Here is a 56,287-nt window from a genome sequence, read left to right as displayed (position 1 = left end):
CCGCCGTTTCCGTCCTGTCGATAAAAAACTATTCTTCGCTCTCTGCGCGTCTGTTCGGCGGCGTACGGACTCCGACTATCTCCGCCGTCACGCCGCCCGGATTCATAAGGCGGAAGGGCTTCGAACTCTCGTAATATATGCTGTCGCCCTCTTCCAGCGTGTAGACGCGCCCCTCCTGCTCGAACTCTACCGAGCCGCTGAGGACGAGAAAACATTCCTCGCCCGGGTAAGAGGCGTACACTCCGTCCGGGTCGCTGTAATGCGGCGCCAGCTTCATTATCGAACATTCCATCTTTTTATTCGTTACGCTGTGCTGGAGCATTTCGTATGTGATCGGCGCGCGCGGGCTGCTGATGATCTTGCGCTCGTTTCTGCGCACCACGATATCCTCGGCCGGGTCGGTGTCGAAGAAGTACAGCAGCGGGACGCGGTAGAACGACGAAAGCTTGCGCAGCACGGAGATAGAAGGCTCTACCTTATCGGTCTCTATCTGGCTGAGGTATCCCTGCGAAAGTCCTGAGGCCGCTGCGACTTGCTTCAGCGTAACGCCCCGCTCTTTTCTCAGCTTTTTTACTCTGGCTCCAAGCATCTGTCCATGCCTCCACTCTCCAATTTATTGCTTCGCGTCTATACATAATTATAACAAAAACGGAAATATGAGATAGATATCAGTAAAATATTGATATACATACAAACATATAAACATAGAATATTTTGTATAAGTAAATATACGTGCGTAATGTCCGGTGCGCCCCAAAATGTAACACATGAAAAACTCATAATATGCCGGATTATCGTATTCTTTGCCTGATGGCGCAGAGCGGCCCAGTTTTTGGTAATTGCTAAAAAATTGATACGGCAGATTATTTTGTATACGCATAAAGTAAAACAAAGACGGAATATGAAGCGTCTCACGGCGTTATAAGAAAGGCGAAGCGGGGACTTGGATAGGAAAAAATACAAACATAAAAATAATCGTACGGAGCGCGGCGGAAGGAAAGAAGCCTTGGAGACGGGGACAAAGTTCATAGCCGGCGAACGCAGAAATTCCCGGAGGTCAGGAGATGTCCTTCGGAGACGCCGTGAGACTCTTTTGGAACGGGGATATAAGGATGACCCGCGGCCATGTCCCGCACTCCCAGGCGGCAACGTTATTTTGACAAAGGGAGCGCGCGTTTGCCCCTTATCTTATCACAGTGTGTTACAATTCAGCTGCGCGCCGGTCTTGGAGAGCCGGCTGAAGCACGAAGGGATGCGCAGTGCATGAATATGCCTGAAATACCGTTTTTTATCACGTTTGCGTTTATCATATTCCCGGCCCTTGCGTCGGCGGCCGCGCTGCTGTACTACCGCCGCGCCATGAGACGCGAGAAAACGCGTAAGAAAGGGTCAGGAACGGAATGAATACGGCGCTTTATGTTTCGGGCCTCTGCCTCCTGGTCTTCATCGCCATAGGGCTCGCGTCGAACCGTTATTTTTCCAAGTCGGCCGAGGGATTCTATTTGGGGGACCGCGATTTCGGCCCTATACCTACGGCGTTGAGCGTGGGGGCTTCCGATTCGAGCGGATGGGTTTTTACCGGAGCCGTCGGTTTCGCCTACGCTTACGGCGTGTCCATGATGTGGATATGTATCGGCTATACGATAGGTATGTTCTGCAACTATATATTTGTAGCGCCGGCGCTCCGCCGGTACACCAGGCGCACCGGAGCCACATCCATCCCGCATTATTTCGCGCTCCGTTTTCCGGACGAGGGGAAAAAGCTGCGCGCCTTCGCCTCGATAGTCATCGTAGTATTTTTCGTAGTCTATACGGCCGCGCAGCTCACCAGCGCCGGGAAATCCTTCGAGGCCGTCGTCGGCTGGGATTACGGCCGTGCCGTCTGGGCCGCGGCTTTTATAAGCGCCTTCTATACTTTGCTGGGCGGCTACCGCGCGGTCGTTTGGACCGACGTCGTCCAAGGCGCCGTCATCATAGCGGTGCTGTTTTTCGCGCCGTTGATGTTTATAACGTATATAGGCGGATGGCATGCGTTTTGGGAACGCGCGTATCTGCTTGACCCGAGGCTTTTGACGTTCGCCTCCGGCCTTAAGGGACGCGACGGGGCGGCGTTCGCTTTCGGCCTTGCGGCCGGAGGGCTGGGCCTCCTCGGGCAGCCGCATATACTGCAGCGCTTCATTACTGCGAGGGACGACGCCACTCTCATAACCTCCGCCGTAATAGGCGTGGCATGGGTGCTGATACAGACCAGCGGCAGCACCCTGCTCGGCGTTATATGCCGCGTAATGATGCCGGCGGTGCCGGACCCGGAGTTCGCTTTCCCTCTGCTGGTCGTGCGGAGCCTGGATCCGCTGGCGGCCGGTATAGTCCTCGCCGCAGTGTTCTCCGCTATATTGTCTACGCTCGATTCGCTTATCGTGCTTGTGGCTCAGACCGTGCAGCTCGATATCATAGAAGGAGTGTTCGGCAGAAAGCTTCCGGAGAGAAGCGCCGCGCTTGCCGGACGCGCCGTTGTCGCCGCGGTCGGAGTTTTCGGCGCTTTTATAGCGCTACAGCATCAGAGGATAGTGTTCTGGTTCGTACTCTACGCTTTCGCCGTTATGGGGGCGTCGTTCGCGCCTCCGCTTGTTCTTTCGCTTTTCTGCCGGTGGATTACTGGAAGGGGCGTTTTGTGCGGAATGGCCGCCGGAGCCGCGGTTACGATAGCGTGGTACAACACGCCGCCGCTGAAAGGATTCATGTATGAGTTGTTCCCGGCGTTTATAGCCTCCGCCGCCGTGACTGCGGCGGTAAGTCTTTTCTCCCGGGCGCCGGAAGACGCGAAACGTCATATAGAGCTGACGAAGAGGTAGGGATTCTGGCCGCCATGCCGTGCCGCAGTATACTCGCAGTATTTTCGCCATGCCGGTCGGAGCGCGTGGGATTTTCGTTTAGCGCGGCGAGCCGCAGGACTTTCGGGACCGTTTTGGCGTAAAGCCGGCCGCGATTGAGTTTTCTGCTTCCGGAGCGGAGTCCGTAAGTTTTATCTACCGCCCGCGCGCGCCGGAGCGCGGCGGCCGTTAAAAGACGGAGGCCTGCCGCCGCATGAAGGCCTCCGTCTTAGGTCTCTTAGTTTTTTCCCGGTTTTGTCTACGGCCTCGCGTAGCGGCCTATGAAGAGTATCGCGTTCGTCTCGTTGTCCTTTATCAGGTAGACGAACGGCCTGTCGGCGCGGAATACCACGGTCTCCTGCGGCGCGGGCATCGCAGCGCGCATCACTATGACGGCGGTCGCTGCGGCGGCTTCCGTGCCTTCTTCCGCAACTTCGACGAATGTCTTGTGCAGTACGCCGCTTATGCAGAAGTCGCGGTTTCCGCTGATGCCGGAGAAGTCGGCGGCTCCCGGCGTGAAGGCCGAAGCCATGCCGAGGCCCGCCAGCGTCGTGCTGAGCTCGTAGCTGCTTTCCTGCTTGAACTTCGGAATGAATATTTCGACGCGCGCGGGATTCAGCGCGGCGCTCCACTTCTCGACGTTCTCCGACGAGAGGCGCGCTTCGAGCTCTTCCGCCGAGGAATCTTTGTCGGGCAGCAGCACCAGCATCGAGAACCGTCCGTTCTTGTAGGGCATGTCGATCATCTCTGCGCCGTCGAGTTTCGCATAGCCGAGCCTGTCCGCGGTCCGCGTCATCGTCGGCACGCTTACGGATTTATCGGCGCTCACCCAGAAGGGACGCGGAGCCGTGTCGGAAGCTTTGAACTCCTCCTGCCATCCAGCCTTGAAGTAGACGGCGTTGGTCAGCACTATCTTCGTGTCCTTCGTGAGGGCCCCGCCAGGTATTATGTCGGTTATCTTGTCGTTGGTCTTTTCCTCTACCCATTTGTTTATCGTTTTGCGCGCCGCCTCTGGGTTAGATGCGTAGTCGAGCTGGCGCAGCCCCGCGCGGTAGTCGAGACGCACGAGCTGATAGAACTCTGGCAGTATTTTTTCACCCTTGGCCGGCCATATCGCGTTCGCCGTACTCACAACGGCAGTCTCCTCTGGCACGGAGTTCACCGAGCCGATGAGCGCGCCCATGCCCTTGTGGATGTCGGGCGTGAAGTGCAGCGCGCGCGCCATCTCTTCTTCCGTCACGCCGCGCGCTCCGGCGTAGGTCATAGCGAGCGCCGTCGATACGCTGTAGGGAGAGAGGAAGATGTTGTCGCCGGCTTTGTCCTTCGCGGCCGTTTTGTATAGGTCGAATGTGAAGTTGTTGACGGCGAGCGCCGCTTTAGCCGTAAGGGCCTTTTCGCCGGGCGTGTAGCCGGCGCCGTCCGCGCCGGAGAGTCCCGCGCGCATCGCGCATATCTCTATGTCTCCGCGCACGGCGTCGTAGTCGTAGCCCGCCGTTTTGAAGTACGGGCGGTAGGCCGCGGCGAGCTGCCGCATCGCGGTGAGCTCCTGCTCTCCGAGCTTCGTTATGTCGCGCTCCGCGTGCTTGAGGGCGGTTACGACCATCGCGACGACCTGTTCGGGCTTGTAGGCGCTCTTGCCCGGCACTACTTCGTTGTCTATGAGTCCCTTCGCAGCGAGGCTGCTAAGCGAATGATATGTCCAGTGGAAGGGCGGGATCAGTTCCGACGTCTCCGCCGACGCCGCCGGCGCGAAGGCCAGCGCGATTATCGCCATTACCAGTAGCGCAGTTCGTTTCATCACATTACCTCCGTTGTTCGGCCTGAGCCGTTCTGGCACGAGATTATAACACTTATTTGTGTGAATGACGTGGAGATGCGGCGGACGTCGGCGCGGCGCGCTTTTTCAGAAACGGCGGCTTGGTGCTACAATTACGGCGGGAATGTGGATTTTGTACGGAGGGATGAATGTGAGCCTATTTACCGTAAATATGGAAAAATGCGTTAAGTGCGGCGTCTGCGTCAAAGCGTGCCCGGCCGGCATCGTGCGCTTCGGAGAGACCGGCTTTCCGGAAGTGGACCGTAAGCGCGAGTCCCGCTGCATCGGCTGCGGCCAGTGCGTGCTGATGTGCCCGGCCTGCGCGGACGAGCTTTCTTTCCTGAAAGATTCGCAGCTCGTACGCGCCGCGGAGATAAAGATGCCGGGCGAGGAAGAGGGGCTGAATCTCATAAAGACGCGCCGCAGCGTCCGCTTCTTCCGGGACGAGGCCGTTCCGCGCGAGACTTTTGAAAAGCTGCTCGACGCCGTGCGGCAGGCCCCCACCGCGGTCAACAGCCAGAACGTCCGCTGGATAATCACGCTGGACCCGGAAAAGACGAAGGAGGTCACGAACCTCATACTCTGCTGGTTCCGCGAGGAAATTTTCAAAAACCCGACAAGCCGCGCAGCCATCCTGGGCGCGGGCATGATAGCGAAAGCCAAGGAAGGGGAGGACCGGCTTCTGCGCGGCGCTCCGCACGCCGCGGTCGCGGTCGTGCCGAAGAGTTACGGCTGGCCGGAGGACGGCGCTATCGCGCTGACTTACATGGAGCTTGCGGCCCACGCGATGGGGCTCGGCTGCTGCTGGGGCGGCTACCTCACTACGGCGATACGCAATTTCAAAGGACTGCGCGAGTATCTAGGGATAGGCGAGGACGAGCACGTCTGCGGGGCGCAGATGATCGGCGCGCCGTCGCTGAGGCCCGTCCGCCAGTTCGCGCCGCGCAAAGAAGTCAGCGTAAATTGGATAGGCTGAAGCGCCGCCCGCTCACGATAGGGATTCTCGCTCACGTAGACGCGGGGAAGACGACGCTGACGGAGCAGATGCTCTTTCAGTCGGGCGCGGTGCGCTCGCTCGGGCGTGTCGACGACGGCTCGGCTCACACGGATTTCACGGAGTTCGAGCGCCGCCGCGGTATTTCGGTGCGCGCCGCCTCGGCCTTCCTCACGTGGAAGGGCGCGAAGATATACGTCATAGACACGCCGGGCCACAGCGATTTTTCCGGCGAGACGGAACGCGCGGCGCGCGCGATGGATTTCGCCGTCGTCGCGGTCTCCGCCGTCGAGGGCGTGCAGGCCCAGACGGAAGTGATATGGCGCGCTCTCTCGAAGATGGGCGTCCCGGCGCTCTTTTTCATAAACAAGACCGACCGCGAAGGCGCGGACGTGGATTCCGTGCTCGGCGAGATTTCTGAGCTGACCGGCGAGAAGCCCGTCCGCCTTCCGCTCGGAGACCGCGAGGCGCTCGCCGAGGCCCTCGCTGAGCATGACGACGCGGCGCTCGAAAAATATCTTGAAGAGGGCTCGGAAAGTTTTTCCGCCGGAGAGCTCGATTCACTGCTGCTCGGCTGCTTTTACGACAGAAAATTGATCCCATACCTGACCGGCGCGGCGCTCAAAGGCGAGGGCGTCGCGGAGCTGCTCGACGCGCTCGCGGCGCTCGCTCCGCGCGCCCCCGAAACCGAAGAGCCGCCCTCCGGCGTGGTCTTCAAAGTCGAACATAACCCGACGCTCGGGCGCGTCGCGCACGTCCGCCTCTTCACAGGCGAACTCGGCAACCGCGACGCGGTGAAATGCTCGCCGTCTGGCGCGGAGGGCAAAATCACGCAGATACGCGAAGTCCAGGGCGCGAAGGAGCGCGACACGGGCGCGCTGCGCGCCGGTGAAGTCGGCGCGGTCTGCGGCCTCTCGCGCGTGGTCTGCGGAGACACGTTCGGCGACCCGTCGCGCGTTCCGCCGCCCGCAGGGATGTCCTCCCCGCTCCTGCGCGTCAAACTGACGCCGGAGTCCGACGCTGGCTATCCCGCGCTCGTCGCGGCGCTCGAAGAGCTCTCGGCGGAGGACCCGCTGCTCGACGTGATATGGGAAAAGGAAGTGCGCGAACTCCTCGTCCGCGTGACGGGGCTGATGCGCATAGAGACCCTGCTGCTCGCGCTGCGCGAACGGTACGGCATGGAAGTTTCCGCCGGCGAGCCGATGGTCATATACAAGGAGCGCCCGCTCAAAAAAGGGCGCGGCTTCGTCGAATACACGATGCCCAAGCCCTGCTGGGCCGTCATGCTTTTCGAAATAGAACCTTTGCCGTTAGGCTCCGGCGTCGTATTCGAGAGCGCAGTGCCCGACGACAAAATTTTCTTGCGCTATCAGGCTCAGGTGCGCCAGACGCTTACCGAGGCTCTGAGGCAGGGGCCGCGCGGCTGGGAGGTCACGGATCTGAAAATAACGCTGACCGACGGCGAGCACCACACGGTACACACGCACCCGCTCGACTTCGCGCTCGCGACGCCGATGGGCATAATGGACGGCCTGGTGAACTGCGGCACGGAGCTGCTCGAGCCTATGCTCGCCTTCCGCCTGACGTACCCCGAAGAGTACGGAGGCAGGCTGATAGGCGAGATACTTGCGATGCGCGGAAGCTTCGAAAGCCCCGTCGTGAAAAAAGGAAACTTTGTAATGGAAGGTCTGCTGCCGCTCGCGACGAGCATGGACTTCCCCGCGCGGCTCGCCTCGCTCACGGGAGGACGCGGGACATTTTCCGCGGTCCCTGCGGGCTATGCGCCATGTCCGCCCGGAGAGGGGCGCGACGTGCCGTACCGCGGCGTCTCGCCGCTCGACAGGGCGAAATACATACTTTACAAAAGAGGCGCGCTCGGCGCGTAAGCGAAAGGAGCATTCACTTAATGTCGGCCGAATACACTCATGCAACGACGATAAGGGTCCGCTACAGCGAGACAGACCAGATGAAAATAGTCTACAACGCCAACTACCTCGACTGGTTCGAGATAGCGCGCACGGAGCTCTGCCGCAAATACGGACACCCGTACACCGAATGGGAAGCCGCCGGGCTGATGCTGCCCGTCGTAGAAGCCTACTGCCGCTACAAAAGCCCCGCGCGCTACGACGACGAGATAGAGCTGTGGGCGCGCATAACAGACGTCAGACGCCACAGCGTGAAATTCGAATACCGCGTGATCCTGGCGGAAAACGGGAAACTGCTGGCGGAGGGCTGGACGAAACACGGCTGCACCGACGCCGCCGGGAAGCTTTACAAGAGCGAGCATCCGTTCTACCTTTGGGTGAAGTCCATAGCAGGCGAAGGTGAGTAGACGCGCCGGCTTCATGCTCGTAGAGCTGCTCGCCGCGGCGGCCGTCATCTGCGTCATTTCCGGCGCGGCTCTGGTCGCCTTCTCCGAGGGCCCAGACGAGCGGCGCGTCGTGCGCGATGAGGCGGAGAATCTGCGATCATGGCTGATGTCGCGCATGGAGGAGGCCGCGCGCGAAAATTGCGGCTTTAAGCTCATCCCGATATTTATCGGTATGCAGGCTAGCGAGCTCAAGCTTGAATGGCGGGGCGGCGCACGCGACCTGGAAAGCGAATTTTATTCAGCGGAGCGCGCGGACCTTGAGCGCGTCAGCCTCGCTAAAGAGTATACGTTCGACGGCGAATGGTTTACTCTTACCCCCGCGGCATCGTTTATAATAAGGTCAAGAAGGGACCCGTCCATACGCCTCATAGTGACGGCGTCGGGAACGGGCTACGCGGACGTGAAGGAAACGTTGGAGGATTAGGCGTGGAAAAGAACAGCTGGCATGAAGAAATAGACTTTCACTGCAAATTCGGGATGTGGCCCTTTCAGAAGAGCCTCGACATCACCCCCGCCGGCTTCCTCTACTGCGGAGAGCTCTTCCCTCTCAAGACGATAACGCGTCTGCGATGGGGGATAGACCAGAAACGCGGCGGCATCTTCCCGAAAGTGGCGTACCTAGCCACGTTCGGCACCGCTACGCGCGAATTTACTATAAAGACGAAGCAGAAGGATTTCTACGAGCACCTTACGCAGCGCTTCTGGCGCGCCGCTGGGTGCAGGCTCATGGCGGAAATGCTCGAAAAACTGAAAAAAGGCGGAAGCTGCGTTTTTGGAGACTTCTCCATATCGGACGGGGGGCTGACGGTGAGGCCCAAGGGGCTCTTTAAGAGCCAGCGCTCCGAATTTTTCGAATGGGCGAAGCTCAAATGGGGGATAGTGAACGGCAATCTTGTATTTACTCCCTCAGACGCGCCGGAGCGGCCGATCGCTAGCGCCTCGTTCCTGTGGGTGGACAACGCCCACATACTGAGCGTCGCGCTCGCGCTTCTGCAGGAACGCCCCGACAAAAGGAGGCTAAGCGCTATAGCTGACTGAAAATGAAAAACAGACCGAGACGCATTCCGATACCGGAATGGATAAAGATAGACCCTGAGAGCGCGGCCGCAATGGGCCCGCTTTCGTCTTTTGATGGCTCTCCGTACTTCGCAGCGCCTGATTTTTACTCTATGCGCAGCAACGACAGAGGGCTCACCATAATCAGCGAATACCCGACCTACCAGCAGACGAAAGGCTACAGCTGCGGCCCGAGCGCCGTGCTGACGATACTCTGGCATTTCGGCGTGACGCATTACGACGAAGATACGCTGATTAAGCTCTGCGGGACTCTCACGACGCCCAACGAGCGGCGCGAAGGCGGCACGCCGACGTCGGGGATATGCCGTTTCTTTGAAAGCATAGGCTGGAACGTCGAGTCAAGCCTTTACGCGCCCGTGCGCAACAACGTCATATTCGACACGCCAGCGCACTTCCGCGACTACGCGATCGGCAAGCTGCGCTCCGGCATCCCGATAATGCTCGAGAACATCTGCCTCTGCGCGCACTGGCGCGTGCTCATAGGCTACGACACGATGGGAACGGAGACGACGGCGGACGACGTGCTGATATTCATGGACAGCTCCGACACGCGCGACCACTGCCACGACGGCTACGCAGTCGAGAACGCCGAAGAATTCTTCGACATGTGGCACGACCACGGCGCGCTTCCGCCGGATCAGAGAATACAGCAGTACATAGCCGCCTGGCCGAAGGCGGCCTCCAAAGCATAAGCATACAAACCGATGCAAAGCGCGGCGGCACGGGGGGCGATACAGCCCCCGTGCCGCCGCGCTTTGCGTGTTTGCGCTCTTACTGACGGTTCCTGCCCTTAAGTCTGAGTGCGGCGAAGAGTGCCGCCGCTGCGAAAAGCGCAGCCGTCCCGCCGAACGCGCTGCACCCGCCGCCGCTGCCGCCCGACGGCGCGGCTGGACGCTCGCTCTCAGGGCGGATGACGAGAGTCTCCGCCTTATAGAGAGTGCGCGGTTCGCCGGCGCCATCCGGCGCCGTCGCGTATATAACGGCTTCTGCGTCCCAGTCGTCGGTCTGCGTGACGGTTATCACGCTGCCGTTTATCTCTATCTTGGTGTCGTCGTCGTCCGCCATGCTGTTTTCGACGGAGAGCATATACTCGCTTTCCGGCACGATTTCCCCGTCGGCGTTTCTGAGCGTCGCCGTCACTGCGGCGGGGGCGTTGGGAACGGTCCATACGGTGTCGGCGGAGAAGGTGAGAGTATAGCCCGCGCCGCTTTCGACCGCTATCTCGACGTCTGTCGCGTACTCCGTTCTGTACGACGGATTGCTGCTGTCTGTGATTTGCGCGCTGATTGTGCAGAGTGCGAGGCCAGATGCGAGCGGAGTCACCGTCACGGCGTTGTCTCCGCTGGCTACAGCGGCTGAGCAGACCTCGGCGGCTTCATCCGTGCCGGCCTCGCCGGCATCGTCTGTCTTATTAATGACCGCATTTAAGCTGTACTGACTCGCCTCAAGCATCCGACCGCTCTCGGTGCCGAGCATGATCCTCATAGCGGCAGGATCGCCGCCCTCCGTCAGTATAAGCGGCGACTGCGGTTCTGTAGAAAGCTCGTAAGGCACCTTGTCGCCTCGGACGTACCACAGTCCGTCCGAGCTTGTTATAGTCTCTATATGCGCTTCTTTTTCTGCCTCTGTAGGCACGACATATTTTCTGGGATCCGAGTCGAATGCGCCTCTGTCTATTGTGAACAGGTCTTTCATGCTGGCGTCCGCAATAGCTACTCTGTTTGTCAGAATCTTTCCGCACTCTCCGTCGTTGTCGTCTCTTATCACAAGCGAGCCTGTATCGACCTTAAAAAGAGGCCCGGCGCCGCTGTACGACACCGTATGTCCGTTGAGGTCGAGCGTGGTGTCCCTTTGGGATACTGTTATCTGCGAAGAGCCTGAGATGTCTGCCGTCAGTATTATCGTGCCGCCCTGATCGACGGCCGCCTGTAGCTCGCTCCATGCCTTTACCGTATGAGTTCCGTACTCGATGATATCCGCGGAACAGCTGCCGGTCTGCAGCATAAACACAGCTGTGAGCATAAATATGAAAAACGCGATCTTCCTGTACATACATTGTACCTCCTGCCTAATCCGCCGCCGTTGCTGGCGGCTGTCATATAACGGCGCGGCAATGACGCGCGCCGGGCGCGGAAGAGCGCAGCCGCCTTGTATCCAGCGTGAGCCTGACGATGCGTACTGTGCACGTCACTTTTTACGTACTGTATTGTATCACTTCAATGTGCGGAATTTATAAAAATATTTATTTTGCGGAAAATGTAAAACAAAAAAGCCCCTGGCGAGTCAGGGGCTTCTTGGTGCCTTTGGTGATTGATTACAGAGTTACTTTGCTGTACTGATCACGCATTCCTTTGACGGCCGCCGCAAGTGCTTCAGGGTCGAGGACCATCTCCATCATAGAAATCTGCTCTTCCCATTCCTTGGGATCGCACTCAGCACGAATTACCGGATCAAAGATGTGATACACGGGGAGCCCCAACGAGACTCCAGCAAGGGGACCTGCAAAGGTCGGGTCGCCGTTCGTTACGGTTTCGGCGTAGATTTCTGCGCCTTCCGCATCCGAAGAACCGAGTACTACTACGCAGTTCTCGGCGCCGTACTTCTCAGCAGCGTCTTTGATGCGCTGCTGGTTCTGCAAGTCCATTGCTCCTGCCGCGGTTCAGACAAAGCATTCCGTCGCGGAGAATACTATCTCTGCACCGGAATCCTTAAGGCACGCTTCCATAGCGGGCCCAGGAACGCCGTCTCTTTCACCAAGCAGGAGTAATTTCTTACCATTGAGTTTTCCCATGGTCAGATGCCTCCTAGTTGTGATTTATTGCTAAACCGAACGCTTTCGCGCCCGGCTCTCGCCTTGTTGGATTTTTGTAAAGCCGCTTACTTCGCGAGCTCTTCGATTGCCGCCCTGATGGACTCTTCGGTGCACTCTTCCTTGGAGAGGCGCTTCACTTCCTCGCCGTTCTTAAAGAAGAGGAAGGTCGGAAGGCCCATGACGCGGAAGGCCATCGCGACTCTCTTGTTGGTGGAGCAGTCAACCGCGGTGAACTTCACCTTGTCGCCGAACTCGTGCTCCATATCGTGATACTTCGGCTTAAGAGCCATGCAGGGGACGCACTGCGGGCCCCAGAAGTCTACGACGACCGGCTTCGCGGTTTCCTGCTTTACTTCAGCTTCGTAATTTTCTTTGGTAAGATCGATCATTGTATTGCTCCTCCTATTGATTTTATTTCTTTATATTCCCTGTTCCATTTACCGCTATCTTATCATTTGAGCCGCGGAAAGTCGATAGAGATTTTTATTTTTCCGCTACTCCATATCAAGAAGCATCGCGTCGCGAAGCGAGCGCTGGAGCATCTGCCTGTCGATTATTCCGAAATCCTCTCCGGGAGCCGGAAGGTTCGGATGGTCGCGCTCGATTATGTAACGTTCGCGCGCTTTGTGGAGCGCGATGAGACCCTCGCCGTCGTACTGACGGTCGTTCTTTTCTATGACGAGCGACCGGTACGGGCCGCGCATGATTGGAACGTTCGGAGGAAGCGGGGCGGACACCAGCTTCCATCCCTGCTGAAGAAGCTCTTCAGCTTTGTCCAGCGTCGCGAAAGGGTCGCCTTCCACGAGCGTTATCTCAAACGGCACAGCCGCGTTGCGCTCAATCCACGGGTTGTTCGTCACTATGCGTAAAACTCGTTCCGTCATTGCATTACCTCCAAGGCCGTACTGAACGGCCTCGTTTGTGACTAAAGTATTTTACTTCAAAAGGCTGCGGAAGTATTCGTGCAAAATCACAAAGATATAAAAAACGGGCGGCGAAAACGCCGCCCGCCTTTGTACTGCGAGTTAGTTCTTCTCGAAGATGGTCTGTTCTTCGATAGGCGTGGTCATGGCCTTGAGCGCGCGCAGGCAGAGCTCTCTGCGCGCGGCCTTGTCGACTTCGGGACCGAGCTCGGGCTCTCCGACGGGATGCGGAATGGCTACGCCCGGGACGATTCTGTTGCTTCCGACCGTGAGCATGATCGGGACGATGGTCGCTATCTGAACGACGGGGATTCCGGCAGCGTTTTCAATTTCTCTTGTCATCGATGCACCGCACCGAGTGCAAGTTCCTCAGGTGGAGGTGAGGATCACGCCGTCAACTCCCGCTTCCTTGAGCTTCTTGCCTATCTCCTGGCCGAACTTCTCAGCGAAAGCGACTGCGGTTCCCGTTCCGGTCGTCGTGTAGAATTTGTCGTAGAGCTTACCGAATACGCCCTCTTTTTCGAGTTCGCGCATCACGTCGAGCGGGACTACGACGTCCGGGTCGAGGTTGGCCCACTGACGGTCGTATCCGCCGTGGATGGACTCGTAGTTGTCCGGGTTCATGTCGTTGAGCTGCGATATGTCGTACTCGCCGAAGCTCTCAGCCGAGGAGACGCGGATGTGGTCCGGGTTGCCCTTCGGGACGATGCCGCCGGAGGTGACGAGGGCGATGGTCGCGTGCTTGAGGTCTTTGATAGGGGCTGCCGGCGGTATTTTCTTGAATACCGGCATCTCGTACTCCGTGCGGAACTCTTCGCCGCGGAGTTTGTGGAGGAGCATCTCTACCGCGCGCTCGGCTCCGCTCTTCTCATGGAAGAAGGATTTGCGCATGCCGCGGTGGATGTAGCCTTCGATGCGGGCGGGGCCCATCGGCTCGTGCTTCGCGAGCTTGAGTCCGAGCTTCGCCATCGCGGGGAGGGCTTTGCCCATGCCGCGCGCGGAGTCGGCGCAGGGGACGATGTAGGTGTTGGGATAGTCCTTCTTGGCGTAGAGCTCGACGCCGGGGTTCTCGTGGTACATCGAGGTGACGGTCGGGATGCCTAGCTCGTTGCCGACGGTGGCCGCTATGTCGCCGCAGGCGAAGCCGTAGCGTCCGGCGTTGAAGGCGGGGCCGGCGATGAAGAGATCGGGCTTCTGCGCCTTGACGAACTCAAGGCACTTCGCGCGCGCTTCTTCGGTATGCTCGCCGTAGTAACCGTCGCCGCAGATCACCGTCGCGACTATCTGGGCTTCCTCGCCGAGGGCCTGCTGGAGTCCGAGGCCGGGTCCGACTACGCCTTCGCGTACTTCGGGCTGGTGGTCGGCCTTCTCTTCTCCGCCTATGTTGGCGAAGAACTGGTTGATGTAATGTACTACTCTGATGGTCATTTCAGTTACCTCCCTATACCCACTCGCAGCCGAGCTTGTTGAAGCCGATTTCCGCGGTGGAGGCGATGATGGACTGGAGCTCGACGTACATCGATCCGTCCGGGCGCAGGCTTTCCTCCGCACCGCCGGAGAGAAGGGCTATCTGCTCGGGGTATCCGATGACCTTGTCCATCGCGGGAACTTCGATCATCTCGTTGACGTTTCCGGTCGAGATGAAGGCGTCGAGTTCCGGCGTGGCGTCGGCAAGGCTCTGGCTCGCGCCGTCGGTCCCGGCCGATTCGTCGGAGACGAGGACGGCCTTGATGCCGGCTCTCTCGAAGTTCTTCGCGTTGAGGCAGAGGTCGGTGTCGGGGTTGCCGTAGCCTTCCTCGGAGACGATGACGCCGTCGGCGCCGAGCTGCTGCGCTATCGAGAGGTTGAGCTGGGAGGCGCGGAGCTTACCGGCGAGGATCGTGCTTTCCTGGGTCGGAACCATGCCGAGGAAGTTGATCTCTTTGCCGTGGCGCGCATAGAGCGCCTGGACTATCGGGTTGTGGCAGTGGTGCCAGGTCGTGTTCTTGTCGCATCCGGAAACGCAGTTTCCGGAGACCATTGCGCCGTCGAGCACTTCGTTCGGGTGAATGAGCGTCGGAAGCGAGGGACGGAGGTCCGCCGCGTAGAGGTAGGTGTCGTGGAGAAGTCCCTGTGTGATGTTCATGCAGACGTAGATGATCTTCGGAAGGTCGGGGTACTTCTGGCTCTCTTCGAAGGTGTCGCCCTTCTCGAAGACGGTGACTTCATCGGCGGTCGCGCCCTGCTCGTCAGCGCACTTCGCGAGGTAGACGGCGAGCTTGAGTCCCGCTTCGCGGAGCGAGGTCTCGTAGAGGTGCTTCTCAAGGTCGTCGACGGGGACTACCGAGAGGACTATGTTGTAGGTCTCGGAGAACGGCGTGTACGGAGCTCCCGGGCCGCTCATGTCGATGAAGCCTTCCTGGAAGGCGACGATCGGGCCGCAGGTGATGACGGCGGCGCCGTCAAGGACGAGCGTCTGTCCCTCGCCGGCCTTGCCCATCGGGGCCATGAAGCCGGGGAAGTAGTTGCCCTTTCCTCTCTTGACGCGGGGCTCGACGGCATCCTTTACCGGGATGATCCTCGTCTTGTCTCCGGGGCAGGCGAAGTCTATGCTGACCTCTTTGAAGTTTCTGTCCTCGGCGATGAGGGCTTCCGCTTCGGCCTTGTTCACATAGAGAACGCCGTTTTCCACATGTGTTGTTTCTGCAAAGGCTAGTCCCTTGATATGGACCTTATGCAATTCCAAGCGCATGCTGCATTCCTCCTTGTTAGATATAAATGAACGGTACTTTGATGCGGGAAATCGAGCGGGACGAACCCACTTGTTTTCTTATTCACATTCTACCCCTTGGAGGCCTCAAAATACATTATTCCTAAGAACATAAATATAATGTATAATAGTCGTTGAAATATGCTCTTGAATAAAATCCCGGGAGTGTTTTCCATGTTCAAAAAGATGGCGCAAAGGATAGCTGAAAGCACGAGCGAAGTCATAGGACGAGGGGTTCTCGTCACGGACGAGAACGGCATCGTCATCGGCTGCAACGTGCGCAAGAGGGTCGGGACCTTTCACGAGCCTTCCATAAAGGTGATGCAGGAGAACAAACCAAGCGTCACCGACCGCGAGGAGGCGAAGAAGATGCCTGGCGTCTATCCCGGCTATACTCTGCCAATACAGTTTTTCGGCAAGGTCATCGGCTCCGTTTCCATCTCAGGCATTCCCGAAGAGGTCGAGCGTTTCGGCCTGCTCGTACAGAAGCAGGCTGAGATAATGCTGCGCGAGCAGGCGTTCCTCGAGTCGAACCTGATACGCGAGCGCGCGCTGCGCGACCTTGTTGAGAACGTCGCGTCCTACGACGGCTCGCAGGGCATGAGCGAGCTCATCAACATGCAAGGCAAGGAGCTCGGCGTCACGCTGTCGCGCTGCAAGAGCGTCGTCATAGCTGAGATGAAGTCGTGGAAGGACGAGTCCAGCGAGAACGCCTATCAGGTGATGGTGCGCGAGCTGCGCTCTGCCTTTTCACATCCGCGCAACGTAATATGCCCGCAGAGGAACAGGCGCGTCACGGTCTTCGTCACTCCGCACAGGCCGGGGACGAACGACGACGTCACATTGAACATAGAAAACACTGCGAAGAGCCTTGTCGAGAACCTAGAGGCGAAGGGGATAACGGTGGACGTCGCCATCGGCTTTCCCGCGAACGACATGAACGGCCTCGCCATTTCGCTGCGCTCTGCGCGCGACGCGATGCGCCTCGGCGGGCTGCTGAAGATGAACGGCGTCATATCGGCGCGCAATCTGACGAGCGAGGCGCTGCTCGACATGCTCCCCGTCGGGAAGCGCGAGGAGTTCGCGCACCGCACGCTCGCGGGGCTCGAGGGGCGCAGCGACTATGAGGAGATGCGCGACACCTTCCTCGGCTGGTGCGAGTCGCCGTTCGCCAGCGGCGAGGTCGCCGAGCGCCTTTCGATGCACCGCAACAGCCTTCAGTACAGGCTCAAGAAGATACGCGCGCTTACCGGCAAGGATCCGTGGAACTTCAAGGACGCCTTCGAGCTCTGGGCCGCCTTCGTGCTGAAGAACATAAGCGAGGAGAATCAGGGCTGAATTTCAGGCGGCGCGGCGCGCCGCTACATATTCACGTAAACAGCGGGCCGTTGCGCCGCGTCGCGGGACGCGGCGTTTTTTGTGCGCGCGGCGGAATTTTTCGGAAAATCCCGGTACGACGAAAAAGTCTGGCGCGTCATCGGGACGGGGCGAAGCGCCGCGCACGCCGTCGCGTCCTTGCGGCCCCCGCGCGTTTGGAAAGCCGCGCATGTGTTCCGGCGAGTCCGCGCCGCCGCGCGGCTCCGGCCGGCGTCCGGCGCTCCGCCTCGCTCCGGGGACTGCGGCGCTGCGTTCGGACTTTTCCCCCGCGCGCGCGAGAGACGCCCCGGCGCGCGGCTCCGTCTCCGGCTGTGCGCCCCGGCACGCGTTTGACCTGCAAATGCGCTGTGTATATAATTACCAAATGTATGAATGAAATTCTTCGTACGAAGGAGAGATATAGATGCCGTATGATTTTGCCGCCATAGAGCCTAAATGGCAGAAAGAATGGGCGGACGCTAAAATCTTCGAGGTCGAGGCCGATCCGTCGAAGGAGAAGTTCTACTGCCTCGAGATGTTCCCCTATCCGAGCGGCGCGCTCCACATGGGGCACCTGCGCAATTACACGATAGGCGACCTTATGGCGCGCTTCCTGCGCATGAACGGGAAGAACGTACTTTATCCGATGGGCTTCGACTCTTTCGGTATGCCCGCCGAGAACGCGGCGATAAAGCACAAGACCGCGCCGTCGGACTGGACTTGGAGCAACATAGAGCACATGACGCAGCAGCTCAAGCACGCGGGCTACAGCTACGACTGGAGACGCCGCGTCGAGACCTGCAGCGAGAGATACTACCGCTGGAACCAGTGGCTTTTCCTCCAGTTCTATAAAAAAGGACTCGTCTACCGCAAGCACGCGCCGGTCAACTGGTGCGAGAAATGCCAGACGGTGCTCGCCAACGAGCAGGTCGTCGGAGACGGCGTCTGCTGGAGGTGCGGCACGCCTGTCACGAAGCGCGGACTCGACCAGTGGTTTATCCGCATAACGGAGTACGCGCAGGAGCTTGTGGACTGCCTCGACGAACTCACGGGCTGGCCCGAGCGCGTCGTCACGATGCAGCGCAACTGGATAGGCCGCTCCGAAGGCGTGCATTTCGAGATGGATATAGCGGACACGGAGCTTAAGCTCGAAGCCTTCACGACGCGCATCGACACCATATTCGGCGTCACATTCGTCGCGATGGCGGCGGAGCATCCCTACGTCGAAGAATTCGCGAAGCGCATAGGCGGCAAAAAGGCCGAGGAGATGCTCGACTTCGCGAAACGCATGTCGAACCGCAGCGCGATAGAGCGCACCGCGGTCGGCACCGACAAGCAGGGCATGGACACGGGATTCTTCGCGATCAACCCGGTCAACGGCGAGAAGGTCCCCATCTGGATCGCCGACTACATCCTCACCGACTACGGCACGGGGGCCATCATGGGCGTCCCCGCGCACGACCAGCGCGACTTCGACTTCGCGCGCAAATACAACATTCCGGTCATCACGGTCGTCCGCCCCGCGGACGGGGAAGCGCCAGACGGCGCGACGATGCCCGCGGCCGTCGCCGCCGACGGCGTGGCCTGCAACTCGGGCTTCCTCGACGGGCTTCCGACGCCTGAGGCCATCAAGAAGGCCGCCGACTGGTTCGAGGAGCACGGCAAGGGCAAGCGCGAGATACAGTTCCGTCTCCGCGACTGGCTCATTTCGCGCCAGCGCTACTGGGGCACGCCGATACCGATGGTCTACTGCGACCACTGCGGCATAGTCCCCGTGCCCGAGGACCAGCTTCCCGTCAAACTGCCGCTCGACATCGAGATGCCCGAGAACGGCGGAAACCCGCTCGCGCTGCGTCCAGACTGGTACGAGACGACCTGCCCCGTCTGCGGGCGTCCCGCGAAGCGCGAGACGGACACTATGGACACCTTCTTCTGCTCGTCGTGGTATTTCGACCGCTACACCTCGCCGTGGTGCGACGACAAGCCCTTCGACCCCGAGGCGGCTAAATACTGGATGCCGGTCGATCAGTACATCGGCGGCATCGAGCACGCCTGCCTGCACCTCATCTATGCGAGGTTCTTCACGAAGGTGCTCTCCGACCTCGGACTGCTGCCGAAGGATGTGCGCGAGCCGTTCAAGCGCCTTCTGACGCAGGGAATGGTCATCAAGGACGGGGCCAAGATGTCCAAATCTCTCGGCAACGTCGTTGACCCGGACGAAATAATCAAGAAATACGGCGCGGACACCGCGCGCCTCTTCATCCTCTTCGCCGCTCCGCCCGAGAAGGACCTCGACTGGTCCGAGCGCGGCGTCGAAGGCGCGAACAGGTTCCTCGGCCGCGTCTGGCGTCTCGTCGAGGGCAGCCTCGACCAGCTCAAAGCCGCCTCGCCGGAGCGCGTCCCGATGAAGGATATAACGCTCAAGGAAGAGCGCGACATGAAGCGCGTCATACACAGCACGCTCGACCGCGTCACGAAGGACATCCGCGACGAGCGCCAGTTCAACACCGCCGTCGCGCGCCTCATGGAGCTCGCTAACGCGCTCATAGCCTACGCCCCAGCCGACGAGAAGGGCTGGCGCGTGAAGCGCGAGGGCGTTGAGACGCTGCTCTGCTGCCTCTCGCCGTTCGCGCCGCACATCACGGAAGAGCTCTGGCACATGCTCGGCAACGAGGACTTCCTCTCCGTCCACCCGTGGTTCAAGGTTGAGGAAGAGGCTCTCGTTGAGGACAGCGCCACGATAGTCCTTCAGATAAACGGCAAGGTGCGCGAACAGTTCACCGTGCCGGCGGGCCTCTCGAAAGAAGAGCTCCTCGCCGAGGTAATGGGCCGCGAAGAGACCAAAAAGCGCATAGAGGGCAAGGAAATAGTCAAGACGATAGCCGTCCCTGGCAAACTCGTCAACATAGTGGTGAAGGGCTGATGCCGCAGCTCCTCCTGATAGCCGCGTCGGGCACGGCTCAGAGACGGCTGCTGGAGGAGACGTGCGCGGAGCTCGAAAAAAAAGGATACACGGCCGCCGGCAGGCAGGAGGGAGGGGAGTGGAACTCCCTTCTCTCCGACAACATGACCGGCGGCCTTTTTGATGAAAAACGCTTCGTAGTCGTGGAATCGGCCTTCTCGATGGGGCAGTTCCCTGAGAAGCTCGCCTCGGTCGTGGAGCCGTCGTCCGACGTTGTGCTTCTGCTCGTATACGAAAGCGACGCGAAGTCCCAGCCTTCCAAATTCATCCCGAAAGACGTCCTCGCGAAATGCCGCGTGATGAAGCCCGCGGAATTCCCGCGCTGGCCCAGAGAGCGGCAGGCGTGGGTCACGCGCCTCGCGAACGAGCTAGGCGCGCCGCTGACGGCGCAGGGAGCGGCGATGATAGTAGAACTCTTGGACGACCCGGAAGAGATACGCGCCCAGCTCAAAAGCCTTAAATTCCTGAAAAAAAACGGCACGATAGACGCGGCGGACGTGAGGCAGATGTGCCTCGACGACGGCAGCCGCAACCTGCTGCGGCTGCTCGACGGCCTGTGCACAGGCGACGCCGCCGGCGTCGTGGCAAGCCTGCGCGCGATGTCCTCGTCCGCAGACCTCATCCCGTCCATAACGCCGATACACAACAGGATGCGCCTCGCATGGTACGCTAGCCTCGGCAACGACGGCGCTGCGATAGGACGCGCGCTCGGCGCGAAAGACTACGCATGGCGCATGGCGCAGCAGGCGGCGCGGCGTTACGGCCGCACCGCGCTGACGGAATTCGTCTGCGCCCTGCTGAGAATCAGCATAGAAGAAAGAAGCGGCCGCGGCGCGGGCTGGAACGGCCTTGAAACAGCGGTGATAACGCTGCTTGCGTCCGCGCGCCGCTGACGGCGCGTATCTTACCCTACAAACTGCGAAAAATATAAAAATCAATAACGGAGGTGTACGATGTGACGAAAAGTCTCAAGCAATACGTAGTGGACGCCTTCACTGACGAGGTATTTTCAGGAAATCCGGCGGCGGTCTGCGTAATGGACGAATGGCTGACGGAAAAGACGATGCTCGATATAACGCGAGAGAACAACCTATCGGAGACGGCCTTCGCCGTAAAAGAGGGCGAGGGCTACCGTCTTAGGTGGTTTACCCCCGGAGGCGAGATAGACCTGTGCGGACATGCGACGCTGGCATGCGCCTGCGTAATTATGAATTTCATAGAAAAGGACGCTTCCGAAGCGGCCTTCGACACGCTGAGCGGCAGGCTGACCGTAACGAGGCGCGGCGGGCTTTACGAAATGGACTTCCCGGCCTACAGCCTGCGGCCGATCCCTGTAATGGAAGAAATTTCCGGCGCGCTCGGAGCCGTTCCGAGCGAAGCGTACATGGGGCGCGACATGCTCTGCGTATTCGACGACGAGGAAATAGTGCGCGCTCTCGCGCCCGACATGGAAAAGCTGAAAAAACTCGACGGCCTTCTGACGCAGGTCACGGCGCGCGGACGTGAAACCGACTGCGTCTCGCGCAGCTTCGCGCCGAAATGCGGCGTCGCCGAAGACCCGGTATGCGGCTCCGGCCACTGCCACATAGTCCCCTACTGGGCGGAAAAGCTCTGCAAAGACGAAATCACCGCATATCAGGCGTCGCCTCGCGGCGGCACGCTCTACTGCCGCATGGAGGGCGCGCGCGTAAAGCTGGCGGGCAAGGCGGCGCTGTACAGCGAGGCGGAAATTTATCCGTTCTAGCGGGCGCTCCGCCGGACAGACAAGCGGACGCGGCATCCAGCATGAACGCCGCGTCCGCTTTTTTTGCGCCGCTTTTAAGCTATATATTCATAGGCGATGTTGCCGCGTTCGTATTCGTAGTTTTCGAGCTTGACTTCTTTGAAGCCGAACTTCTCGTAGATGTGGAGCGCGGGCTTCAGCTTGTCGTTCGACAGGAGAAAAATTCGCTTTGCCCCGTAAGCCAGCGCGTAGTTCCTGCAGCTCTCGAAAACTGCGCTTCCGGCCCCAGTCCCCGTGCACTGGCCAGCGGCGCCCATCTTGCACATCTCCCACTCGCCGTTCCCCGTCGGACGCACCATGCAGACGGCGAGCACCTTATCGCCCTCGACCGCGAGGTATATCATCGCGCCGCCCGCGAGTATCTCGTTGAGGTGGCCGAAGGTCTCCGTGTCCTCTTTCTCGACCTTGCCGAAAAGCTTGACGATCCACTCGGTGTTCAGGTCGTTGAACGTCTGCTTGTATTTTTCCTGATACGAGTCGTTATTGTGTCTCCGATCATCGCAGGCAAAGCGGCGTAAAGTGTGGTATTTTCGCACGCTTTATATGGCGCACCGGCGGCCTGCGGCAAGCAAAAAAATAACCCGGCTTTGAAAGCCGGGATTTTGTTCGGTGGTGGGCCCATCAGGAATCGAACCTGAAACCATCCGGTTATGAGCCGGGAGCTCTAACCAATTGAGCTATGGGCCCGCATTATTTGTCGCTCTGTTAAAAAATCTCAATTGCAGAGACCGGGCAACTGTCGGCGGCTTCCTTTACCGCCGCTGTGACCTCCTGCGAAATCACGAGACTTTTACCTTCGAGCTCGTCCAGCTTGAAGCTTTGCGGACAAAGTTCGGCGCACACGCCACATCCGATGCAGTCATCCAAGTTAACCTTGATGCTCATGGCGAGAGTCACCTCCCTTTCACAAGGAAGAATTCTACGACATTCTTCGCGATACGTCAAATACTTTTTTGCGATTTTGCCAAAAAAATCTCGGGACGCTATGCTTCCGGCGTGACCGTCAGCCTCTGCTCGCCGTCCGCGTCGTGGCGCAGCGTCAGCAGAGAGCGGTATTGGGGAACGGACTTTTCTTTCGGTTCGTCATATGCGATGAATACGCCGATCCCGGCGACGTCGGCTTCGAACTGTTTCGCCATCAGCAGCATTCCTGAGGCCGTGCTTCCGCCGCGCATGAAGTCGTCTATTATCAGCACGCGGCAGCCGCGCTTCATCTGGCGCGTGCCGATATACATCGTCTTGACGTCGCCGCTGGCCGTCGGATAATGTACGCCTACCGCCGCTCCGTCGCTCGGGCGGTTGCGGAAGCGGCAGACCGCCAGCGGCACGCCGAGAGCGTAGGCCGCGAACATCGCTATAGGTATGCCCTTGACCTCAGAGGTCATCACGACGTCGGGCTCAGTCTCCGTGAAGAGCGATGCCATGCAGTAGCCGAGCTGTATCGCCGACTCCGGGTTGAATATCAGGTCGCTGTAGTAGATCAGCCCGCCCGGAAGATTCCTCTCCGGGTCGGCTAGCATGCGTGCTACCTCAGACAGGTACGACCTGCGGTATTCCGGTGTGCATACGGGGATGAAGCGCGCTCCGCCGCTGCGTCCGCGGTCTACTGTCATGCGCCCGAGGCCGTCGGCCTCCATCGCGGAGCTTATGACCTCAACGTCGTCGCTTATGACGGTTTTTGATACGTTGAATTTATTCGCCAGGTCCGTCAGCGAGACGAGCTTCGACGGACACATCATAAATTTTGCGGCAAGCCTGACAAGCCGTTCTGTTCTCTGCCCTCTCATCGTAATCACTCCACAATATATGTTTTAAGCGCCCAATCAGTGGCGCCGAAGGCCCGAGCCGCAGCCTCGGCCTCTTGGGCGCCGGCGTAGAGGCCGAAGAAGGCGCTCCCGCTGCCGCAGAGCCCCCATCCGCGCGCTCCCGAAGCTTCGGCTATCCTTTCCGCCTCTCCGTATTCGGCGTGTTCCGCCGCCGACACTTCGTAGAAGTCGTTCGGCAGAAGTCCCGCCGTTCCGCCGCGCGCCAGAGCGTCTATACGCGCCATGTCTTCGCCGGGTTCCGGCTCAGTCCTATCCGCTCGCCTTTCGCGGACGGCGTCGAGCTTCGCGTAGGCATCCCCGGTGCCGGAACTCCATTTGGGGAATACCAGGAGCCAGCGGAAATCGAAGGGCGGCGCGAAGTGCGTCATCTTTTCGCCTATGCCGCGCGCCTCCGCCATGACGCTGCCGGATGCGAGGAAGGCCACGTCGGCTCCGAGCTTCGCGGTCTCTTCCGCGCTTAGCGGCGCGCCGCGCGAGGCGAGCCATTTTATCAGCGCGGCTGCGTTGCCGCTGCCCGCGCCGATGCCGCTGCCGGCTGGGAAAAACTTTTCCAGCGTCATATCGAGCGGGGGCGCGTCCCAGCGTTTTCTGACCGCGGCGAGAGCTTTTGTTACGAGATTTTCACCCTCTATTTTCATTCCCGTGATGTTCAGGGAATCTCCTATAATTTCATCGTATTTTTGTTGAATTGTCAACCTCTCTATTCCTTTTTTCTGCCAGAATAGAGAGTAAATCTCATGATAACCGTCAGTGCGCTTCGAGAATACTCTGAGAATGAGATTTATTTTTATTGGGCAGCGTATCGTCTCCGCCATGCGCGCCTCCGCCTTTCGTAAGGATATATTAAAAAGCCCCGGCTCTTGAGCCGGGGCCTTGTTTGGGGCAAAGAAGCTCAGAAAAGGTTTTCTCCGCTGGGTTCGAGCTGCAGCTCCACCTCTTTGGTGAGCAGATCGATGTAACTGAAGGATACTGTGCTTTGCTGAGACTCTATGAATACCGTGAACAGGCTCGGATAGGTCTCCTGTATCACGCCGGAGCGCGCTTCTATCTTTCGCCTTCCGTTCGCCGCACGGTACGAGACTCTTGACCCTTTGTGGAGAGTTATTTTCTCGCGTATTGATTCTATCGTATTTGGCATACTATACACCTCCACAATGACCTTCGGTGATTGTACATCAAAATGTATGAATGTGCAACCTTTTTATGAACCAGAGGTCGTTTTGTGGTATGCTGCTCAACTTGTTATTTTTTCATCAGTATCCGCTTGTCTCCGACCCTTCTTGTAACTCCCTTGCTGTCGAAATATTCGAGCAGCGGCAGCGCGTATTTTCTGCTGCTTCCTGTAGCGTCGCGGACTGCGGCGAGCGTTATGTCGCCGTCTATTTCCGAGAGTTTTTTCATGAAATCTTCTTCTATTTCAGGGAAGAGCAGGAAGCCTCCGGTGACGAGCGCCAGCGATTTTCTTTCGCGCAGATAGGATATTATGCGTTTCATCTGCTCCGCCGAATATCCGAGGGACTGCTGCGCCTCCTCGAGGGTCGGCATCGAGTAGCCTTTTTTGACGGCGAAATCACGGAGTGCCGAGACCTCGGAGGAGAATAGTTCCTCGTCGAAGGGCTCGAAGTCCGGCAGCGCGGCTCTGTCGTCCTCGAAGCGTATCGCCTCGCGCTTGGCGAGCAGGGCGAGCAGTTCGCGCGCGAATTTAGCGTCGCCGGATGAGATCGCTTTCGCGCATTCGTCTGACGGCATTCCTTTGCGCTCCGGGTGTTCCTTGTGGAATTTTTCGAGCGCGGCGCGCAGGGTCTCGGTGATTTCCGCGAGCTTCGCGCCCGAGATGAGAGTCGTGTCCGAGCCGCGCGCTATGCCTATCTCTCCTTTCGCCTCGCAGGACGATATCGCGCGCATCATCTCTGTTACGGTTATTTCGTTCATGCGCGCCGCGTCGGCCGCCGGTATTATCTCTTTGTAATCTATTAGCGCCAGTACGCGGTCCTTGAGCGGCGGCTCCGCGGCGAGGGTGTCGAGGAATTTTATCAGCGCCTCTTTTTCGCGGCGGCTCTTCGGGCGTTCGCCGGCGGGCATAATTATCCTGCCGCCGGCCACGGTCACGAGCGGGCTGTATGTGCGCAGGATGAAGCAGCTTTTCATCGACGTGACGACCGGTTCCTCCGTTATGAGCTGCGCCGCGGCGGTCTCGCCGGGGCGTATGGCGTCCTTGTCGAGCAGAGATATGCGTGCGAGCGTGTCCGCCGTGCCGACGTGCAGGCGGAGCCTCTGCCAGTGCTTGATCGGCTCCGCGTCCTTGAGAAGCTCTATGCGCGCGTCGAGGCATTGCGACGGAGTGAAGCAGTCCTTCGCCGCCACGACGTCGCCGCGGCGTACCTCTTCGAGCGAAATTCCGGCGAGGTTCGCGGCTGTGCGCTGTCCCGCCGTTGCGGTCTCTACCGGGGTTCCGTGTACCTGGAGAGAGCGTATTTTTGAGACGTGTCCTTCGGGCAGTATCTCAACCTCGTCTCCCTCGTGGACTTCGCCGTTTATCGTAGTTCCAGTGACGACGGTGCCGAAGCCCGAGATGTGGAAGGCGCGGTCCACTGGGAGGAAGAAGGCCCCCTTGCGGCTCTTTCTCTCAGAGCTTTCGGTCATCTTCTGGAGCTCGGCTTTCAGCTCCTCGATGCCCGCGCCAGTCACGGCGGATACTGGGACTATGGGCTTGTCCCCGAGGAAAGTCCCGGCGAGCAGAGTGCGCGCGTCGTCTATCGCCATTTCGAGCATCTCTTCGTCAACGAGGTCTATTTTGTTTATGACGGTAAGGCCCGCCTTGATGCCGAGCAGCGAGAGTATGGCGAGGTGTTCGCGCGTCTGCGGCATGACGCCGTCGTCCGCCGCTATGACGAGCATGACCGCGTCTATGCCCGCCGCGCCGGCGACCATCTGGCGGATGAATTTCTCGTGTCCCGGTACGTCGATTATGCTGACCGTCTTTCCCGATGGCAGCGTGAAGGGGGCGAAGCCGAGCTCGATCGTCATGCCGCGCTTCTTTTCCTCTGAGAGGCGGTCGCAGTCCACGCCGGTCAGACGCTTTACTAAAGTTGTTTTTCCGTGGTCGATGTGTCCCGCCGTTCCTATTACGAACGGGTATTCGGAGAAAGCCATTTATATTTTCCTTTCGGGCGCGGGCGGAAGTATCTCCGCTAACGCCTCAATTATCCATTTTTCGTCGCCCTGGCGCAGCGTGCGCGTGTGGAAGAGCACTCTGTCGTCCCCGGCTCCCGTTATCACGGGGCGCGTGCAGAGGCGCAGGCGCTCGGCGAGTTTGCCCGCGCTGCCCATTTCAGGCAGCCGCAGCGACACGGCCCATCCGCGGAGCACCGCCTGCGGGAAGGAGCCTCCGCCCACCGCGTCTTCGACGGGGACTGTCTCTATATATACGCGCTGTATCTGCGTGTTTTTGAAGAACGCCCTGAGCCGGCGCGCGAAGCGCTGCGCCGAAGCGCGGAGCTCGTCTTCTGTCTTGAATATCATCTCTATCGTCGGGATGCGGTCGTAGGCTCCGCGCAGGTAGAGGCGCAGCGTGGCTTCGAAGGCCGAGAGCGTCATTTTGTCTACGCGCAGCGCGCGCAGCAGCTGGTTTTTCTTGAGCTTGGCTATAAGTTCTTTCTTTCCGACGATTCCGCCTATCTGCGGGCCGCCCAGCAGCTTGTCGCCGGAGAAGGTGACTATGTCGCAGCCGGCTTTGAGCGACTGCGCGACTGTCGGGTCGTTTTCGCTCGAAAGGCCCGCGCGCGAGAGGTCGATGAGCATTCCGCTGCCGAGGTCCTCCATGAATATCAGCCCGCGTTCGTGCGCGAGCTCCGCGAGCTCTTCGCGCGGAACGGCGGAGTGGAAGCCCGTGACGCGGTAGTTTGACGGATGTATCTTGAGCAGCATGGCGCATTCCTCGGTTATCGCGGCTTCGTAGTCGCGCAGATGGGTGCGGTTCGTCGTGCCGACCTCGACCATTCTGGTGCCGGAGAGCGCCATTATGTCCGGAATGCGGAAAGAGCCGCCGATTTCCACAAGTTCGCCGCGCGACACTATCGATTCTTTGTCTTTGGCGAGTGCGGAGAGAGCGAGCACGACGGCCGCGGCGTTGTTGTTGACGGCGAGCGCGGCCTCGGCGCCCGTGAGGCGGCAGAGCAGCCACTCAACGTGGTCGTTGCGCTGTCCGCGCGCGCCCTCGTCGAGCGAATACTCGAGGGTGTTGTAGGCGCCGGCGACCTCGTTGACCGCCTCGACCGCCTCCTTCGCTAGCAGCGAGCGCCCGAGGTTCGTATGTATCACGACTCCGGTCGCGTTGACGACCTTGCGCAGGCTGTGCCGCGCGCGGCGCGCGAGCAGCCGCTTCGCGTCGGCGGCGACCGTGTTCGCGTCGAAGGCCGTGTCGCGGTCCTTGATTATCTTGGCCCGCTGCGCCGCAAGCAGCCCGGAAAGAAGGGCTTTCACCGTCTCGCGCCCGAGCCGCTCCTCGTACTCCGCGATCCACGGCAGAGAGAGCAGCTTGTCCATCGATGGTATGTTTCTCATTATTTTCTGTATTTCTGCGTCCAAGGGAACTCCTCCCTTTATTTTATGTTCTTTACGTATTGTATATGAAAATGTTAAAAATGCGGACGATGCGGCGGAATTTCGTGCGGGCGCAGCCGCAGGCGGCTGGGTCCGCGTTTTGCCGCGCTACACCAGCTCTTCCCAGATAAGGTTCGCGACGCGCATTCCGCTCTTCGTGAGGCGGATTCCGCGTCCGTCGGATTCGTAGAGATTTTTCGGGAAACCGTTCATTATATGTTCGATACGCGAAAGCGCCGCTTCGCCGAAACGCCGCGCGAAGTCCGCGCGCTTTATGCCCTCCGCCGTGCGCAGCGCGAGGACCGCGGCCTCGCGTCCGCGAGCCTCGGTGTCGAGGGTCTCGCTCTCGCGCACGGGCGGAAGGCCCTCTTCGAGCGCATCCGCGTATTCGCGCAGCGTCCCGAAATTTTTCGTCCACGCGCCGTCTATGTAGCTCGCCGCGCCGGGGCCGAGGCCGAGATATTCGCCCTCGCGCCAGTAGTTGAGGTTGTGGCGGCTCTCCTTGCCCGCGCGTGCGAAATTCGCGACCTCGTACTGTTCGTAGCCGTGCTTCGGGAGATACCACTGCGCCCAGCGGTACTGAGCGTAGCCGTCGGGCAGAGTCTCGCGCGGAAGATTTTCCCACGGCGTCCCCTCTTCGAGCGAGAGCTGATAGAGCGAGATGTGTGAAAGGCCTATGCGCACCGCCTCGCGCAGAGTGCGCGCCCAGTTTTCGAGCGTCTGGTGCGGCAGGCCGAAGATGAAGTCGGCGCTGACGGAAAAGCCCGCCGCGAGCGCCGCGGAGAGCGCGTCGCGCGCCTGCGCCGGGCCGTGCAGGCGACCCATCATTTCAAGCTCCGCGCCGTCGAAGCTCTGCACGCCGACGCTGACGCGCGTCACACGCCATTCGCGCCAGGCGAGCAGATGTTCGGCGCGCAGCGAGTTCGGGTTCGCCTCGACCGTCACTTCGGCGCCGGGCGCGAAATCGAAGGATTTTTCGAGAGTTTCTATGAGTTCGTCCCATATCAACGGCGGCAGCGCGGTCGGAGTGCCTCCGCCTACGTAGCAGGTATCGAGCGAAAGTTTTCCGAGCTCGGCGCTTCGCAGTTCTATCTCGCGGCGAAGCGCCGAGAGCCATAGCCCGAAGTCCCCCTCGCGCGGCGGCGCGCTCTCGAAGGCGCAGTAATTGCACTTGCGCGCGCAGAAAGGCACGTGGACGTAGAGCGAACGGCACGAAGCTCGGCCCGCCGCGCCGCTTCCGCGCGCGTCAGAAAAAAAGCCGCCGTCATTTCGCGCGGCGGCTTTCTGCGTGTTTTTATCCGTTTGACTAAATTTATTTGTCATCGGATTTCGTAACGTCCATGAAGGCGAGGAAAGCCTCCTGCGGTATCGAGACGCGACCGACCTGCTTCATGCGCTTCTTGCCTTCTTTCTGCTTTTCGAGCAGCTTGCGCTTCCGCGTCACGTCGCCGCCGTAGCACTTCGCGAGGACGTCCTTGCGCACGGCCTTGATGTTCATGCGCACGATGACCTTCTTTCCGACCGCGGCCTGCACCGGCACTTCGAAGAGCTGGCGCGGTATCAGCTCTTTGAGCTTGCCGACGACGGCATGTCCTCTGTGGTAGGCCTGGTCGGCGTGGCAGATGAAGGAGAAGGCGTCCACAGGTTCTTCCTGAAGTAAAACGTCTACCTTGACGAGGTTCGCGGCGCGGAAGCCTATGTGTTCGTAGTCGAGCGAGGCGTAGCCGCGCGTGCAGGATTTCAGCCTGTCGTGGAAATCGAGGATGAACTCCGCGAGCGGCATGTCGTAGGTGAGGCGCACACGCTCAGGCGTGATGTAGTCCATGCCGGCGTAAGTCCCGCGCTTCTCCTGGCAGAGCTGCATAGCCGCGCCGACGAACTGCTCGGGCATGAATATCGAAAGCTTTATGTAAGGCTCGCGGATCTCCTCGATGCGCGCCTGGTCGGGGAAGTCCGAGGGGCGGTGCGCCTCTATCACGTCGCCGTTGGTCAGCACTATCTGGTATACGACGTTCGGCGCGGTCGCGACGAGGTCTACGCCGAACTCGCGGTTAAGCCGTTCCTTAGCAATCTCCATGTGCAGCAGGCCGAGGAAGCCGCAGCGGAAGCCGAAGCCCAAGGCCGCCGAGTTCTCCGGCTCGAAACTTATCGCAGAGTCGTTTATCTGTAATTTTTCGAGGGCCTCGCGGAGCTGGTTTATGTCCTCGCGCTCGACGGGGTAGAAGCCGCAGAATACGACGGGCTTGACCTTCTTGTAGCCTGCGAGCGGCTCTGCCGCCGGCTTAGCGTCGTCGGTTATCGTGTCGCCGACGTGCGCCTCGTCTATCGTCTTTATGCTGGCGCAGATGAAGCCGACCTCGCCCGGGCCGAGCCGCTCGACCTTCACCATGTCCGGTTTGAATACGCCGACCTCGTCGAGCTGATAGCTCTGTCCCGTCGCCATGAAGCGCACCGTCTTGCCGGCCTCGAGCGTACCGTTGACGACGCGGACGTAGCAGATGACGCCCTTGTAATTGTCGTATACGGAGTCGAAAATCAACGCCTGGAGAGGCGCGCCGGCGTCGCCCGACGGAGCCGGGATGTCGCGCACGATTCGCTCGAGCAGCTCCGGCACGCCTTCGCCTGTCTTTGCGGAGATCATCACGGCGTCGTCGGCGTTGATGCCGATTATGTCCTCAAGCTCCTTCTTGACCTGCTCCGGGTGCGCCGAGGGCAGGTCTATCTTGTTGAGCACCGGCACGAGCTCGAGGTCGAGGTCGGCCGCGAGATAGCTGTTCGCGACCGTCTGCGCCTCGACGCCCTGCGAGGCGTCCACGACGAGCACCGCGCCCTCGCACGCCGCGAGCGAGCGCGAGACCTCGTAGGAAAAGTCCACGTGTCCCGGCGTGTCGATAAGGTTCAGCACGTACTCGCGTCCGTCGCCGGCCTTGTAGTTCATGCGCACGGGAACGGATTTTATCGTTATGCCGCGTTCGCGCTCGAGGTCGAGCATGTCGAGCAGCTGTGCCTTCATGTTGCGCTTTTCGATCGTCCCCGTCGCTTCGAGCAGACGGTCGGCGAGCGTAGACTTTCCGTGGTCCACGTGGGCGATTATGCTGAAATTGCGTATATTCTCCAGTTTCATAAAAATCCTTCACTCCCTGCAAATCCACAGTGTATTTTATCCGATAAGGCGAGCTTGCGGCAATGATAAATTTCGCGCGCCTCATGCTAAAATAAAAAGAGCGCGCCTCGCGGCGGCGAAAAAATTTCTCTCGAAGGCGTTGGACGAATGGCGGAAAAAGGACGCTTCATACACAACACTGACATTGGACAGAACTTTCTCATAGACGAATCGGTCGTCGCCTACACGGTAAAGCGCGCCGCGCCGGCGGCGGACGACGTTATTCTCGAAATCGGCCCGGGCGGCGGCATACTGACGCGCGGCCTGCTCTCGGCGAAGCCGCGCGCTCTCTACGCCGTCGAGGTGGACGAGCGGCTTCGCGGCGGGCTCGAGCGCATCGCCGCGGACGACGGGCGGCTTCGGCTCTTCTGGGGCGACGCGGTGCGCTTCGACTACCGCGCTGAACTTCCCGAAGTCCCGACGAAGATAGTCGCGAACCTCCCGTATCACATAACGACGCCGATTTTGTGGACTTTTCTTGAAAACCTCATCCCCGCCGGCGTGAGCTACATGCTGCTGATGGTGCAGCTAGAGTCCGCGGAGCGCATCGCCTCCCCGGCGCGCAGCCGCGCGCGCTCGCCGCTCGGCGTGACGGTCGAAGCGATGGGAGGCGCGGAAATTCTGCGCAAAGTCCCGCCGCAGGCCTTCCGTCCGCAGCCGCGCGTGAACTCCGCGCTCATTGAGATAAGGATAGAAAAGAACCGCGAGCTCGCGAACGACCGCACGTGGCGCGCGCTGCTCGCGCGCTCATTCGCGCAGCGGCGCAAGACTCTCGTCAACAACTGGACGGCTGGCTACGCCGGGATAGACCGCGAACGCGCGCTCGAAATCCTGGAGCGGCGCGGCCTTTCCGCGACGGCGCGCGCCGAGGAGCTGACGCTTGAAAAATGGTTCGAGCTCGTGCAGGAGCCGGACTTCGCGATAAAAGACAAAGGAGGCCTCCGCAATGTGGTGGAACCTTAACGAAGTGATCGTCGCGCGGAACGACGGGCTGCCGCTCGACTGGGCGGCACTGTCGCCCTCGGGCCGCGTCCTCGTCGAAATAGGCTTCGGCAACGGCGAGTTCCTCGAATTCCTCGGACGTTCCAACCCCGACAAACTCGTCGTCGGCGTCGAAGTGTCCCAGTGGTGCGCCGCGAAGGGCGCGCGCCGCGTGCTCGCCGCGGGGCTGACGAACGTGCGCATAATGCACGGCGACGCGCGCTTCCTGCTGCGTTATTGCTTCGCGCCTGAGAGCGTGGAGAAGGTCTACATGAACTTCCCATGCCCGTGGCCCAAGGCGCGCCACGCGCAGCGCCGCGTCACTGTGCCGGCCTTCGCGGGGCTCATAAATTATCTGCTCGAACCGGGCGGGAGCTTCGAGCTCGCGACCGACGTAGACTGGTACGCGGACGAGACGGCGGAGGTCTTCGCATCGTGCGCTTCATTCCGCGCCGAGCCCGTCGTGAAAAACCCGGAACGCCCCTACGTCACTAAATACGAAAGAAAATGGAAGGCCATGGACAAAGACACGTGGCTGCTCGTGATACGCAAAGAAGGCCGGCTCGAGGAGAAGCCGGAGACAGAGGAGGAATGGCCTATGGAGTGCGAGGCGAATACTAAAAAAAGCGTGAAGGAAGTGCTCGGCGCTCTACGCGGAGCCGAAGGCGCGGGCGTCGGCGGCAAAGGCCACTGGGTGTTCCGCGAGGCGTTCCTCTCGGAAGAGGGCGTCGGCCTGCTGCTCGTGATAACCGCCGACGAGGGCTTCGAACAGCACTTCTATCTGAAAGTCCTGCCGCACCACAGCGGCGTCACGATAAAGGTCGACTCCGTGGGGCACCCGTACCGCACGCCCGCGATGCGCGCCGCGCTGCTCAAAGCGCTCGCCGAGGCGCAGAACTGACGCGCGCGAAAAAAGAAAAATCCGCAGGAAAGCGCCGTTCTCCCGAAATCCGGGGAGCGGCGCTCTCTTTTCACATCCGCGCGCATCGTCCGCCGTCCACGCGGCGTTAACGTCACGGCGCAAGGTGAGCGGCGCGCAGGCGCGTCCAGCCGGAAGAGCCGAAGCACAGCGCCGCCGTCGCGCGGCTGCGGAAACTGCGGCGAGAGCGCCAAACCGCCGGGGCCGCTCGCAGACTCCGTGAAATTTCCTCGAGCCGCCGCGACGCGCGAACTTCCCGCAGCCTTCTCTATATACAGCGCGGCCCTTCGCCGTTATACTTTTCACATAAACGTCAGCGGAGGGATGACTATGAAAGAAATGAGGCCGACGTCCGGCAAAGTCATGCTGGCGCTCTTCAACATACTCGGCAACATACACGGGAAGGGCTTCCTCGACCTTTTCTCGGGCAGCGGACGCATAGCGGCGGCGGCGAGAGTCAAGGGCGCGTCGCCGGTCGTCTGCGTCGAGTCGGACCGCAGGAGGCACGCCGCCATTGTTAAGAGCGTCCCGGACGGAGTAAAATGTCTCTGCGCGGACGTGCGCCGCGTCGTGCCGAAGCTCGCGAAGAGCGGCGAGAGCTTCGACATAATCTTCGCCGACCCGCCTTACAACCTCGGCTGGGGCGAAGAGCTCCCGGCGCTCATAGAGGCGAACGAAAGCCTGCTCGCAGCGGGCGGCGTCTGGATATTCGAGCGCTCCGAGGAGGAAGAGCCAGCGCCTCTCGACGCGGAGAAATGGGAGCGCGAAGATAGGAAATACGGCGGAACTGTGCTCAGCTTTTACACCAGGAGGAAAGACGAATGATCAGAGCGGTCTACCCAGGCTCGTTCGACCCGATAACGAACGGCCACATTTATATATCAGAGCGCGCGGCGGCGCTCTTCGACGAACTCATCGTCGCGGTGCTCGTCAACCCGGAAAAACGCTCGACCTTCAGCGAAGAGGAACGCCAGATAATGGCGCGCGAGGCGCTCGTCCACCTTCCCAACGTCAAAGTCAAATACTTCAACGGCCTGCTCGTGGACTTCATGCGCCAGCAGCAGAGCCGCATAATAATCCGAGGCCTGCGCGCCCTCTCCGACTTCGAATACGAATTCCAGCTCGCGCAGATGAACCGCCAGCTCGCGCCCGAGATAGAGACCTTCTTCATCGCCACCGACGCGAAATATTCTTATCTGTCGAGCCGCGGCATCAAAGCCGCCTTCCAGTTCGGCGGAGCAGTGCGCGACATGGTCCCCCCCGGTGTCTACCGCCGTTTGAGGGAAAGGATACCGCCGAGGGAGATGTAGAAGAAAGAAATATAACAACTGCCGCGCAGCCATACGATACTGCGCGGCGTTTGTTTCATATCACATGCAACAACTAGAAACCGTGATTTGGGGTAAGCGTTACTGACGTCAGCTTGCCGAATATCTTGAAATCTCCGTCGAGAACTTCGTCGTCGCTCACGTAAATCTTAGAACCATCGAAAGAAATCAACTCTATTTCATCATCCTTATTCATAATTTTTTTCAGCGCCAAGTCCCCATTGTAATATACAAGCGCTATGTCAAAATTGTGCAGTGTATCCTCAGGATTTATAACGGCTCTGCTGCCATCTGGAAAGCCGAACAGCCTGTTGTTCCCACCGGAGAGTTTGAGCACAAACGGCAGATTTGACTCGCTGTAACGTTCGCCGATGTCTGTCATTGGGACATATATGTGCGCCCCCATTTTTTTGACAAATGTTCCTACACGGCATGCTTCAAGTATATCGTTAAATTCCAGTACTCCAAGCAATATGCACTCTGCGTCGTCATCACGAGGAGTCGGGACAGCTGTCGGGGCTGAATTGCCTGCACCGTCCAAAAGTTCAGGCAATACGACCGTGTTGGTCTCTCCGATAAGATAACTGACGGTTGTGTTGAATTTCTCTGCGATTTCAAACAGCAGAGCCTTAGATGGAACTTTTTTCCCTCTCTCTATTTCGCTTAGGTAGGCCTGTGTGATATGCAGCAGTTCGGCTACCTCGTTCTGCGTTTTATCGCCACGAAGCCCACGTATCCGTTCTGCGATGAGTTTCTGATTTCTGTTTCTCATACAAGAACTATAGCTCACAGCTATTTTACTGGTTAAACAGAAATAAAATAACTATATATATTATATTAGCGATAATAATATTTGACTTTATATTGCTAATAGCTATAATTGAGAATGCATTCTATATTGCTGTACTTATTTTTAGAGGAGGTCGTTGTTGTGAAGAAAGTCATTCGCGGTAGAAGTGCCTTGGTCGTCGGAAAATTATGCGCGGTGATGTTGGCGATGTTGCTCTTATGTGCTACCGCGCCGTCTTACGCGGCGCTTATCGAGAACAATGATATAGGCGAGTATGTGATAACGGGTGATGATATTTGGGGTGTGGATGCTCCTTATCGTGGAGATAATGAGGTTTCTTCAATTTTTATAAATGAAGATGCAAGTCTGACTTTGCGCTGGGATGAAGACCCGCCATACATATTTGGTAATGGAGACTTGAAAATATCTGGCGGAGGCAAAATGGTTCTTGACCTAGGGCAGGATGATTCCGTTGCTCTAACAGTTTGGGGCTTAAATAATATGCATGATATAACGCTTTCTACCGTCGGTAGCGGTTACGCATGGTTTAATTTCCATGTCTTTTCGGAGGATGATGAGCATTACGTGGGGTACGACAACACCATATCATCGGAGCGCAAGGAACTTGTCGTGAGCAACATAAAACAATCCCACGATAGCGCTATATCGTCAGACTTCCTTCTTGGTGCCTTTTCTTCTAAGAATGTTAATATTGACGGTGATGCGTCTATATCGCTTGAGGCTAGCGATTTTAATGGTGTGGAATTGATTCAAGCAGGAGATTCCTCTGTGGATATTAGCGGCGGAAGCGAGATATCAGTAATTGGTGCTACTGTCACTAATGGTTCAGGTTTCGTCGACAAATATGGGGTCGGTGGCACTATTAAGGTTGCCAGCATTGGTGTCTCAGATCATTCATGGCCAGAAGACCAGGTTATAAGAGGTGCCTCTTACAAAGTACATGGCGAGAGCCGAGTTATTGTCAGAGACGTTGCCGTGGCCTCAAAAGGGACTTACGACGGATATTTGAGTATATGGATGGGTGCTGACGCAAATTGTTGGTCTGATGAATATAACGCTATTGCGGAAATCGAAAATTCATATGCGGAAATATCCGATATTAGTTTTGATGGAACAGGAAAACATTCTCTACATGTGTATGGTGGGGGGCTTTCTACTTCAGTTAGGCAAGAGGATGCAGAAACTATTGTGCATTATCAAGGCAGAGCTGAAAGCAGAATAAAAGGCAATTCTGAAATAATAATAAGCGGGAATGAAACCTTTAGGGGGCTTACAGAGGGCGTAGTTTACTGTGGAGGCGGTGTTATGGGAGAGAATGCCTCCAGTACAGTCGGAAACGTGCGGCTTGCCTTGAAGAATATGGATGTAACAGATTTGAAATGGGGCTGTGGTGAAATCTCTGGACAGGGTTGGAGGCAGGAATATTCAAACGACACCTTTGATAATATAATCACTTCTGATTACACCGACTCCGTCCTAGGCGACAGCGTGCTTGTACTCGACAACGTCAGGGCAGATATGTCGTCTGAAACCGACAAAGTAACAGTCAGATATTTCGACGAGATTCAGCTTGCAAATAACACGGCCGTGAAACTTACGACGCTTGACACCGACGTGAAGAGAATCACAGTGACCGGCGCGTGGGGCGCGGAGGCCACGGCGCTTGAATTTAAACAGCCGGTGCATAATTTTGCCTCTATTGCAGTAGATTACTCCGCGGCTTCTGGCGTTACGGACGCTTATTTCACCGACGACGGCATGAAGTTCATCGTCAACGGTACGGGCGGCGGAGAGACGCCGGAAGAACCGGCAGAGCCCGAACAGCCTTCGACCGGCGGTTCGGGCGGTGGCGGCGGATGCAACGCGGGCTTCGGCTTCGGCGGTCTGCTTGCGATTGCGGGGCTTTTCATGGTTTTGCGGAAGGAGCGCAAACGTTAGGATACTTCGGCGGTCTTACGCGCGCCGCTTTGCTTTCGGTCTGCGGCGGCGCGCTTTGCAGTTTTTTATTATTGTAGGAATTTCTAATAATTTTAGATAGGAAGTGGCTTCTCGTGTCGTTTTTACGCAAGTTTGTTTTTCTTCTGACATTTGTAGCGTTTTGGGCCGTTTATCCGTCTGTTCTTGAAGCGGCCGGGCGCGAGCGCATCCGTATTGCCGTTATGGATTTCCGCGACAATTCCAACGCGGCGGCTCCGGCACGCGCCATTCAGGATATGATGTCGGGCGAGTTGGCTAAGATTCCTGCGTTTTCCGTCGTGGAGCGCGCGCATCTGGATTCTGTCGCACAGGAACAGAGAATGTCGGCTCAGGGGCTTACTGACGAGTTGGCCAGCGTCGAGATGTCGCATATCAAGGCCGCGCAGTATCTTATCGCAGGAGCAATCACTCAGTACCACTACCAGGCAAGCGGCGGGGCGGTGCCTGTCCCGGTGCCGTTCCTCGGCGGGGTGGCGGTAGCGTCGGAGGAGGCTCACGTTACGCTGGACGTTCGGCTTATCGACACTACGACGAGCGAGGTGGTCGCTACTCTGCGTCAGACCGGCGTCGCGAACCAGACGCAGGGCGGCATCGCTACGGCTTACGGCGGGTTTGGCGCAGGCAAGGCCGGCGGACTGCTTTCTCAGGCCACTTTTGAGGCCGTTACCAAAATCGTTTATGAGCTTCAGGATAAGCTGCTCGGCGACAGCGGCGCGTACCGCGTGCTTTCCGCTTCAACGAAGGAAGTCATGTGCAATCTCGGCAGCGCCAACAGCAGCGTCAAGAAGGGCGACAGGTTCGTGGCGTATCGCCGTGGAGAGGTGATACGTGACTTCGACGGGACGGAGCTTGGGGTTGAGAAGAATTATCTTTGCATGTTCCAGATAACCTCCGTCGATACTGGCTATTCGACCGGAAAGATCATAAAAGGATGCGTCCCGCGTCGGGGTGCGCTCGTTTCTCGCGCGCCGTCAAATTGGAAAGAATTGAAGTATGCGGCCGACGACTACGGCGGTGCCGGCGGATTCGACATCGACGCGGCGATGGAAGAGAAACGTCGCGAATTTAACTGACGGGATACATGATGAAGGTTTTGGGGAAACTGCTGCTGATTATGATGGCGTTGACGCTTTTCGTATGTGCGCCGTCGTACGTTGTGTTTGCAGCCGCCGTCCCTCTCGACAGCCGTATCGCGGTCACAGTCAGCGGCGGCTATTGGGTGGAGGGCGACGTAAACGTTGCGGTCGCGGACAGGTTTTCGCGTTTCGCGGAGAGCGTACTTCGCCGTGAACTGCGCGCCGCTGGTTTCAAGAAGATAAGCGCGTCGAATCTGACGCGGAAGCAGCGCGAGATGCTGGACGGCGGTGCGGCTTCGCTTGCGCGCATTCAGAAGGTGCAGTATCTATTCTGCGGCAATATCACGGACAACGGCGCTGATATGAACGCCTTCGGCACTTTCACGGCGTCCGTATCAATGACTATGCAGATCGTCTCCGCCGCCTCTGGGGAGTATGTCTTTGACGGAATGTCCGCGGCGAAGGCTGCCGGCGGTACGCGGGAGGAGGCGACGCGCAAAGCGGTCGAAAAGGCTTCGTCCGATATAGTATCGCAGATCACCGGCGGTCTTTAGGTAATTTGAATTTTATTCTCTAGTTATCGGTCGGTATATCTTTGTAATACTTGCTCAAAATAATAAGCTATGTAGTCTCTCGCGCGCCGTACTTTTGAAGTACGGCGTTTTTTATGACGTCCGGCGGATGTGGGCGCGGCGCGCAGTATCGCGTAGTGTATAATGTACGCGATTTGTTGGCACGGAAGTTTTGGATGAAAAGATATTTTGTGTTTTTGTTGCTTATATTCGCCCTCCCGGCCTCAGCGTCGGAGGCTTTTACGCCAGCGCCGCTCAATCCGGATTTTATCAGATGGCGTGTGAGCGCGCGGAACGAAGCGCGCGGCGCGGATGTCATGTCGGATGCCGGGTCGTCCGCTGTCGTTCCGCGCGGGGCGGCTCCGGCTCCGCAAGATATGTCGTATTTGAAAGACGCCGATTTTTCGATGTTCCTGGACGAAGTCCTGCGCCGTCGGCGGTCAACCACTCCGTCGCGATAGTCGGATGGGACGACGGTTATCCGAGAGAGAATTTTGTCGGAGCGAAAAACGGCGAAGTGCCTGACAACAACGGCGCCTGGCTGATACGCAACAGCTACGGCAGCGGTCCCTGCGGCGCCCACGGAGACGGATATTTTTACGTTTCTTACGAAGAGGGCTCGTTCTCCGACGCGTGCGTATTCGTCGCAGGCTGGTACGCGGCCGCGGAGGACGTCTATGAGTACGACCCGCTCGGCAGCGTCCGCAGCTTCGGCCTGGAGTCCGAGACGGCCTGTGGCGCGAACGTATTCACCGCGAAGCGCGGCGGACGGATAAGCGCAGCCAGCTTCTGGGCGAACGCCCCGGGCACGAGCTACGAGGCGGCGGTCGAGACAGGGCTTGCGGAAGGCTCGCCGCGCGGGACCGCCGCCTCGGTGAGCGGCGTGACGGAGCTTCCGGGCTATATGCGGCCTGAGCTTCCGTCGCCGGTTTACGTCATGGCGGGCGAAAAATTTTCGGTCGTCCTAAAGCTCACGACGCCGGGCTACAACTTTCCGCTCGCCTATGAATACGCGGCAGATGATTATTCAGAGAAAGCCGTGAACAATCCTGGCAAGTCCCTGTATTCAGCCGACGGCGAAATTTGGGAGATTATGGGGGAGCGCGGATACCTCTGCATAAAGGCCTACTGCGCGCCGGAGAGGGACGGCGTGGGCTGCGGCGGTTTCGGCGGCGGCATGGCGGCGCTTGCCGCAGTTGCGTTCTTCGCCGCGTCGCGCGCGGGCCGCAAACGCTTCTGACCGGGGGAATCCTTCTGCCCCGTGAAGCTTCCGACGAACTGGCCGCGCGTGAGATTTGCGCGGCTGCTATCGTTCCGCGAACGGGCTGAAATTATAATTATTTAACTTATAAAAGATAACAAAGGGTTGTAATGACCGGCTTGGCTAGGCATCCGGCGTATTCAAATACCGCGGCGCCCGTGAATCAAAAGCCGCGTGATTCCGCGTCCGCCGTGAAACGTACCCGGCGGGGCCCGTCCAGTCTCATCGGGCGTCAGCCGCGCTCTGCGAAGATTTTCAATGTCCGCTCACGCGGACTGCGCGCGGCGTCAAAGCGCGGAACGACGGCAAATCCAATCATTACGTGTTGTTAGTTAAATGATTATACCGGCGGCCGCATAAGCGGCTGATTTTTGTGAAATTTACGGAAACGGGGAGACCTTCGCGGCCTCCCCATTTTCGTCCAGTGCGGGCGGCGCGCCGTCAGAGCATGATCACGCGGCGCTTGTGCTCTTCGCCTAAGCGCCCGCACCGCACGAGCTCCTCCCACAGCTCGCAGGTTAGCTGCTCGAATCTCGCGCACTCGGCGGCGTATGGCGAGACGCGCGCCGCCTGTCCATAGGTCGTGACTATCGGGAGCGCGGCTTTTTTTTTCATTTCGTGCAGAAGCGCGCGCCCCGTCCCGTTCATCGCGAGCGGCCTTATGTACGGAGGGCCGAGGCGCTGCGCCGCGCGGTTGAACCAGTGGCCGAAGCCGAGCGCGATGTGTACGGCGGCGCGGCGGATGCGCCCCGCGGGGTAGCGCTTCGAGGTGCAGGCGTCCGTCCACTCCTCGAAACTCCGCGCGGATAGCGCGGCCTCGCGCAGCCTGTATTCTATGCCCTCCGAGATTTCGGCGAGCGCGCGCAGCTCCTCCGGCGACGAGCGGAGCAGAGCGGCGCGCAGCAGCCTCCAGTAATTTTCGTAGTTTATGCATAAGCGCCCGGCTTCGAGTTCGCGTTTTATGATCCGTGCCGAAGGTTCGGGAACGGCGGCGAGCGCATCTTCCGTCCTGCCGTCTCGCAGCGCGGCGCGGATCGCCGTCGCGCTCGATATTTCCTCAAGCTCCGCGCTGTTGTAGGCCGCGCCCGCGCGTTTTACCGGAAGCGGCGCGAGCGCGTAATTTTTTTTCTTTATACGCGCCATGTAGGCGAGCGCGAGCGTGTTGTTGCTGCCTGCGAGCACGCGCCCGCTGCCGGGGATCAGTTCGTCCGCGGCGCGAGCGCGCGCTTCGACGAAGGACAGTCCCTCTTCGAGATGTTTTTTCAGCGACTGCTTGAAAGGCTCGGGCTCTTCGAGTATCATATCAACGATACCGTCTGTCAGACAGTCCGGGCTTTCAGCGCCGAACGAAATGTGCGTGACGGCGCGGGCTGCGGCGAGTATGTCCACAGCGCCGTTCGCGAAGACGCCGGCGTTATGGGCCGAGAAGACGGCGGGAAGCTCAAGAACCAGATCGGCTCCGCATGCGAGCGCGGCTTCGGCGCGCGTCCATTTGTCGGCGAGCGCGGGCTCGCCGCGCTGGACGAAGTCCGACGAGAGCGCCGCGACTACGGCGCACGCGCCGCACGCTTCGCGGGCCTTGGCGATATGCAGCAGATGCCCTTTGTGGAAGGGGTTGTATTCGGCGACGATCCCGATTACGGGATATAGCATAAAGTTTTTCACCGTCCTTTCCTTTATAGGATAACACAGCGGCGGTGCGATAATTTAAGGGAGGCAATCCAGTTCTAATGAAAATCCTTGTTCTCAACTGCGGAAGCTCTTCGCTGAAGTATCAGCTCATCGACATGGACGGAGAGAAGGTCCTCGCCAAGGGCCTCGTCGAGCGCATAGGCATCGAAGGCTCGCGCATCAAGCACACGAAGACCGGCCTCGACGCCGTAACGCGCGAAGTCCCCTTCCCCGACCACTCGGCGGCGATCAAGTACGTCCTCGACATCCTCGTCGATCCCGAGTTCGGCGTGCTCAAGAGCCTCGACGAACTCGGCGCGACAGGCCACCGCATAGTCCACGGCGGAGAGAAGTTCACGAAGTCCGTCCTCGTCACGCCCGAAGTCGTCAAAGGCATCGAAGAGGTCATCCCGCTCGCGCCGCTGCACAACCCCGCGAACCTCATGGGCCTCAAGGCCGTCATGGACGTCCTCCCCGACAAGCCGAACGTCGTCGTCTTCGACACGGCCTTCCATCAGACGATGCCGCCCAAGGCCTACATCTACGGCATTCCCTACGAGTATTATGAGAAGGACCGCATCCGCCGCTACGGCTTCCACGGCACGAGCCACGGCTACGTCGCCCACAGAGCCGCCGAAATACTCGGCAAGGACATAAAGGACCTCAAGATAGTGACCTGCCACCTCGGCAACGGAAGCTCCATCACCGCGGTGGACGGCGGCAAATGCGTCGATACGTCGATGGGCATGGGCACCGGTGAAGGCCTTCTCATGGGCACGCGCAGCGGCAACGTGGACCCGCTCGTCATGATCACGCTTATGGAGAAGCTCGGCGACGCCGAGAAGGTCAGCGAAGTCGTACACAAGAAGTCCGGCCTCCTCGGAGTCTCCGGCGTTTCGAGCGACCTCCGCGACGTCGAAGAAGCCGCCGAAAAGGGCTGCGAGCGCTCCAAGATAGCTCAGGACATCCTCATCACCGGCGTCAAGAAGTACATAGCCTCCTACGCCGCGGAGATGGGCGGAGTCGATGTGGTCGTCTTCACCGCCGGCATCGGCGAGAACGGCATCACCTTCCGCGAGGCCGTCTGCAAGGACATGGAGTTCATGGGCATCAAGTTCGACGCGGAAAAGAACAACTGCCGCGGCAAAGAAGTCGTCATCAGCGCCCCCGACTCGAAAGTCACCGTCATGGTCGTCCCGACCGACGAAGAGATGGCTATAGCGCGCGACACCAAGAAGTGCGTGGAGGAAGCCGGCAAGTAGGAAATGCCCGAATATCTCACGTCTGCTCCCAATAACTGGAAATGCAGGCTCGTCCTCGCCGCCGTCCCGCGCGACGGTTCGCCTTACGAGGACGAGTTCACTCTGCCTCTCGACAGGCCGATAGACTATTGGGATCAGATATATACGCCGCTCTCGGAGCTTAAGGTGAGAGTGACCGCCTTCCGCTCCGAGGGGCGCGTCGTCGCAGAGGTCGCCGTGGAGACGGAGGTCGAAGCGCCGTGCGCCCGCTGCCTCGAGCCGGCGAGAAGCCGCGTGAAAGGCGACCTCCGGTATATTTTCTCGCTGCGCCGCGACGAGCAGCTTCGCGAAAAAAACGAAGGCGCGCAGGACGGGGACGAGGAGATAATACTCCTAGACTCGTGGGAGGACGAGATAGATCTGGCTCAAATGGTATGGGAGACCTTCATAACGGCGCTCCCCCCCGCGATCCTATGCTCGCCGGACTGCCGCGGCCTGTGTCCTACGTGCGGCGCGAACCTCAACGAAGGACCGTGCTCCTGCAAAACGGAGGGCGGCGACCCAAGGTTTGAGGTTTTGAGAAAATTTATGGAGAATCAATAAAATAATTACTGCAAAAAACTGGAAGTAGTGATAAAATTACCCAGTTGGCAATATGTACCGGTGAAGATCTAAGGGGGGAAAAAACAATGGCAACTCCAAAAAGGCGAGTATCCCACTCCCGCACGCACAACCGCAAAGCTCACTGGCTCGGCTCTCTCGAAGCCCCCAGCCTCACGACGTGCAAACACTGCGGCGAAGTCATAGAGACCTACCGCGCCTGCCCGGCCTGCGGCTTCTACAAGGGCCGTCAGGTTCTCAAAATCACTGAAGAGAAGACCGCTGAATAAATTTTTTTCAGAGACTCACGCCGCGCGGCAGCGGGTTTATCCGCCGCCGCGCTTCTTTTATCCTTTCGCCCGCCATACCGGAAACGGAAAATTAAAAAAATCCTTGCAGAAAATATAGGGAACGGTATTGACAACTCCGCCCGCATATAATATCTTGTCTGCTGTTAAGACCAGCTCATAAGACGAGCTTGTTTTTAGGAGAATAGAATGCGCTCAGAAAGCAGAAAGCGGCGTCACAGCCAACTCTTAAAACTGATAGAGACGAACCCCCTGCTCACCGACGAGGAAATATCCTCTAAGCTCGGGGTCAGCCTCAGCACCGTAAGGCTGGACCGCGGCCTGCTCGCGATACCTGAGCTCCGCGAGAGGACGCGCGCGATGGCGGAGCACGCATCGAGCCGTCTGAAGTCGCTGCGCGACGACGAGGTCGTAGGCGAGCTTCTCGGTCTCGAGCCCAACAGTTGGGCGCTCTCCGCGATAACGGCGACTCCGGACATGGCCTTTCGCACTACGGACATGGTCGGAGACTACTACATCTACGCGCAGGCCGCTTCGCTCGCCATCGCGACGATAGACGCGGAAATGGTCGTCACCGCCGCCGCGCGGCTCAAATACTGCCAGCCGGCATATGTCGGCGAAAGGATAATCGCGCGTTCGAAGGTCGGCACGCACAAAGGCAACAAATACGTGGTGAGCGTTCACTCAAAAATTGGCGAACGTGAGATATTCGTAGGGCGTTTCGTCGTCGCCGCGATAGAGCCTCACAATAACGAGAAAATGGGGGACGAGAAATGCTGATTGCACTTGACGCCATGGGCGGGGACCACGCCCCCGAGGAGCCCTGCAAGGCCGCGATACAGGCCTGCCGCCAGGATCCGGATCTTTCGGTCGCGCTGGCTGGAGACAGCGAAAGGATCAAGCCGATAATAGAGACTGCCGAGCCTTCGATCCGTTCGAGGCTCAGCATAGTCCACACCGACGAGGTGATAACGGGAAGCGACTCGCCGTCGCTCTCGATACGCAGAAAAAAGAAATCGAGCCTCGTCGTCTGCTTCAACATGGTTCGCTCGCACGAAGCGGACGGCATCGTCTCGGCCGGCAACACCGGGGCGATAGCGGCTGGCGCCGTGCTTCTGCTCGGACGCATCCCAGGGATAGACCGCCCGGGGCTCGGCGCGGTGCTGCCGGTGCTCAACCGCTGCACTCTGCTGATGGACGTCGGCGGCACGGTGCGCTGCAAGCCGGTGAACCTTCTGCAGTTCGCCCAGATGGGCTCCATATATATGAAACTTTTCAGAAACGTCGAGAATCCATCCGTCCGCCTGCTCAGCAACGGCGAGGAGGCGACTAAGGGCGACGAGGTCATCTCCGCGGCGCGGGCGCTGATCGAGCAGACGAAGCTCAACTTTCAGGGCTACGCCGAGGGCAAGGACATCCCGAACGGAATATCCGACGTCGTCGTCTGCGACGGGTTCACGGGCAACGTCGTCATCAAATTCGGAGAAGGGCTCGGAGAACTTATACAGAGCCAGCTCAAAGAAGAATACAAACACCACATGCTTCCGAAGATCGGATGCTTTTTTATGCTTCCGGCCATGAAGCGCATAATGGGACGCTTCGACTGGGAGCGGTACGGCGGTTCGCCGGTGCTCGGCGTATGCGGCAGCGTCGTGAAGGTCCACGGCCGTTCAAGCGCGAACGCGATCGCCAACGCGATAACGAGCGGAGCGAATTTTATACGGCGCAACGGCGTTGAGAGAATTCAGAACGAAATAGCGAAAGGCGCGGAGGGTAACGATGATTAGCGGATTTCCTGTCAGAATCGCCGGAACGGGGAAATATATTCCCGAGAAGGTAATGACGAATTTTGACTTTGAAAAAATTCTCGACACGAGCGACGAATGGATAGTGACGCGCACAGGCATACGGAAGCGCCATTTCGCCGGCGAGGGCGTGAAATGCAGCGACCTCGCGTACAAGGCGGGGCTCGCCGCGCTTGAGGACGCGGGAATTGACGCCTCGGAGCTCGACCTCGTGATCTTGGCCACCAATACGCCCGACACGGTCTGCCCGAGCACGGCCGCCAAGATCCAGGGCATGCTCGGAGCGGTCAACGCCGGAGCATACGACGTGCTCGCCGGCTGCACAGGAAGCCTTACCGCCATGCTGACCGCCGTCACCGGCATCGCGAGCGGCGTGTGGAAAAACGTCCTCGTCATAGGCTCGGAGGATTTTGAAGACGTGCTCGACTGGAGCGACCGCAGCACCTGCATACTTTTCGGCGACGGCGCCGGCGCGGCCGTGCTAACGCGCTCCGAGGACGGCGGCCCCCGTTTCGCGGCCGGCGAGGTCAAGGCCGACGGTTCGAAGTACCGCCTCATAACGATAGACAAGGAAGAAGGCCGCGATAATCCGGTTCTCCGTATGCACGGGGCGGAGGTGTTCAAGTTCGTCAACGTCCACCTTCCTCCATTTATAAAAAGCTTCTGCGAAAAAGCGGGCGTCGAGCCGGCGGAGATAGGCTTCTGGGTGCTGCACCAGGCCAACACCCGCATAATAGACAGCCTTTTCAAGCGCCTCGGAGTTTCCACGGAGCGCACTCTCATGAATCTTGAACAATACGGCAACACGTCGGCCGCCTCATTGATGGTGACGCTGGACGAGGCTATGAAATCCGGCAGCATCAAAAGCGGCGAAAAGGTTCTCTTTATGGCTTTCGGCGCCGGTATGACGCTGGGCGCGCTGTTGTATGAAGCGTAAGGAGCGGATCTGCAATGTTTGAAAACAACGCCATCACCAAACTTCTGAAAATCAAATACCCGATAATCCAGGGCGGCATGGCCTGGGTCGCGGATGCGGACCTCGCCGCGGCCGTCAGCAACGGCGGAGGCCTCGGCATCATAGCGGGGGCGAATATGCCGCCAGAACTTCTTGAGCAGCAGCTTCAGAAGATAAAGACCCTCACCGACAAGCCGTTCGGCCTCAACATAATGCTTATGTCGCCGACCGCGGGCGACGCGCTGGAGCTCGCGGCGAAATACCGCGTCCCTGTCGTTACGACCGGGGCGGGACAGCCAGGCAAGGTCATCGAGCGCCTCAAACCGCTTGGCACGATAATCATTCCGGTCGTCGCCGCCGTCGCTCTCGCGGAGCGCGTGGAGAAGCAGGGAGCCGACGCGGTGGTCGCCGAGGGCATGGAGTCCGGCGGGCATATAGGAGAGACGACGACGATGAACCTCGTGCCGCAGGTAGCCGACGCGGTTAAGATCCCTGTCATCGCGGCGGGCGGCATCGCGGACGGACGCGGCATGGCGGCGGCCTTCATGCTCGGCGCGAGCGGCGTCCAGATGGGCACTCGCTTCGTCTGTGCCTCTGAGTGCAACGCGCACGTCAATTATAAAGAAAAGATAATCAAAGCGAACGACAGGGCGACCGTAGTCACAGGACGCTCGCTCGGGCACCCGGTCCGCGCTCTGAAAAATAAATTCACCAAACAGTTCGAGGAGCTTGAGGCCGGAAACGCCCCGGCTTCGGAACTCGAAGCCCTCGGCGCAGGCAAGCTGCGCCTCGCCGTGGTCGAAGGAGATTCGGACATGGGCTCGTTCATGTCCGGCCAGTCCGCCGGGCTCGTCAAAGCGATAGAGCCTGCAGCTTCCATCATAGAAAGCGTCGTAACAGAGATGAATTCCATCCTTTCAGAATCGGAGAGATACGTCAGATGAAATATGCGATGATATTCCCCGGGCAGGGCGCGCAGCGCCCCGGAATGGGGAAGGACGTCTGCGATAAATATATCGCGGCGAAAAGGATTTTTGACGAAGCGGACGAAGCTCTTGGCTTCTCGCTGAGCGACATAATATTCAACGGCACGCCGGAGCAGCTCGCTCATACAGAGATAACCCAGCCTGCGATACTCACCGTCAGCGTCGCGATGTTCCGAGCGCTCGAGCAGGAGCTCGGCACCGCCGTGGAGCCGGTGTGCATGGCCGGTCACAGCCTCGGAGAATACACGGCGCTCGTCGCCGCCGGAGCCATTTCCGTCGCCGACGGAGTGCGCCTCGTCCATAAGCGCGGCAGACTCATGCAGGACGCCGTGCCTCTCGGAGTCGGCTCGATGGCGGCGATAATAGGCCTCGAGCTCGGCGAAGTGAGCGAGATATGCAGCGAGGCTGCTCAGGGCGAAGTCTGCCAGGCCGCCAACATCAACTCGCCGAAGCAGATAGTCATATCCGGGCACGCTACAGCCGTAGCCCGCGCCGTCGCGCTCATCGAGCAGAAATATACGGCGAAGGTCGTCCCTCTGCGCGTGAGCGCCCCGTTCCACTGCGCCCTCATGCGCCCCGTCGCGGACGAGCTTAAAGAAGCCTTCGCCCAGATAGAGTGGCACGACCCGAAATTCCCGATAATAGCCAACGCGACGGCCCGCGCCGTCCAAAAGGTCGGAGCCGTGCGCGATGCGCTCTACACACAGACCTACTCGCCGGTCCTCTGGTCGCAGTCGGTACTTGAAATGGAGAAGGAGGGCGTCGAGGGCTACATAGAGCTCGGCCCCGGAAGCGTCCTCTCCGGCCTTGTCAGAAAGATATGCAAGGGCAAGAGGCCCTATTCCGTCTCCGACTCGCAGGAACTCGTGGCTGCGGCGGACTATCTGAGGAGCGCGCGCGATGCCGGATAAAAAGGTTGCGCTCGTAACGGGCGCCGGGCGCGGCATAGGACGCGCGATAGCTCTCGAGCTCGCCAGACGCGGCTGCGCTGTGGCGGTGAACTACAGCCGTTCCGAGGAAGCGGCGAACGAGGTCGTGAACGAGATAACGGCCGCCGGCGGCGAAGCTTTCGCCGTAAAGGCCGACGTCTCGGACGCGGCGGAAGTCAAAGAAATGTTCAAGGCCGCCGCGGAAAAGCTCGGCCCCGTAAACATCCTCGTCTGCAACGCCGGCGTCACGCGCGACAATCTTCTCATGCGCATGAAAGACGCCGATTGGGACGACGTTATAAAAACCGACCTCAGCTCGCTTTACTATTGCGCGAAAGAGGCCGTGCGCCCGATGCTCAAGGGGCGCTGGGGCCGCATAGTCGCCGTATCGTCGGTCAACGGCCTTCAGGGAAGCCCGGGGCAGTGCAACTACGCTGCGGCGAAGGCCGGAGTGATAGGCTTCGTCAAGAGCCTCGCGCGCGAGGTTGCCTCGCGCGGCGTCACGGTCAACGCAGTGGCTCCGGGCTTCATCGAGACCGACATGACAGCCGTGCTCTCCGACGACGTGAAGTCGCAGTTCATCGCGAGCATACCGGCCGGACGTCCCGGCTCCCCGCAGGACGTCGCGGAGGCCGTAGCCTTCCTCGTATCCGAGGGGGCCGCGTACATACAGGGGCAGACGCTCGCCGTAGACGGCGGCATAACGATGCGCTAGAAAAGAGAAAAAGTCTGAAAAAGACTTTTTGTATAAAAACACCAAGACTACCAATATCCCAAAGGAGAGATTTGCAATGAAAATGGAAGAAGTACAGCAGAAGCTTAAGGAAATCGTAATGGACCGCCTCAACGCCGAAGAGGATCAGATCAAGCCGGAAGCCTCGTTCGTCGAGGACCTCGGCGCAGACTCGCTCGACATCGTCGAGCTCATCATGGGCATCGAAGAGGAATTCGACATCGAAATCCCCGACGAGGACGCAGAGAAGCTCACCACCGTCGGAGAGGCCATGGAGTACGTAAAGGGCAAGCTCGGAGTCGAGGACTAATATCAGCTGAGTCAACCGGGGGGCTGCATTTTGTGGTGTAGTCCCCCTTCTTCCAGGGAGGGAACCTATGACGCCGATGAATGACAGAAGAGTGGTAATCACGGGCTGCGGTGCCGTAACCCCGATCGGAATCGGAAAAGACGAGTTCTGGAACGCGCTCGAGCGCGGAGAGAACGGCGTAGATTACATAACTCTTTTCGACACAGAGAAGCACAACATAAAGATAGCCGCCGAGGTCAAGAACTTCAACCCCGAGAACTGGCTTGACAAGAAAGAGGTGCGCCGCACCGACCGCGTGCTGCACTTCGCGGCCGCCGGTGCCGACCTCGCAGTCGCCGACGCGGGACTCGACGTCGCCGCGCTCGACCCTGAGATGTTCGGAGTCTACGTCGGAAGCGGAGAGGGCGGCATCAACACTATAGAAGAAAACTTCCGCCTGCTCTACGAGAAGGGGCCGAGCCGCGTCAGCCCGTTCATGGTGCCGATGATGATAACGAACATGCCCGCCGCCTACATAGGCATACGCCTCGGAGCGAAGGGGCCGAACATGGCCGTCGTCACAGCCTGCGCCAGCTCGATACACAGCATGGGCGAGGCTTACAACTGCATCGTGCGCGGCGACGCCGACGTCATGATAACGGGCGGAGTGGAAGCCGCCATATCGCCCCTCGCTACCGCCGGTTTCGGCTCGCTCAAGGCGCTCTCGTGCCGCAACGACGACCCGAAGCACGCCTCGCGTCCGTTCGACCTCGACCGTGACGGCTTCGTCATAGGCGAGGGCGCTGGAATCCTCGTCTTTGAAGAGTATGAGCACGCGAAGGCGCGCGGCGCTCACATCTACGCGGAGGTCAAAGGCTACGGGCTTTCGTGCGACGCGCACCATATAACGGCGCCGTCGCCCGACGGAGACGGGGCTTACCGCGCGATGGCGATGGCGGTGCGCAAGGCCGGATGGAAACCTGAAGAGGTAGACCTCATCAACGCGCACGGCACCTCAACGCCTCTCAACGAGAAGATGGAGACCGCCGCGATAAAGCGTCTCATGGGCGACGCCTCCGATAAAGTCATGGTGCAGGCCACGAAGTCGATGATAGGACACGCCCTCGGCGCGGCCGGCGCCGTCGGAACGATAGCCGCCCTGCTCGCCTTCGAGCGCGGCGTCGTCCACCCGACGATAAACTTCGAGACGCCGGATCCCGAATGCGCGCTCAACGTCGTGCCGAACAAGGCGGTGAACGCGAAGGTGGACAAGGCGCTCATCAACAGCTTCGGCTTCGGCGGACACAACGGAGTCCTCGCGATAGAGAGCCTTAAATAGCGCACATCAATGAAGAACGACAAAAGGCGCGAAGAAGAACTTCGCGCCTTTCAATTAAAGCTGGGTTACGAATTTAAGGACGCGGCGCTTCTGACTGAGGCGCTGACCCATTCTTCCTACGCGAACGAAAACGGCTCGTCCTACAACGAGCGGCTCGAGTTTTTAGGCGACGCCGTGCTTGAACTGTTCACCTCGGAGCGGCTCTTCTCCGCCTACCCGGATTTCAGCGAAGGCGAGATGACGCGGCTGCGCGCGCGCCTCGTCTGCAAAAACAGCCTTAACGACTGGGCCTCGGCCAACGGGCTGAAACCGCTCATACGCCTAGGGAAAAGTATTAAAACCCCCACCGGCTCGATGGCGGCGGACTGCGTCGAGGCCGTCTTCGGCGCCGTCTTCCGCGACGGCGGATACGAGGCCGCGCGCGGCGTGGTCTCGCGCTTCCTCGACACTAAGGAGGAGGCCGCCGCGCCGGTCATGGAAAAGGATCCGAAAACAGAGCTTCAGGAGCTTTTGCAGGGATCCGGCGAGTCAGCCCCAGTCTACAAACTGCTCGAGCGGCGCGGCCCGGAGCACGCCAGCAGCTTCAAAGTCGGACTCACGGCGGGTGGCGGACTTTCCGCCGAAGCCTGGGGGCCCTCAATAAAAGAAGCCGAGTTCGCCGCAGCAAAAATCGCTCTTGAAAAACTTCGCCGCCGGCAGGGCTGAGCTCCGCGCCTGGCCGCGTAAAAAGCGCGGCTTCACGCTGATATACGTCCTCGCCGCCTCGACGGCTCTGCTCTCACTGCTGGCGCTCGCCCTCGATTCGTCGCTGCGGCTGGCGGAGGAAAGGGCGGAGGCGGCCCGCGCGCTCCGCATAGGAAACGTCTCGGCCCAGGCCTCGGCGGCGGCTGAGGCCTGGTTTGCGGCCAACGCCGCGCAGATAGCCGCCTCCGGCGGATTTTCGCCCGACGCCGCGCCGGCGGACGACCCTACTCCGGACGTGCCCGACGGCATATTCGACGCTCTGCGCGCCGAAAATCCGCGCTACGTCATAAAATGCGCCTGCTACGACCTTCATTATCCCGATTCCTTCAGCGAGCGCGCCGGCGCGGCCGGGATACCGCGCGTCGCGCCCTTCGTGACGGAGGACGGCGGCGCTGTCCGCGCTTATTACATAAGGACGACGGTCTCCGAGGCCGGAAACGAAAAATACGAGCGCGCCTCCTCAGTCAGCATGCGCGTGAAAAAATCCGCCTCCGGCGTGATAACGGTGCACAGGACGGGCGTGACGGAATAGCCTCGCGGCCGCGCACGGGGCTTGCAAACGCGCCGGAAACGATATAGGATAACGATAGTTTTTATAAAATGGGGGATAGTCATGAAAATATCTCTTATACAGCTCCAGATATCGCCTAAGGAAAAGGACGGCGGCGAAGCGCTCGTTGGCCGCGTGATGGGGCTTATAGATTCGTGCGCCGGAGCCGACCTGATAGTGCTGCCGGAACTGTGGAACGTCGGCCTTCTGAGCTACAGGACGATATGGGATTTCGCCGAGGAAAAGGACGGCCCGCTGATGCGCCGCATATCCGAGAAGGCGCGCGCGCTCGGAGCATACATCCACTGCGGCAGCTTCGCCGAAAAACGCGGTGACAAGCTCTTCAACGCCAGCATACTATTCGACCGCCGCGGCAACGACATAGCGGAATATCACAAAATACACCTCTTTTCCTGCTACGGGCACGAGGCCGACTCCTTCACTCACGGAGACAAGGCCGTCGTAGTGGACACGGGCGAGTTCGGCAAGGTCGGCCTCGCGATATGCTACGACATACGCTTCCCGGAGCTCTTTCGCCGCATGACGCTCGGCCTCGGCGCGGAGCTGTTCATCGTGCCGACCGCGTGGCCTTATCCGCGCAAGGACGCCTTCACGATGTGCGCCCGCGTGCGCGCGCTCGAGAACTCGGCGCACATGTTCGTCTGCAACCTCGCCGGCCCCTACAAACATCTGCAGATGGCGGGCAACAGCGCGATGATAGACACCTGGGGCGACCCGGTATATTCGCTCGGCGAGGAGCCATGCATTCTGAACTGCGAATATGATATAGAGACGACGCGGAGACAGCGCAGCGGGTTCCCGACGCTCAACGACGTCCGCGAAGGAATGTTCGCTTAGTCCGGGAAGGATTAAAGCGCCGCGCGCGAAAGCGGCGACGTTCTTTAACGGCTGCCGCTCCGTCTTTGTCGCCGCGCCCGCGCCAGTGGGATGAGAAACGCCTCGCCGTAGGCGGCGCGGCGGCGTTATGCCCAGACTTCCGGCTTTGTCTCGGCGGCTTTTATACTTATTTAACTAATAAAGAGAAATAGCCGGCTTTGCCGTCATTCCGCGCTTGACGCGGAATCCAGCGACTTTAGCATTCGACACGCCGCGATGTTTAACGACACTGGATGCCGGGTCAGGCCCGGTATGACGAAATGCCAGTCTCTTTTATATAATTAATCAAATATTATTCCGCAAGCGCCCACTTGAGCAGCTCCTCGGAAATTTTATCCCTCACCGCGCGCTCTATGCCTCTGGCTCCGTCGTCTCCCCGCAGAGAACCGGCGAGCGACGCCGCGAGCGCGTCCGCGTCGATTCGCGCGCGCTCCTGGTCTGAGAGCGCCGCGAGCGCCTCGTTTATCCTCTTCAGCATTATTTTGCGCTGCGCTTCCTTCGACAGAGGCTTGAACTCTATCACCGAGTCGAACCTTGCGAATATCGGAGCGCCGAGCCTCTCTCTCGCCTCTTCGGCGGAGGCGTAGTTCGACGTGCATATCACGAGAGCGCCGCGAATGTCCGCGCGGTAGTTCCTGTCCTCGTATATCCCCTCGTCGAAGGCCTGGTAGAATGCGCTGTGAAAGACCGGGTTCGGCTTGTCGAACTCGTCGAAAAGAATGACGTTGGACTCGCGCTCCATGAGATCCTTAGCGAGACAGCTCCCCGTGTGCCGCCCGCCGAAGAGATATGACGAAAATTCATTGCTGTGGAACATCGAGAACTGGCGGCGCAGCAGCGGCTGCCCCGCGACTTCGCTGAGATACTTCGCAGTCTCCGACTTCCCGACTCCCGTAGGCCCGTAGAACAGAAGCACGGCGGGCTTGTCCGACGCCCCGGAGGCGAGGGGATAGAGCGCCCTGAGCAGACGGTCCTTCACCTCCGGCTGCCCGACGATCACGCCGTCGTACTCGCGGTTGATACGCCGCAGGCAGTCGAAGTCAAGCTCGTTGTAGGAGTAGCGCATGATCTTTATGCGGCTGTGCAGTCCTTCAAACTGCGCCGCTATGTGGACTGGCGGGTTCTGCAGATATATCGACCCCACGTCGAACTGCGCGATGAAGCTGAGGAAAGAATTTATCGCGCTCTCGCTGATTGAGGCGTACTGCTCGGAGAAGGCGACGAGGCACGGGACGCTAAGACGCTCCGGCTCGTTCTCCGTGTTTTCGGCGCCGCGGCGCGCGCTCTGTATCTTGAAAGTGTGTTCGCGCATCTTCCTGTCGCTGTATATCGCGAGCTCGCTGATCGTGGTTATAGGCAGCTTCCTAGGAAGGCGGCGGAGAAAGCCGGACTTCGGCCCGTAGTAGAAAACTATTTTCTGAGTCATTATTTGTCAACACTCCATGAAAGATTGATTTTTCTAAAAATCGCCGGGATTCCGCGGCGTCAGGAATTTTATAAAAAATATCTCCGCCGGCTGAGCGAAGCGTCCGCAGCGGATGCAGAGCGAGCCGGCGTCCTCGTACCCCATTTTCCTGTAAAAGGCCTGGGCCGCGTCGTCCGACGGGATGGAGCAGAACAGCGTGTCGTGTCCCCCGCGCGCCATCTCGTTTTCCCACGACCTCAGAGCTTCGCCCGCGTAGCCTCTTCCGCGAAATTCTCCGCGGATATTCAGAAAACACAGATACGGGATATAGTCCCAAAGAAAACCGTAACGCAGCACGCCGACCGTCGCGCCCGAATGTCTGATAAGCCGAACCTGCTCGGGAGCCCTGTCGATTTTTGCCAGCAGCATCTCCTTCGGGATGTAAGTGTCCGTCGATAAGATTTCCGCTATGTCGCGGCTGTCCGCCGCGCGTAATTCGATCATTCCGCAATCGCTCCCAAAATCCTGTTTTGTTCAGAGCCGGACCAAATTGCCGGTATTTCGTCTGTCAGATTTGTCAGAAAATTAATTGACAATATCACTAATTAGTGCTATTCTACAGCCAACGGGACATAAGTCAATCTGTCAAAGATTAAATGGGCAAGGGACTTTGAAATAATGAATGACAGGGATCGGTTGAACGGAAAGTTAATTATAGCTTTAGGCCGGACCTATAGAAACGCCCATCGAAAATCAAGTGAATTGTTTCGCGAGAAAGGATTGACTCTGCCCCAGTTCACCGTGATGGAACTTCTCTACAACAGGGGAGAACAGACGGTGCAAAGCATAATAGACAAGGTTCTTTCCAGCAGCGGCAATATAACCGTCGTGGTGAGGAACCTTGAGCAGATGGGGCTGGTCAGCCGGCGCGACAATCCTGACGATGGTCGTTCCTATCTGATCGGCATATCGCCTAAGGGCAAAGCTTTAATGGATGAGACGTTCTCCGTGCATATGGAGAATCTGGCGGAAGCTTTTTCGAAGCTGACGACTGAGGAAAAGGAAACGGTCGTCGGCATACTGAAAAAACTGAAATAGCCGGCAGAAACGGTTCTAAGTCCATTTTATATTTTTTACTGAAATATCACTAATTAGTGGTACTTCTGCTGTTGTTGCTATGTACTTTTGTCAGTGAAGGGAGGCGGTGCGCCGTCAGTGAAGTGTCCGTTTCGTGTTTACCGCCGTCAACGGCTAAAACAAATACCACACTCACATAAAACCGAAAGGAATGATACGATGCTGGAACATTGGACGCCATACCGGCCGGAGCTAGCGAAGCAGTATGAGGAAAAGGGATACTGGAAGAAAGAAACCTTCTCGCAGGTGTTCGACAACATAGCCGAGCGCTTCTGGGAACGCGAAGCACTGGTCGGAGGCGATCAGCGTTATAAGTATGGCGAACTGAAGAAGGGGACTGACCGCCTCGCGCTTCATTTCGTGAAGATGGGGCTGAAACACGGTGATCGGGTCGTAGTTCAGCTCATAAACATTCCGGAGTTTGTATTCATCTACATCGCTTTCCAGAAAATCGGGGTTATTCCGGTGA

56 protein-coding genes and 1 tRNA gene (1 of these 57 running past the window's edge) are annotated in these 56,287 nt (G+C 59.0%); 35 read left to right on the top strand and 22 right to left on the bottom strand.

Features of this window, described 5'->3' with window-relative positions; genetic code table 11:
- Positions 1 to 28: 28 nt before the first annotated feature.
- On the bottom strand, positions 29 to 589 hold the full coding sequence (locus B5F39_RS00590) for a helix-turn-helix domain-containing protein (RefSeq protein WP_087362899.1): 561 nt from the start codon (positions 587 to 589) through the stop codon (positions 29 to 31).
- Between the two features lie 811 nt (positions 590 to 1,400).
- Between B5F39_RS00590 and B5F39_RS00585 the strand changes: the two genes are divergently transcribed.
- Entirely contained in the window at positions 1,401 to 2,852 is a 1,452-nt protein-coding gene (locus tag B5F39_RS00585; RefSeq protein ID WP_087362898.1) for a sodium/proline symporter, read from the top strand.
- 277 nt (positions 2,853 to 3,129) lie between these two features.
- Here the strand turns inward: B5F39_RS00585 and B5F39_RS00580 are convergent, their stop codons facing one another.
- Complete coding sequence (locus B5F39_RS00580) at positions 3,130 to 4,668, bottom strand: serpin family protein (protein WP_087362897.1); 1,539 nt, start codon at positions 4,666 to 4,668, stop codon at positions 3,130 to 3,132.
- A gap of 64 nt (positions 4,669 to 4,732) precedes the next feature.
- Here B5F39_RS00580 and B5F39_RS00575 point away from each other — a divergent pair, with 64 nt between their 5' ends.
- Genes B5F39_RS00575 through B5F39_RS00550 form a run of 6 tightly spaced genes read left to right on the top strand, consistent with a single transcriptional unit; the run spans position 4,733 to position 9,820 of the window.
- Positions 4,733 to 5,662, top strand: a complete 930-nt coding sequence (locus B5F39_RS00575) for a nitroreductase family protein (protein ID WP_087362896.1) — start codon at positions 4,733 to 4,735, stop codon at positions 5,660 to 5,662.
- Complete coding sequence (locus tag B5F39_RS00570) at positions 5,650 to 7,566, top strand: TetM/TetW/TetO/TetS family tetracycline resistance ribosomal protection protein (protein WP_204244996.1); 1,917 nt, start codon at positions 5,650 to 5,652, stop codon at positions 7,564 to 7,566. Before B5F39_RS00575 ends, B5F39_RS00570 begins: the two co-directional genes overlap by 13 nt.
- A 20-nt stretch (positions 7,567 to 7,586) precedes the next feature.
- A complete protein-coding gene (locus tag B5F39_RS00565) occupies positions 7,587 to 8,012 on the top strand; it encodes a thioesterase family protein (RefSeq protein WP_087362895.1) in 426 nt (141 codons plus the stop codon).
- Complete coding sequence (locus tag B5F39_RS00560) at positions 8,005 to 8,475, top strand: type II secretion system protein (RefSeq protein ID WP_143330603.1); 471 nt, start codon at positions 8,005 to 8,007, stop codon at positions 8,473 to 8,475. The genes B5F39_RS00565 and B5F39_RS00560 overlap by 8 nt, the downstream gene beginning before the upstream one ends.
- A 2-nt stretch (positions 8,476 to 8,477) precedes the next feature.
- Positions 8,478 to 9,089, top strand: a complete 612-nt coding sequence (locus tag B5F39_RS00555; protein WP_087362893.1) for a hypothetical protein — start codon at positions 8,478 to 8,480, stop codon at positions 9,087 to 9,089.
- 2 nt (positions 9,090 to 9,091) lie between these two features.
- Positions 9,092 to 9,820, top strand: coding sequence for a papain-like cysteine protease family protein (locus tag B5F39_RS00550; RefSeq protein WP_087362892.1), 729 nt, complete (start codon positions 9,092 to 9,094; stop codon positions 9,818 to 9,820).
- A 79-nt stretch (positions 9,821 to 9,899) separates the two neighbouring features.
- Here the strand turns inward: B5F39_RS00550 and B5F39_RS00545 are convergent, their stop codons facing one another.
- The 6 genes from B5F39_RS00545 to B5F39_RS00520 all read right to left on the bottom strand — a co-directional run bounded on the left by B5F39_RS00545 (position 9,900) and on the right by B5F39_RS00520 (position 15,594).
- On the bottom strand, positions 9,900 to 11,180 hold the full coding sequence (locus B5F39_RS00545) for a hypothetical protein (RefSeq protein ID WP_087362891.1): 1,281 nt from the start codon (positions 11,178 to 11,180) through the stop codon (positions 9,900 to 9,902).
- A 262-nt stretch (positions 11,181 to 11,442) separates the two neighbouring features.
- Positions 11,443 to 11,919 carry a glycine/sarcosine/betaine reductase complex selenoprotein A gene (gene grdA / locus B5F39_RS00540; protein ID WP_087362890.1) on the bottom strand — a complete coding sequence of 159 codons (477 nt, stop codon included), beginning with the start codon at positions 11,917 to 11,919 and terminating at the stop codon, positions 11,443 to 11,445.
- 86 nt (positions 11,920 to 12,005) lie between these two features.
- Positions 12,006 to 12,329, bottom strand: a complete 324-nt coding sequence (locus tag B5F39_RS00535) for a thioredoxin family protein (protein ID WP_087362889.1) — start codon at positions 12,327 to 12,329, stop codon at positions 12,006 to 12,008.
- A 105-nt stretch (positions 12,330 to 12,434) separates the two neighbouring features.
- Positions 12,435 to 12,824: a GrdX family protein gene (locus B5F39_RS00530; RefSeq protein WP_087362888.1), complete on the bottom strand. Its 390-nt coding sequence runs from the start codon at positions 12,822 to 12,824 to the stop codon at positions 12,435 to 12,437.
- A 141-nt stretch (positions 12,825 to 12,965) separates the two neighbouring features.
- On the bottom strand, positions 12,966 to 14,291 hold the full coding sequence (locus tag B5F39_RS00525; protein ID WP_087362887.1) for a glycine/betaine/sarcosine/D-proline family reductase selenoprotein B: 1,326 nt from the start codon (positions 14,289 to 14,291) through the stop codon (positions 12,966 to 12,968).
- A gap of 13 nt (positions 14,292 to 14,304) precedes the next feature.
- On the bottom strand, positions 14,305 to 15,594 hold the full coding sequence (locus B5F39_RS00520; protein ID WP_087362886.1) for a glycine/sarcosine/betaine reductase component B subunit: 1,290 nt from the start codon (positions 15,592 to 15,594) through the stop codon (positions 14,305 to 14,307).
- 192 nt (positions 15,595 to 15,786) lie between these two features.
- Here B5F39_RS00520 and B5F39_RS00515 point away from each other — a divergent pair, with 192 nt between their 5' ends.
- From B5F39_RS00515 to B5F39_RS00490, 4 genes are all read left to right on the top strand, one after another.
- Positions 15,787 to 16,950, top strand: a complete 1,164-nt coding sequence (locus B5F39_RS00515) for a sugar diacid recognition domain-containing protein (protein ID WP_158095877.1) — start codon at positions 15,787 to 15,789, stop codon at positions 16,948 to 16,950.
- A gap of 442 nt (positions 16,951 to 17,392) precedes the next feature.
- A complete protein-coding gene (gene leuS / locus B5F39_RS00500) occupies positions 17,393 to 19,891 on the top strand; it encodes a leucine--tRNA ligase (RefSeq protein WP_087362882.1) in 2,499 nt (832 codons plus the stop codon).
- Positions 19,891 to 20,823: a DNA polymerase III subunit delta gene (gene holA / locus B5F39_RS00495; RefSeq protein WP_087362881.1), complete on the top strand. Its 933-nt coding sequence runs from the start codon at positions 19,891 to 19,893 to the stop codon at positions 20,821 to 20,823. Before leuS ends, holA begins: the two co-directional genes overlap by 1 nt.
- A gap of 62 nt (positions 20,824 to 20,885) precedes the next feature.
- Positions 20,886 to 21,674 (top strand): PhzF family phenazine biosynthesis protein, encoded by a 789-nt coding sequence (locus B5F39_RS00490; protein ID WP_087362880.1) that lies wholly within the window; start codon positions 20,886 to 20,888, stop codon positions 21,672 to 21,674.
- 74 nt (positions 21,675 to 21,748) lie between these two features.
- On the opposite strand, the gene B5F39_RS00485 is transcribed toward B5F39_RS00490, so the two are convergent.
- The 10 genes from B5F39_RS00485 to lepA form a co-directional block, all read right to left on the bottom strand.
- A complete protein-coding gene (locus tag B5F39_RS00485) occupies positions 21,749 to 22,249 on the bottom strand; it encodes a GNAT family N-acetyltransferase (RefSeq protein WP_087362879.1) in 501 nt (166 codons plus the stop codon).
- 74 nt (positions 22,250 to 22,323) lie between these two features.
- Positions 22,324 to 22,400: transfer RNA gene (locus tag B5F39_RS00480), tRNA-Ile, on the bottom strand.
- Between the two features lie 18 nt (positions 22,401 to 22,418).
- Positions 22,419 to 22,598 carry a ferredoxin gene (locus tag B5F39_RS00475; RefSeq protein WP_087362878.1) on the bottom strand — a complete coding sequence of 60 codons (180 nt, stop codon included), beginning with the start codon at positions 22,596 to 22,598 and terminating at the stop codon, positions 22,419 to 22,421.
- A 98-nt stretch (positions 22,599 to 22,696) separates the two neighbouring features.
- Positions 22,697 to 23,500 (bottom strand): phosphoribosyltransferase family protein, encoded by an 804-nt coding sequence (locus B5F39_RS00470; RefSeq protein ID WP_087362877.1) that lies wholly within the window; start codon positions 23,498 to 23,500, stop codon positions 22,697 to 22,699.
- Between the two features lie 5 nt (positions 23,501 to 23,505).
- A complete protein-coding gene (locus tag B5F39_RS00465) occupies positions 23,506 to 24,177 on the bottom strand; it encodes a 4-diphosphocytidyl-2C-methyl-D-erythritol kinase (RefSeq protein ID WP_143330602.1) in 672 nt (223 codons plus the stop codon).
- Positions 24,178 to 24,431: 254 nt separating this feature from the next.
- Positions 24,432 to 24,677: a Veg family protein gene (locus tag B5F39_RS00460; RefSeq protein ID WP_087362875.1), complete on the bottom strand. Its 246-nt coding sequence runs from the start codon at positions 24,675 to 24,677 to the stop codon at positions 24,432 to 24,434.
- 104 nt (positions 24,678 to 24,781) lie between these two features.
- Positions 24,782 to 26,692, bottom strand: a complete 1,911-nt coding sequence (gene selB / locus B5F39_RS00455; protein ID WP_087362874.1) for a selenocysteine-specific translation elongation factor — start codon at positions 26,690 to 26,692, stop codon at positions 24,782 to 24,784.
- Positions 26,693 to 28,102: an L-seryl-tRNA(Sec) selenium transferase gene (gene selA / locus B5F39_RS00450; RefSeq protein ID WP_239390991.1), complete on the bottom strand. Its 1,410-nt coding sequence runs from the start codon at positions 28,100 to 28,102 to the stop codon at positions 26,693 to 26,695.
- Positions 28,103 to 28,249: 147 nt separating this feature from the next.
- A complete protein-coding gene (gene hemW, locus B5F39_RS00445) occupies positions 28,250 to 29,464 on the bottom strand; it encodes a radical SAM family heme chaperone HemW (RefSeq protein ID WP_087362872.1) in 1,215 nt (404 codons plus the stop codon).
- Positions 29,454 to 31,265 (bottom strand): translation elongation factor 4, encoded by a 1,812-nt coding sequence (gene lepA, locus B5F39_RS00440; protein WP_087362871.1) that lies wholly within the window; start codon positions 31,263 to 31,265, stop codon positions 29,454 to 29,456. Before lepA ends, hemW begins: the two co-directional genes overlap by 11 nt.
- A 147-nt stretch (positions 31,266 to 31,412) precedes the next feature.
- Between lepA and rsmA the strand changes: the two genes are divergently transcribed.
- From rsmA to coaD, 4 genes are all read left to right on the top strand, one after another.
- Positions 31,413 to 32,267 (top strand): 16S rRNA (adenine(1518)-N(6)/adenine(1519)-N(6))-dimethyltransferase RsmA, encoded by an 855-nt coding sequence (gene rsmA / locus B5F39_RS00435; RefSeq protein ID WP_087362870.1) that lies wholly within the window; start codon positions 31,413 to 31,415, stop codon positions 32,265 to 32,267.
- A complete protein-coding gene (trmB, locus tag B5F39_RS00430; protein ID WP_087362869.1) occupies positions 32,251 to 33,186 on the top strand; it encodes a tRNA (guanosine(46)-N7)-methyltransferase TrmB in 936 nt (311 codons plus the stop codon). The genes rsmA and trmB overlap by 17 nt, the downstream gene beginning before the upstream one ends.
- Positions 33,187 to 33,534: 348 nt before the next feature.
- Positions 33,535 to 34,029 (top strand): RsmD family RNA methyltransferase, encoded by a 495-nt coding sequence (locus tag B5F39_RS00425; protein ID WP_239390989.1) that lies wholly within the window; start codon positions 33,535 to 33,537, stop codon positions 34,027 to 34,029.
- Entirely contained in the window at positions 34,026 to 34,514 is a 489-nt protein-coding gene (gene coaD / locus B5F39_RS00420) for a pantetheine-phosphate adenylyltransferase (RefSeq protein ID WP_087362868.1), read from the top strand. The genes B5F39_RS00425 and coaD overlap by 4 nt, the downstream gene beginning before the upstream one ends.
- A 73-nt stretch (positions 34,515 to 34,587) precedes the next feature.
- Here coaD and B5F39_RS00415 read toward each other — a convergent pair whose 3' ends face one another.
- On the bottom strand, positions 34,588 to 35,304 hold the full coding sequence (locus tag B5F39_RS00415) for a helix-turn-helix domain-containing protein (protein WP_087362867.1): 717 nt from the start codon (positions 35,302 to 35,304) through the stop codon (positions 34,588 to 34,590).
- A 159-nt stretch (positions 35,305 to 35,463) separates the two neighbouring features.
- Between B5F39_RS00415 and B5F39_RS00410 the strand changes: the two genes are divergently transcribed.
- The 4 genes from B5F39_RS00410 (at position 35,464) to B5F39_RS00390 (ending at position 40,208) form a co-directional block, all read left to right on the top strand.
- Positions 35,464 to 37,281, top strand: a complete 1,818-nt coding sequence (locus B5F39_RS00410) for a hypothetical protein (protein WP_087362866.1) — start codon at positions 35,464 to 35,466, stop codon at positions 37,279 to 37,281.
- Between the two features lie 143 nt (positions 37,282 to 37,424).
- Positions 37,425 to 38,393, top strand: coding sequence for a CsgG/HfaB family protein (locus B5F39_RS00405; RefSeq protein ID WP_255375997.1), 969 nt, complete (start codon positions 37,425 to 37,427; stop codon positions 38,391 to 38,393).
- Between the two features lie 8 nt (positions 38,394 to 38,401).
- Positions 38,402 to 38,950: a hypothetical protein gene (locus tag B5F39_RS00400; RefSeq protein WP_087362865.1), complete on the top strand. Its 549-nt coding sequence runs from the start codon at positions 38,402 to 38,404 to the stop codon at positions 38,948 to 38,950.
- 535 nt (positions 38,951 to 39,485) lie between these two features.
- Complete coding sequence (locus B5F39_RS00390; protein ID WP_087362863.1) at positions 39,486 to 40,208, top strand: lectin like domain-containing protein; 723 nt, start codon at positions 39,486 to 39,488, stop codon at positions 40,206 to 40,208.
- Between the two features lie 462 nt (positions 40,209 to 40,670).
- Here the strand turns inward: B5F39_RS00390 and B5F39_RS00385 are convergent, their stop codons facing one another.
- Positions 40,671 to 41,882: a nucleotidyltransferase family protein gene (locus B5F39_RS00385; protein WP_087362862.1), complete on the bottom strand. Its 1,212-nt coding sequence runs from the start codon at positions 41,880 to 41,882 to the stop codon at positions 40,671 to 40,673.
- 77 nt (positions 41,883 to 41,959) lie between these two features.
- Here B5F39_RS00385 and B5F39_RS00380 point away from each other — a divergent pair, with 77 nt between their 5' ends.
- From B5F39_RS00380 to B5F39_RS00315, 14 genes are all read left to right on the top strand, one after another.
- A complete protein-coding gene (locus B5F39_RS00380; RefSeq protein ID WP_087362861.1) occupies positions 41,960 to 43,162 on the top strand; it encodes an acetate kinase in 1,203 nt (400 codons plus the stop codon).
- Between the two features lie 3 nt (positions 43,163 to 43,165).
- Complete coding sequence (locus B5F39_RS00375) at positions 43,166 to 43,744, top strand: DUF177 domain-containing protein (protein ID WP_087362860.1); 579 nt, start codon at positions 43,166 to 43,168, stop codon at positions 43,742 to 43,744.
- 86 nt (positions 43,745 to 43,830) lie between these two features.
- On the top strand, positions 43,831 to 44,031 hold the full coding sequence (rpmF, locus tag B5F39_RS00370; protein ID WP_087362859.1) for a 50S ribosomal protein L32: 201 nt from the start codon (positions 43,831 to 43,833) through the stop codon (positions 44,029 to 44,031).
- Between the two features lie 207 nt (positions 44,032 to 44,238).
- Entirely contained in the window at positions 44,239 to 44,829 is a 591-nt protein-coding gene (gene fapR / locus B5F39_RS00365; RefSeq protein ID WP_087362858.1) for a transcription factor FapR, read from the top strand.
- Positions 44,823 to 45,836: a phosphate acyltransferase PlsX gene (gene plsX, locus B5F39_RS00360; RefSeq protein WP_087362857.1), complete on the top strand. Its 1,014-nt coding sequence runs from the start codon at positions 44,823 to 44,825 to the stop codon at positions 45,834 to 45,836. The genes fapR and plsX overlap by 7 nt, the downstream gene beginning before the upstream one ends.
- Positions 45,829 to 46,791, top strand: coding sequence for a beta-ketoacyl-ACP synthase III (locus B5F39_RS00355; protein ID WP_087362856.1), 963 nt, complete (start codon positions 45,829 to 45,831; stop codon positions 46,789 to 46,791). The genes plsX and B5F39_RS00355 overlap by 8 nt, the downstream gene beginning before the upstream one ends.
- A gap of 14 nt (positions 46,792 to 46,805) precedes the next feature.
- Positions 46,806 to 47,753 (top strand): enoyl-[acyl-carrier-protein] reductase FabK, encoded by a 948-nt coding sequence (gene fabK, locus B5F39_RS00350; protein WP_087362855.1) that lies wholly within the window; start codon positions 46,806 to 46,808, stop codon positions 47,751 to 47,753.
- Entirely contained in the window at positions 47,750 to 48,706 is a 957-nt protein-coding gene (gene fabD / locus B5F39_RS00345; RefSeq protein ID WP_087362854.1) for an ACP S-malonyltransferase, read from the top strand. The genes fabK and fabD overlap by 4 nt, the downstream gene beginning before the upstream one ends.
- Positions 48,696 to 49,439 carry a 3-oxoacyl-[acyl-carrier-protein] reductase gene (fabG, locus tag B5F39_RS00340; RefSeq protein WP_087362853.1) on the top strand — a complete coding sequence of 248 codons (744 nt, stop codon included), beginning with the start codon at positions 48,696 to 48,698 and terminating at the stop codon, positions 49,437 to 49,439. Before fabD ends, fabG begins: the two co-directional genes overlap by 11 nt.
- 76 nt (positions 49,440 to 49,515) lie before the next feature.
- On the top strand, positions 49,516 to 49,767 hold the full coding sequence (gene acpP / locus B5F39_RS00335) for an acyl carrier protein (RefSeq protein ID WP_087362852.1): 252 nt from the start codon (positions 49,516 to 49,518) through the stop codon (positions 49,765 to 49,767).
- 67 nt (positions 49,768 to 49,834) lie between these two features.
- Positions 49,835 to 51,085, top strand: a complete 1,251-nt coding sequence (fabF, locus tag B5F39_RS00330; RefSeq protein ID WP_087362851.1) for a beta-ketoacyl-ACP synthase II — start codon at positions 49,835 to 49,837, stop codon at positions 51,083 to 51,085.
- A 9-nt stretch (positions 51,086 to 51,094) separates the two neighbouring features.
- Positions 51,095 to 51,790, top strand: coding sequence for a ribonuclease III (gene rnc / locus B5F39_RS00325; protein WP_087362850.1), 696 nt, complete (start codon positions 51,095 to 51,097; stop codon positions 51,788 to 51,790).
- Positions 51,762 to 52,361, top strand: a complete 600-nt coding sequence (locus tag B5F39_RS00320; RefSeq protein WP_087362849.1) for a hypothetical protein — start codon at positions 51,762 to 51,764, stop codon at positions 52,359 to 52,361. Before rnc ends, B5F39_RS00320 begins: the two co-directional genes overlap by 29 nt.
- A gap of 81 nt (positions 52,362 to 52,442) precedes the next feature.
- The gene (locus tag B5F39_RS00315) at positions 52,443 to 53,237 is read left to right on the top strand and encodes a nitrilase-related carbon-nitrogen hydrolase (RefSeq protein WP_087362848.1); all 795 of its coding nucleotides are present in this window, start codon (positions 52,443 to 52,445) and stop codon (positions 53,235 to 53,237) included.
- A 331-nt stretch (positions 53,238 to 53,568) separates the two neighbouring features.
- On the opposite strand, the gene B5F39_RS00310 is transcribed toward B5F39_RS00315, so the two are convergent.
- Positions 53,569 to 54,702 (bottom strand): AAA family ATPase, encoded by a 1,134-nt coding sequence (locus B5F39_RS00310; protein WP_087362847.1) that lies wholly within the window; start codon positions 54,700 to 54,702, stop codon positions 53,569 to 53,571.
- A 33-nt stretch (positions 54,703 to 54,735) separates the two neighbouring features.
- Positions 54,736 to 55,185 (bottom strand): GNAT family N-acetyltransferase, encoded by a 450-nt coding sequence (locus B5F39_RS00305; RefSeq protein WP_087362846.1) that lies wholly within the window; start codon positions 55,183 to 55,185, stop codon positions 54,736 to 54,738.
- Positions 55,186 to 55,443: 258 nt separating this feature from the next.
- On the opposite strand from B5F39_RS00305, the gene B5F39_RS00300 reads away from it, so the two are divergent.
- Together B5F39_RS00300 and B5F39_RS00295 are read left to right on the top strand one after the other, a co-directional pair.
- Positions 55,444 to 55,779 carry a MarR family transcriptional regulator gene (locus B5F39_RS00300; protein WP_239390986.1) on the top strand — a complete coding sequence of 112 codons (336 nt, stop codon included), beginning with the start codon at positions 55,444 to 55,446 and terminating at the stop codon, positions 55,777 to 55,779.
- 198 nt (positions 55,780 to 55,977) lie between these two features.
- Positions 55,978 to 56,287, top strand: the 5' end (the start) of a protein-coding gene (locus B5F39_RS00295) for an AMP-binding protein (RefSeq protein WP_087362844.1). Its footprint extends 1,403 nt past the window's final position; only the first 310 of its 1,713 coding nucleotides appear in the window; its start codon is at positions 55,978 to 55,980; its stop codon lies off the right edge, out of view.

The sequence above is a fragment of the Cloacibacillus sp. An23 genome (genome assembly GCF_002159945.1).
Lineage (GTDB): Bacteria > Synergistota > Synergistia > Synergistales > Synergistaceae > Caccocola.
Note: the sequence above shows the minus strand (reverse complement) of the source record. Positions and strands in the feature narration are given on the sequence as shown.

What these genes read in the sequence shown, in the direction of transcription:
- B5F39_RS00575 (WP_087362896.1), top strand. Translation starts at nt 4,733, where the DNA reads ATGACGTGGAGATGCGGCGGACGTCGGCGCGGCGCGCTTTTTCAGAAA.
- selA (WP_239390991.1), bottom strand. Translation starts at nt 28,102, where the DNA reads ATGAGAAACATACCATCGATGGACAAGCTGCTCTCTCTGCCGTGGATC.
- B5F39_RS00425 (WP_239390989.1), top strand. Translation starts at nt 33,535, where the DNA reads ATGAAAGAAATGAGGCCGACGTCCGGCAAAGTCATGCTGGCGCTCTTC.
- rnc (WP_087362850.1), top strand. Translation starts at nt 51,095, where the DNA reads ATGAAGAACGACAAAAGGCGCGAAGAAGAACTTCGCGCCTTTCAATTA.
- B5F39_RS00550 (WP_087362892.1), top strand. Translation starts at nt 9,092, where the DNA reads ATGAAAAACAGACCGAGACGCATTCCGATACCGGAATGGATAAAGATA.
- lepA (WP_087362871.1), bottom strand. Translation starts at nt 31,265, where the DNA reads ATGAAACTGGAGAATATACGCAATTTCAGCATAATCGCCCACGTGGAC.
- rpmF (WP_087362859.1), top strand. Translation starts at nt 43,831, where the DNA reads ATGGCAACTCCAAAAAGGCGAGTATCCCACTCCCGCACGCACAACCGC.
- B5F39_RS00375 (WP_087362860.1), top strand. Translation starts at nt 43,166, where the DNA reads ATGCCCGAATATCTCACGTCTGCTCCCAATAACTGGAAATGCAGGCTC.
- B5F39_RS00535 (WP_087362889.1), bottom strand. Translation starts at nt 12,329, where the DNA reads ATGATCGATCTTACCAAAGAAAATTACGAAGCTGAAGTAAAGCAGGAA.
- B5F39_RS00315 (WP_087362848.1), top strand. Translation starts at nt 52,443, where the DNA reads ATGAAAATATCTCTTATACAGCTCCAGATATCGCCTAAGGAAAAGGAC.
- B5F39_RS00380 (WP_087362861.1), top strand. Translation starts at nt 41,960, where the DNA reads ATGAAAATCCTTGTTCTCAACTGCGGAAGCTCTTCGCTGAAGTATCAG.
- B5F39_RS00530 (WP_087362888.1), bottom strand. Translation starts at nt 12,824, where the DNA reads ATGACGGAACGAGTTTTACGCATAGTGACGAACAACCCGTGGATTGAG.
- acpP (WP_087362852.1), top strand. Translation starts at nt 49,516, where the DNA reads ATGAAAATGGAAGAAGTACAGCAGAAGCTTAAGGAAATCGTAATGGAC.
- trmB (WP_087362869.1), top strand. Translation starts at nt 32,251, where the DNA reads ATGTGGTGGAACCTTAACGAAGTGATCGTCGCGCGGAACGACGGGCTG.
- plsX (WP_087362857.1), top strand. Translation starts at nt 44,823, where the DNA reads ATGCTGATTGCACTTGACGCCATGGGCGGGGACCACGCCCCCGAGGAG.
- B5F39_RS00385 (WP_087362862.1), bottom strand. Translation starts at nt 41,882, where the DNA reads ATGCTATATCCCGTAATCGGGATCGTCGCCGAATACAACCCCTTCCAC.
- fabG (WP_087362853.1), top strand. Translation starts at nt 48,696, where the DNA reads ATGCCGGATAAAAAGGTTGCGCTCGTAACGGGCGCCGGGCGCGGCATA.
- fapR (WP_087362858.1), top strand. Translation starts at nt 44,239, where the DNA reads ATGCGCTCAGAAAGCAGAAAGCGGCGTCACAGCCAACTCTTAAAACTG.
- hemW (WP_087362872.1), bottom strand. Translation starts at nt 29,464, where the DNA reads ATGACAAATAAATTTAGTCAAACGGATAAAAACACGCAGAAAGCCGCC.
- fabD (WP_087362854.1), top strand. Translation starts at nt 47,750, where the DNA reads ATGAAATATGCGATGATATTCCCCGGGCAGGGCGCGCAGCGCCCCGGA.
- fabF (WP_087362851.1), top strand. Translation starts at nt 49,835, where the DNA reads ATGACGCCGATGAATGACAGAAGAGTGGTAATCACGGGCTGCGGTGCC.
- B5F39_RS00415 (WP_087362867.1), bottom strand. Translation starts at nt 35,304, where the DNA reads ATGAGAAACAGAAATCAGAAACTCATCGCAGAACGGATACGTGGGCTT.
- selB (WP_087362874.1), bottom strand. Translation starts at nt 26,692, where the DNA reads ATGGCTTTCTCCGAATACCCGTTCGTAATAGGAACGGCGGGACACATC.
- B5F39_RS00305 (WP_087362846.1), bottom strand. Translation starts at nt 55,185, where the DNA reads ATGATCGAATTACGCGCGGCGGACAGCCGCGACATAGCGGAAATCTTA.
- B5F39_RS00465 (WP_143330602.1), bottom strand. Translation starts at nt 24,177, where the DNA reads ATGAAAATAGAGGGTGAAAATCTCGTAACAAAAGCTCTCGCCGCGGTC.
- leuS (WP_087362882.1), top strand. Translation starts at nt 17,393, where the DNA reads ATGCCGTATGATTTTGCCGCCATAGAGCCTAAATGGCAGAAAGAATGG.
- B5F39_RS00355 (WP_087362856.1), top strand. Translation starts at nt 45,829, where the DNA reads ATGATTAGCGGATTTCCTGTCAGAATCGCCGGAACGGGGAAATATATT.
- coaD (WP_087362868.1), top strand. Translation starts at nt 34,026, where the DNA reads ATGATCAGAGCGGTCTACCCAGGCTCGTTCGACCCGATAACGAACGGC.
- B5F39_RS00470 (WP_087362877.1), bottom strand. Translation starts at nt 23,500, where the DNA reads ATGAGAGGGCAGAGAACAGAACGGCTTGTCAGGCTTGCCGCAAAATTT.
- B5F39_RS00475 (WP_087362878.1), bottom strand. Translation starts at nt 22,598, where the DNA reads ATGAGCATCAAGGTTAACTTGGATGACTGCATCGGATGTGGCGTGTGC.
- B5F39_RS00590 (WP_087362899.1), bottom strand. Translation starts at nt 589, where the DNA reads ATGCTTGGAGCCAGAGTAAAAAAGCTGAGAAAAGAGCGGGGCGTTACG.
- B5F39_RS00565 (WP_087362895.1), top strand. Translation starts at nt 7,587, where the DNA reads ATGTCGGCCGAATACACTCATGCAACGACGATAAGGGTCCGCTACAGC.
- B5F39_RS00545 (WP_087362891.1), bottom strand. Translation starts at nt 11,180, where the DNA reads ATGTACAGGAAGATCGCGTTTTTCATATTTATGCTCACAGCTGTGTTT.
- B5F39_RS00520 (WP_087362886.1), bottom strand. Translation starts at nt 15,594, where the DNA reads ATGCGCTTGGAATTGCATAAGGTCCATATCAAGGGACTAGCCTTTGCA.
- B5F39_RS00580 (WP_087362897.1), bottom strand. Translation starts at nt 4,668, where the DNA reads ATGAAACGAACTGCGCTACTGGTAATGGCGATAATCGCGCTGGCCTTC.
- fabK (WP_087362855.1), top strand. Translation starts at nt 46,806, where the DNA reads ATGTTTGAAAACAACGCCATCACCAAACTTCTGAAAATCAAATACCCG.
- holA (WP_087362881.1), top strand. Translation starts at nt 19,891, where the DNA reads ATGCCGCAGCTCCTCCTGATAGCCGCGTCGGGCACGGCTCAGAGACGG.
- rsmA (WP_087362870.1), top strand. Translation starts at nt 31,413, where the DNA reads ATGGCGGAAAAAGGACGCTTCATACACAACACTGACATTGGACAGAAC.
- B5F39_RS00515 (WP_158095877.1), top strand. Translation starts at nt 15,787, where the DNA reads ATGTTCAAAAAGATGGCGCAAAGGATAGCTGAAAGCACGAGCGAAGTC.
- B5F39_RS00400 (WP_087362865.1), top strand. Translation starts at nt 38,402, where the DNA reads ATGATGAAGGTTTTGGGGAAACTGCTGCTGATTATGATGGCGTTGACG.
- B5F39_RS00585 (WP_087362898.1), top strand. Translation starts at nt 1,401, where the DNA reads ATGAATACGGCGCTTTATGTTTCGGGCCTCTGCCTCCTGGTCTTCATC.
- B5F39_RS00310 (WP_087362847.1), bottom strand. Translation starts at nt 54,702, where the DNA reads ATGACTCAGAAAATAGTTTTCTACTACGGGCCGAAGTCCGGCTTTCTC.
- B5F39_RS00460 (WP_087362875.1), bottom strand. Translation starts at nt 24,677, where the DNA reads ATGCCAAATACGATAGAATCAATACGCGAGAAAATAACTCTCCACAAA.